The sequence below is a fragment of the Alteraurantiacibacter palmitatis genome (assembly GCF_037154115.1).
Taxonomy (GTDB): domain Bacteria; phylum Pseudomonadota; class Alphaproteobacteria; order Sphingomonadales; family Sphingomonadaceae; genus Alteraurantiacibacter; species Alteraurantiacibacter palmitatis.
Genome location: NZ_JBANRO010000007.1, coordinates 168,148 through 222,524 on the forward strand (window position 1 = coordinate 168,148; position 54,377 = coordinate 222,524).

Genomic DNA, 54,377 nt, shown 5'->3' on the forward strand with positions numbered 1-54,377 from the left:
GCGGACTACGATCCGGCAACCTGGTCGCAGAACAACCGGTCGCCCTATATCAACAACTCCGGCGTCATCAATGCGCCCTTCAACTTCGGCCCGTACGGCACGAATGGCGGATATTACTACGCCCGCATGACGCTGAAATTCTGATCCCTCAGGCGGGCTGTCCCACGGGCAGCCCGCCAAATTTTTGCCTGAAGCATAACAAGAAGAGGCCATGCCCATGACTGCCAAAATGTTTTCGCCCGCCCTCGCGCTCGCCTTGGCGGGCTTTGCCATTTCTGCGCCTGCTGCGGCGCATGAGATCGAGCGCACCTACAGCAGCCCCACCGCTACCATCGCCAGCACGGCATCGGTTCCGGCGGGTGCCCGCCTTGTGTTCGTATCGGGCACGGTTCCCGCGCCGCTCGATCCTGCCAATCCGAATGATCTGGGCGACACGCGCCAGCAGACCATTTCGGTTCTGGAGCGGATCAAGGCAACGCTGGAAGCGCAGGGCCTGGGCCTTGGCGATCTGGTCAAGCTGACTGTCTTCCTGGTCGGCGTGCCCGAACTGGAAGGCCGCATGGATTCGGCCGCGATGAACGAGGTGTTCCGCACCTATTTCGGCACGCCCGAACAGCCCAACCGGCCCACCCGCTCGACCATTCAGATCGCCGCACTGGGCCGGCCTGGAATGTATGTCGAGATTGAGGGGATCGCGGCGGTCGCACCCTGATTTTTCGTTCCGATCCAATGATGTGATGTAAATTCAGGGGACGTTTTGCCATGACGAACGGGGATGCGGGCGGGCCGCAAGGCGGAACCACGCGGCGCGAATTGCTGTCGATGATCGGCGCGATGGGTGGCGCGGCGGCGATGTACCAGGCGATGACCGCGCTGGGCCATGCAGCCGAAACGCAGTTTACCGGCCCGCCCGCCCTTTCCGGCGCGCGCCCCGGCTCCAGCGTGCTGGTGCTGGGCGCAGGGCTTGCCGGCCTGCTCGCCGCACTGGAATTGAGCAAGGCGGGCTACCGTGTGCAAGTGCTGGAATTTCAGGACCGCGCAGGCGGGCGCAATTACAGCGTGCGCGGCGGCGACCGGATCGTGGAAGTGGGCGGGGCAACGCAAACCTGCACTTTTGCGCCGGGGAATTACCTCAACCCCGGCCCCTGGCGCATTCCGCATCATCACCGCACCCTGCTGCATTACTGCAAGAGCCTGGGGGTGGAGCTGGAGCCGTTCATCCAGAACAACCACAACGCCTTCGTCCACCGCGGCGATGCCTTTGGCGGGCAGCCGCAGCGCTACAAGGAGCTGGCGGTCGATTTCAAAGGCCATATCTCCGAACTGCTGGGCAAGGCGCTCAACGAAGGCGCGCTCGACCAGAAGGTGAGCGTGGAGGACAAGGAGAAGCTGCTCGTCGCGCTGCGCGAATGGGGGCTGCTCGATGCCAATATGGCCTATACCAGCACCATCCGCGTGGCGGGGCAGCGCGGCTATGACATTCCCCCCGGCGGCGGGCTGTCACCGGCGCCGACGCCGTCTTCGCTCAACAGCCTTGGCGGGGTGCTGTCCAGCAATGTCTGGACGCAGATGGGCTTCTATTTCAACTATGTGATGCAGACGACCATGTTCCAGCCCAAGGGCGGCATGGATATGATCGCAGCTGGTTTCATGCGCGAAGTGGGGCAATTGGTGCGCCTGAACACCCGCGTCACCCGCATTGCGCAAAGCGATGCCGGCGTGACGGTGAACTGGACCGATACGCAGACGGGCGAGGCGGGCAGCAGCAGCGCCGACTGGTGCGTGTGCACGATCCCGCCGCCCGTGCTCAGCCAGATCGAGATGCAGGTGGGCAGCGCGATGCAGAACGCGATCCGCGCCGTGCCGATGAACGGGCAGGTCAAGATCGGCCTCGAAATGCGCAGCCGCTTCTGGGAGGATAATTACGCCATCTATGGCGGGCACAGCTTCACCGATCAGGCGATTTCGCTGATTTCCTATCCCAATGACAATATGTTCAAGGATGGACCGGCGGTGTTGCTGGGTGCTTTCGCCAACGGGGCGGGGGCGTTCCAGCTGGCCGGCATGACCCCTGAACAGCGCATCGAAATGGCGCTGGAACAGGGATCGGTGTTCCATCCGGCGGAATACCGGCGCGAATATGTCAGCGGGGCGTCGGTCGCGTGGAGCCGCTTGCCCTGGATCCAGGGCTGCACATCGCGTTGGACCGAGGCGAGCCGCGCCACGCATTACCGCAATCTGTGCGATTTCGACGGGCGCATCGTGCTCGCCGGTGAACACGCCACCTATTATGGCGGGTGGATGGAAGGGTCGATGCTGTCCGCGCTCGACGCAATCGGGCGGCTGCACAGCCGGGCGCTTTCCGCATGAGGCCGGCCGGTTTTGCCGCTCTGGCCGGGGCAGCCGGGGCGGTGATGGGCGTGGCAACGGCATCGACCAGCGCGCAGGATTCGGCCGGCAATGTCTCCAGCGTTGCCATCGCGGAGGAAGGCGCGGGCGTATACGTCCAGATCTGCCAGGCCTGCCACATGGCCGATGCGCGCGGCGGTGCGGGGGCGGGCACGGGCATCCCGGCGCTGGCCGACAACCCGCGCATGGCGGACAAGGATTACGCGATCGAGATCATGATCAAGGGGCGCGGCGGAATGCCCTGGTTCAGTGACATTCTCAGTTCGCGGCAGATTGCCGCAGTTCTGACGCATATCCGGACTAATTTTAACGATTACGAGGAACCTATCACGGCCTTGGAAGTTGACAGGGCAATTGCCCTGGCTGGCGGGCCGGTTTCGGATGAATAGATAGACCTGATATCGTGCCCGGATGGCGTATTTCTCCGCTTGCGGCCCTTCTGGGATCGTTATTGCTTTCAGCTTGCGCAGCCGAGGCCGAGGCGCCTCCGCGTTCGCCTCCGCTGGTTTCCGCAGAGGAGGTGCGCCAGCACAGCTTTGCCGATGTGATCGAGGCGGTCGGCACCGCCAACGCCAACGAACAGGTCGTCATCGCCGCCAATGTGACCGAGCGTGTGGAACGTGTGCTGTTCAGCGATTCCATGCCGGTGGCGCGGGGGCAATTGCTGGCGGTTCTTTCGCAGGCGTCGGAGCAGGCCCTGCTCGACGGGGCGATTGCGGCCGAGCAGCAGGCCAATTCCCAATATGAGCGGATCAATGCGCTTTTCGAACGCGGCTTTGCCACGCAGGCGCAGCTCGATCAGCAGCTTGCCGCCGCGCAGCGCGCCCGCGCCCAGAGCGAGGAAGCCCGCGCCGCGATTTCCGACCGGATGATCCGTGCGCCTTTTGCCGGCTATACCGGCCTGCGCACGATCAGCGCCGGGGCGGTGGTGCAGGCCGGAACGCCGCTGGTAACGGTCAGCGATATCTCACGGATAAAGCTGGACTTTCCGGTACCCGAAACGCTGTTTGCGCGGCTTGCGCCGGGGCAGGCGATCGAGGCGAGCGCAGCGGCGTTTCCGGGGCAGGTGTTCAGCGGGCGCATCTCCGCCATCGATCCCGTCATCGATCTGAACAGCCGCGCGGTGATGGTGCGCGCTGTGCTGCCCAATCCGGGCGCGCGGCTGAAGCCGGGAATGCTGCTGACCGTGCGCATCCGTCAATCCGAACGGATGGCCGATGCGGTGCCTGAACTTGCGGTGATCGGGCAGGGGGATCGCCGCTCGGTGTTCGTGCTCGATGCCGACAATGTGGCCCGTTCGGTCACCGTCACCACGGGCCTGCGCGATGGCGGGCTGGTGGAGGTGCAGGGCCTGCCGCCGGGCGCGCGGGTCGTCACCGAAGGCGTGCTGAAAGTGACTGACGGGATGCAGGTGCGCGTGGCCGACGGTGCGGCTGCGACGCAAGAGGCTGAAGCGGGATGATCCTTTCCGACCTGTCCGTCCGGCGTCCGGTCATCGCGGCGGTGATGGCCATCCTGCTGACGGTTGTAGGTTTTGTCGGTTATCTCAGCCTGGCCGTGCGCGAATATCCCGATACCGATCCGCCGGTCGTCTCGATCACCACGACCTATACGGGCGCCAGCGCGCAGGTGATCGAAAACCGCATTACCCAGCCGCTCGAAGACCGGCTGGCAGGGGTGGAGGGGATTGACGCGATCGCCTCGCAATCGATCGAAGGGCGCTCGCAGATATCGATCGAGTTCCGCGCAGGCCGCGATATCGATTCCGCGGCCAATGATGTGCGCGACCGGGTTGCGGGCATCCTGGCCAATCTGCCCGACGAAGCCATGCCGCCCGAAGTGCGCAAGGTGGACAGCGATACGCAGCCGATCATCTTCTTCATCGTCCGCGCGCCCGGCTGGGACCCGGTGCGGCTGGGCGAATATGTCGACCGCGTGCTGGTGGACCGGTTTTCCACCGTGGAAGGTGTGGCGCAGGTGATTACGCCCGGCCTGGCGCGCCCCGCAATGCGCGTCTGGCTCGATCCGGGCCGACTTGCCGCGTATCAATTGACGACTGGCGATGTGGAACGGGCGCTGCGCGCGCAGAATGTCGAACTGCCCGCCGGCAGGATCGAGGCGCAGGCGCAGAATGTGTCGCTGCGGGTCAACCGCGATTTCGTGACCCCGGCCGATTTCGCAAGCCTCGTCATCGGCCGTGCGGGCGATGGCTATCTGGTGCGGCTGGGCGATGTGGCGCGGATCGAGGAAGGGCCGGAAAACCCCTATTCGGGTTTCCGCTTCAACGGGGAACCCGCGGTGGGTTTGGGCGCGGTTCGCCAATCGGGCGCGAACACGCTGCAGGTTGCGCGCGCGCTGAAGGCAGAGGCCGCGCTGGTTGCCGCCGATCTGCCGCCCGGCGTCACGCTGGAAACCGGCAATGACAGTTCGCTGTTCATCGAACAGGCAATCAAGGGCGTGTGGAAAACGCTGGCCGAAGCCGCGCTGATGGTGACGCTGGTGATTTTCCTGTTCCTCGGCTCGGCGCGCGCCACCTTCATTCCCGCGATCACCGTGCCGATCTGCCTGATTGCGACTTTCGCGGTGCTGTGGCTGGCGGGCTATTCGATCAATCTGCTCACCTTGCTGGCCATGGTGCTGGCGATCGGGCTGGTGGTGGACGATGCCATCGTGGTGCTGGAGAATGTCCACCACCGCATCGAACAGGGCGAGCCGCCGCTGCTCGCGGCCTATGCCGGCGCAAGGCAGGTGGGTTTTGCCATCGTATCGACGACTTTGGTGGTCTGCGCGGTGTTCGTGCCGGTGATGTTCCTGGCGGGGCAGACGGGGCTGCTGTTCCGCGAACTGGCGGTGACGATGATTGCCGCGGTGGCGCTGTCCGGATTCCTCTCGCTTTCGCTGGCGCCCATGCTCTGTTCCAAATTGCTGAAACCCAATAACGGGGGCGGCTTCTCCGCGCGGGTGGACAGGGCGCTGCAGGGCATGAACAGCGCCTATGGGCGCTCGCTCGATGCGGTGACACGGCATTGGGTCGCCTTTGCCGTGTTCGTGGCGGCGCTGCTGGGGCTGGCGGCGTTCACCTTCAGCCTGCTCGACAGCGAATTGGTGCCGCCCGAAGATACCGCCATGGTAGACACCCGCCTCAACGCGCCCGAAGGAACCGGCTTTGCCGAACTGGCCCGCTATGTGGGCGAGGTGGAGAGCGTGCTGCTTCCCATGGTCGATGGCGAGGGGCCGGTGCGCGGCATGATCGCGCGTTTCCCGTCGGGAAATTCGAATTCGGAAGATTTCAACACCGCCAATGTCACCGTGTTCCTGCGCCATTGGGACGAGCGCACGATGACATCGGACGAGGTCGCCCGCGAAATCAACCGGGCGGTCGCCCAGGTTCCGGCGGTGCGCGGCAATGCCACGGTGCGTTCGTCGCTGGGACGGGGGCGCGGGCAGCCGATCAATTTCGTGATCGCGGGCACCAGTTACGAGGAACTGGCCGTGGCGCGCGACCGGATCCTTGCCGCCGCGCGCGAATTTCCCGGCATCGTCAACCTCGATGCCGATTACGTCGAAACCAAGCCGCAGATGCTGGTATCGATCGACCGGCAGCGCGCGGGCGATCTGGGCGTGTCGGTGGACGATGTGGGGCAGGCGCTGCAATCGCTGATGGGATCGCGCAATGTCTCCACCTATCTGCGCGATGGCGAGGAATACCGCATTATCGTGCAGGCCGAAGCATCGGGCCGGGAGAATGAATCGCGGCTGGAACAGATCTATGTCCGCGCAGCCAGCGGGCAGCTGGTGCCGCTGTCCAGCCTGGTCACGCTTACCGAAGGTTCCTCCGCGCGCGAACTCGGCCGGTTCAACAAGCTGCGTTCGATCACGCTGCAAGGCAGCCTTGCGCCCGGCTCCACGCTGGGCACGGCGCTGGAATTTCTGGAGGATCAGGCCCGCGCTTCGCCCGAAGTTCTGGCGGTGGGGTATCGCGGCGAAAGCCAGGCGTTCAAGCAGACCGGCGGGTCGATCTGGGTGGTGTTCGGCATCACGCTGCTGGTGATTTACCTGCTGCTGGCGGCGCAGTTTGAAAGCTTTATCCACCCGGCGATCATCATTTCGGCCGTGCCGCTGGCGGTGGCGGGCGGGGTGTTCGGCCTGTGGATCACGGGCAACACGATCAGCCTGTACAGCCAGATAGGGATTGTCATGCTGGTGGGGCTGGCGGCTAAGAACGGCATCCTCATCATCGAATTTGCCAACCAGTTGCGCGATGAAGGGCGCAGCGTTGCCGAAGCCGCGCGCGAGGCCGCGATCCGCCGCCTGCGCCCGATCATCATGACTTCGCTTGCCACCGTGGCGGGCGCGATCCCGCTTGCCACCGCCAGCGGAGCGGGCGCGGGCGCACGCGGTGCAATTGGCGTGGTGGTGGTGTTCGGCGTGGCGCTGGCCACAATTGTCACGCTCTATGTCGTGCCGTTGCTCTATCGCTGGATGGCACCGCGCACCGGATCACCGCAGACGGTCGCAAGGCGGTTGCGCGGGCTGATCGACGCGCAAAAGGCCAAGCGCGCGGGCAAGGCAACCCCGCCGGCCCCGCAACCGGCCGAATAAAAAACGCCGCCCCGGATGAAGGGGGCGGCGTGCAAGGTTCCGGCCGCAGGTGTGCCGGGTATGGATAATCAGCGCAGCGCGGCAACCTCTGCCGGGCTCACCGCATCGGAGTAGGAATTGCCGAAATTCGTGCGGATGTAATTCACCACATCGGCCACCTGCTCATCGGTCATCATGTCCGCCATGGGGGGCATCCCGTTCATCCCCTTGACCACCACATAAAGCGGATAGCCCTTGGCGATCATGCGCGGATTGCTTGCCAGCGCGGGGTAGAAGCCGGCGCCCACAGCGCCTTCGCCCGCAGGCATATGGCAGGCGGCGCAGATATTGGCGTAGAGCGCCGCTCCGCCCAATTCGCTGAAGCCGGTATGGGCCGCGGCGGCGGCGGGGGAATCGGCATCCGCGCTGGTTTGGGCCAGAGCGCGCGACCCCGCCCCCGCCAGACCGGCGAAGAGGGCGACACCAGCGGTGCCCAGAAAGATCTTTCCGTTCATGCTCAGATATATCCTTATGCGGCCTGAATGCGTTGGTGGAGGCGGGTGACGGCATCGAGCGCAGAGGTGACCGCGCCCTCGATCCAGCCACCGATGTAGGAGGCGTGCTCGCCCGCCAGAACGACGCGGTTGTCGATCTGGCACAGATTGGAATAGTGGCGCGCGCGCGTCTCTTCCGACCACATCCCGAAACAGCCCAGCACGAAGGGCACGCGGTGCCAGCCAACCGAAATGCCGCTGACAAATTCCTCGCGGTATTGCGGATGGATCATCGCCCCCATTTCCAGCGTGCGGCGAATGCGCTCCTCGGGCGGAAGCGCGGTCATCTCGTAGGCAAATGATCCGCCCGAATAGGCAGCCAGCAGCACGCCCGGCCCGGACGAACCGTATTTGTCGCTGGGATAGGAGATCTGGCTGATCGGCAAATTGGTGCTGGTGATCCCGCCATAGATCTGCTCGTCCTGCTCCCAGAAGCGGCGCTTGAATTCCAGCCCCACTTTCAGGCTGGGGCGGTAAGGCACCGCGCGGATGGCGGCGGCCATATCCGGCCCGACATTGAGCGGAATCTGCGCCAGAATGGACAGCGGCAGCGTGCACACGCAGTAATCGGCGGCTGCGGTCAGCTTCTCGCCGGTGCGCGTGTCCTCGTATTCGGCAACGACGCCCGCATCGCTTTGCCGGATGGAGGTGACCTTGGCGTTGTGGCGGATGAGGTGGCCCACGGCCCGGCCAAAGCCCGCCGCGATCCGGTCCATCCCGCCCACCGGCTGGAAGATCGCGTGCTGGTGTTCGTTCGTCATGTGGGTGGCTATATTGCGCCACAGGCCCGATTTGAGGACGGAGGACAAATCCATCGGTTCGGACGGGATAGGCTCTGCCGTCAACCCGCCGCCGGGCCCCTTGGCCCATCCGCGCCGGCCAGAGGCGGCGTTGCTGGCGACATAACGCATATTGCGATCCAGCGCGCCCCAGCTGCGCAGCGATTCCAGCAGGATTTCCGCATCGTCTGCCGTGACCGTATCGCTCAGCGCATTCTGCCGCACCGCCTTGGCCAGCAGTTCCGCCACATGGCCGTAATAATCGGCCTGAATCGTCTTGTAGCGCTGCGGCTTGCCGTCAAACGCGTCGGTGTGGTGCAGATAGGCATTGTAATTGTTCTGCTGGAACGGCTCCAGCGGCACGCCCAGTTCCTTGCAGTAATGGATCACCCCGCCATGTTCGGTGGGAATGCGCCAGGGGCCGGGATTGAGGTAATTGCCATCGGAAAAGGTGCAGTTCTGCGTCGCGCCGCCCAGTTCGGTATAGCTGTCCCCGCCGCGCAAGGACCAGCATCGCCCGCCGACCCGCGCATTGTATTCGAGCACCTGCACCTGATAGCCGGCGCGGGTGAGTTCCAGTGCCGCGACCATCCCGGCAATGCCTGCGCCCAGGATCAGAACCGATTTGCCGGTGCCGCCGCCTTGCAGGTTGATCGGCCCGGTAAAGGTGGAAGCGTGCGCCTGGCCCAGCGGGGCCATGGCCATCAGCATGGCGCCGGCGCCGGCGGATTTGCCGATCATTGAAAGGAGATCGCGCTTGGTCATCGGGATTTGCGGAAATTCGCCCATGTTCGCCCCTGTTGTGGGCGAAACCTGCGGTGCCTTGTGTGCAAGGGAACCTGTTGCGCCCGGTTCTTGGCGCCGGTCATCCGCCTGCGCAGGGCGCAAGGGGATACGCCGAACAGCGTATTGGGCGCGCGGGCCTGCGCGTTAGTTTGGCCGCATTGCAGCAATTGGAGATCAAGCGATGCGCGGCGTTGTCCTGTTTTCCACCAGCGTGGCTCTGGCGGTTCCCGCGATCATGTGGCCCCCGCGCCCGGTGCGTGCCGAAACGCTCGACACCCTGCCTTGCGCGGTGCAGGTGGTGGACGCAGCCCGGCTTGCCGAAGCAATCAGCTGAGGGATATGCGCGCGGTTGACGTGTAGCCTGTTGCCGGATCGCCTGCCATATCCAGTATCATGTGCGCCCGGCCTTCTCCGCGAAAGGCCCAGTCGCGCGCCACGTTCCAGCGCGCATGGTTGGCCGCGCTTGTTCCATACACCGCCCGGTCGGCATAGACCGCGTCGCACGGCTCCTGCGGCAGGCCCAGTTGAGAGACCAGCAGCGGCGCCGCACCCGATAAGGCTGCATTCAGGCTGGCGAACACTTCCAGATGCAGATGCGGCGCGCGGCCCCCGTAACAGCCCGGCACGATCGAGGTGAATCGCACCATGCCGGCCTGATCGGCCACCTGCACGCCGCGCAGGTAATTCACCTCGCGCCGTGTATAGAGCGAATAGTCGCCCGCGGCATCGCATTGCCACAGATAGACTGCGTGCCCCGGCAACGGCGCGCAGGCAGCGGCAGCGGCGACCAGTTCCAGTTCGACCGCCATCGGCACGCCCGGCGCCTCGCCATCCATTCCGGCAAAGCTGGCGCGGATATCGGCGCGTTCCACCCCGTCCATCACCAGCACATTGATCCGCCGGTCATGCCCGCCCACGCCATCAGCCGGGTAGGGGCCGCGGATTTCCTCCGGTGTCGCGGGGCACGAACTGGCCGTGGCCAGCGCCTGTGCGCCCGCGCTTTTCCCGCAGGCGGCCAGCAGCGCGCCGCCAATGCCGGTGGCGAGCCCGGCCAGCACGCGCCGCCGCGCCATATCGGCGGCGAATTGCGACGGGAAGCCGGGCGGGCGGTGATCAGCCACCTTGGGAACCTGCTTCGGCCAGCCCCTCCGCGATCAGGGCGCGGGCATCCTCGCTGCTCCAGTCATAGGCGCCCATCATGCGCCACACTTCGCGGCCCTGCGCATCATACAGCACCGTCAGCGGCAGCACCGCTCCGCCGCCGAACTTGAAGGCCAGATCATTCGCCGGGTCCATCCAGCGCGGCAGGTTGCGGTAGCCGTGCCGCTCAAAGAAAGGCACGACCGCCTCGGCCCCGTTCATGTCCTCGCTCACCGTCAGCACGCGCACCTGCCCCGCCAGATCGCCCGCCAGCGTGTCGAGCAGCGGCATTTCGGCCACGCAGGGCGCGCACCAGGTGGCCCAGAGGTTGAGCAGCACCGGTGTGCCGGTCGCCTCCGCCAGTCGCAGCGTGGTGCCATCCGGGTCGGTCAGCGTGACATCGGGCAAGGCATCGCCGGCAAAGCCGCGTTCGATGATGCCGGTAAACTCATGCGCGCCGGTTTCTGCCGCAACCTCTTCCCCGCCTTGCGCCTCATCGCTCGCGCCGGTATCGCAACCCGCCAGAGCCCCTGCCATCAGGCAGGCGACGGCAAGCTTAGCGGAACGGTGTGTGATCTTGAGCAAGGGCAATTCCTCCAACGCGATGTGGGGCGGGCGGTTCGCCGAAGGGCCTTCCGCCATCATGCGCGAGATTAATGCCTCGATCCCGTTCGACAAGGCCCTGTGGCGGCAGGATATCGCCGCAAGCTGCGCCCATGTGCGGATGCTGGCCGCGTGCGGTATCGTTACCGATGCGGATGCCGAGGCGATATTGCACGGGCTGGATCAGATTGCGGCCGAATATGCGGCGAACGGGGTTGCGGAGAACTGGGATCTGGAAGACATCCACATGACCACCGAAAGCCGCCTTGCCGAACTGATCGGCCCGGCGGCAGGCCGGCTGCACACCGCGCGCAGCCGCAACGACCAGGTGGCGACCGATTTTCGCCTGTGGGTGCGCGACGCCATCGACCAGACCGATGCGGGGCTGAAAGCGCTGCAAAGCGCTCTGCTGGCACAGGCGGGCACGCACGCGGCCAGCATCATGCCCGGCTTCACCCATTTGCAAACCGCGCAGCCGGTCACGCTGGGTCATCACCTGATGGCCTATTACGAAATGATCCGCCGCGACCGCAGCCGATTTGCCGATGCGCGCGCCCGGCTCAATGTCTCGCCTTTGGGCAGCGCCGCGCTGGCGGGGACAGGCTTCCCGATTGACCGGCAGATGACGGCGGCGGCGCTGGGCTTCGATGCGCCGATGCGCAACAGCCTCGATGGCGTATCCGACCGCGATTTTGCGCTCGATTACCTGCAGGCCGCCGCGCAGTGCAGCCTGCATCTGTCGCGGCTGGCGGAAGAATTCGTGATCTGGGCCAGCCAGCCCTTCGGCTTTGTGCGCATGGCCGACAGCCTCTCCACCGGCTCCTCGATCATGCCGCAGAAAAAGAACCCCGACGCCGCCGAACTGGTGCGCGGCCATGCCGGGCGCATCGTGGGCTGCCTGACCAGCCTGATGGTGACGATGAAGGGTCTGCCGCTCGCCTATTCCAAGGATATGCAGGACGACAAGCCGCCCGTGTTCGAGGCAGCGAACCTGCTGGGCCTGTCGATCGCGGCGATGACCGGGATGGTGGCGGACAGCACGTTCCGCACCGACCGCATGCGGCAGGCGGCCGAACTCGGCTATGCCACCGCGACCGATCTGGCCGACTGGCTGGTGCGGCAGGCGAATATTCCCTTCCGCGAGGCGCACCATATCACCGGCGCGGCGGTGAAACTGGCGGAAAGCCGCGGCGTGGCGCTGGACGAATTGCCGCTCGCCGATTTGCAGGCCATCGACGCGCGGATTGACGAGCGGGTGTTCGCCGCGCTGTCGGTGGAGGCATCGGTTGCCGCGCGCGCCAGCTATGGCGGCACCGCGCCCGATCAGGTTCGGGCCCGCGTGGCCGAAGCGCTTGCCGAGCTGGAGGGCGAGGGATGAGGCGCGCAGCCGCAGTCTTTATGGCCCTGACGCTCGCATCCTGCGGACGCATCGGCGATCTGGTGCCGCCCGAAGGCGCGAGCCTGCCGCCCGCCCCCTATGGCGCCAGCGAGCCGCCCGATGCCGCGCGGCTGCTCCGCAGCGAGCCGACCGCCGTGCCCGAACGCAGCGTCGAATTGCGGCGCGAATCCGAAGAACGCGAGGACGATCCCTTCGATCTCCCGCCTGAAGGCTGAACGAACAAACCGATGGATCATTTCCAGTTCAAGAACGGCGAACTCCACGCCGAAGACGTGCCCATGAGCCGCATTGCCGAGGAATTCGGCACCCCGGTCTATATCTATTCGCGCGCCACGCTGGAACGCCACGCGCGCGTGTTTCGCGAGGCGCTGGCGGGTCTGGACAAGCCCGCGCACATTGCCTTTGCCGTCAAATCCAACCCCAATCTGGCCGTGCTGCGCGTGATGCAGCGCGAGGGCTATGGCGCGGATGTGGTGTCGGGCGGCGAACTGGCGCGCGCGCTGGCTGCCGGGATGCCCGCGGCCGACATCGTGTTTTCGGGCGTGGGCAAGACCGAGGCCGAGCTGGTGATGGGCCTCGAAAAAGGGATCGGCCAGTTCAATATCGAAAGCGAGGAAGAAGGGCTGGAACTGGCGGAGCTGGCTGCCGCGCGTGGCCTTCGTGCCCCTTGTGCGCTGCGCGTGAACCCGGACATTGACGCGGGCACGCACGAAAAGATTTCGACCGGAAAGGCGGACAACAAATTCGGCGTGCCGATCGACATGGCGGTGGCGATGTATCTGCGCCTTGCCGCGCTGCCGGGGCTGGATATGCGCGGGCTGGCGGTGCATATCGGCAGCCAATTGTCCGATCTGCGCCCGCTGGAACTGGCGTTCGAGAAAATCGGTGCGCTGCTTCAGCAGATTCGCGGGGCTGGCGGCACCGTTACCCATGTCGATCTGGGCGGCGGGCTTGGCGTGCCTTACCGCGCGGGCGAAGTGATGCCCAGCCCGGCGGAATATGGCCACATGGTCGCGCGTGTGACCAGGGGCTGGGACGTGACGCTGATGTTCGAGCCGGGCCGGGTGATTGCGGGCAATGCGGGCGTGCTGCTGACCCGCGTGGTGCGGGTGAAGCGCAACGGCAACCGCGTGCCGTTCGTGATTGTGGACGCGGCGATGAACGATCTGGCGCGCCCGGCGCTCTACGGTTCGTGGCACGATTTTGACGCGGTGAAGCCGCAGGGCACGCGCATGGTGGCCAATATCGTGGGGCCGATCTGTGAAACGGGCGACACCTTTGCCCGTGACCGCGAGACCGATGCGCTGGAACGCGGCGATCTGGCGGTGTTCCGCACCGCCGGTGCCTATGGCGCGACCATGGCCAGCTCCTACAATTCGCGCGGCTTCGTGGCCGAGGTGATGGTGGACGGGGACAAGGTGGCCAGCGTTGCCGATCGCATCCTGCCCGCCGAAATCACCGCGGCGGAGCGTGTGCCCGAATGGCTCGATTGAGCGGCATATGAGAAGCCTGCCGCTCTTCCACCGCCTTGCCGGACAACCGGTGGTGGTGCTGGGCGAGGGGCCGATGGCCGAGCCCAAGCGGCGGCTGGTCGAACGCGCCGGGGCCGAGGTGATCGGCGATCTGGCCGAAGGGGTGGATCGCGGCGCGCGGCTGGCCTTCATCGCGCATGAAAGCCCGTCCATGTGCGAGGCGGACGCCATCCGCGCGCGCGGGGCGGGACTGCTCGTCAATGTGGTTGACCGGCCCGACCTGTGCGATTTCACTACGCCCAGCATTCTGGATCGCGATCCGGTGCTGGTGGCGGTGGGCACCGATGGCGCATCGGCGGGACTGGCCAAGCAATTGCGCCTGCGGCTGGAGGCGCTGTTGCCGGCAGACCTTGGCGATCTGGCGCTGCGGCTGGGGCAGGCGCGCGGCGCGATCAAGGCACGCTGGCCCGTTATGGGGGACCGGCGGCAGGCGCTCGACCGCGCGCTGACCACGGGCGGCCCGCTCGACCCCTTGCGCGCAGGTGCCGCCGCGCGGATCGACGATTGGCTGGTGGGCGCAGCGGGCGAGGGGGCGCAGGGCCGCATCGAGATCACGCTGTCCAGCATCGATCCCGAGGATCTCACCTTGCGTGCCGCGCGCCTGCTGGGCAGCGCGGATGCGGTGTTGCACGATCCCGCAATTCCGGACGCCATTCTCGACCGCGCGCGCGCCGATGCCGCGCGCCATGTGCTGCCCTTCACCGGCCATGAACCGGAAGGGCTGGTGGTCGTGCTGCGGCTCGATCCGGCGGCGCAGGGATCAATTACAATCTCTTAATTTCAAACGCAGGCCGCGCCGCGTCACATTCTCCCCGGCCGGGAAATGCCCGTCCGCAAGAGGAGAATGCATCAATGAAATTTCTGCCCAACATCGATCTGGCGAGCCTGCCGGAACTGACAAATCTGATCGGCGTGTTCGGTTCCGGCCGCACCCCCAACCCCGGCCATGACGACCGGATCGTGATGATCGCGACGATTGTCTATGAAGCCAATGGCGGCGGCGGCGGCGGCCTGATCTGAGCGGGCGGCTGGCGATGCGTGTTCACCCCGCAATCGCGGCGCTGCGGAGCGACCGGGCTCCGCAGCGCCAAGCCCAGGCCGCAATGCAGGCCGCGCTGGATGGCTGGCGGGCCGAGCCGGACGCGGCAAGCGTGCTGGCCCAGTTCAGGGAATTTGGCTGCGGCGCCCGGCTGGAGGAATGTCCGGCGCTCGACGCAATGTTCACCGGGCAGGGCGCGGCAGAGGCGTTGATGGCCTCGCTCGTCCGCCATTTCTGCGGTGGAATCGCGGCGCACCCGCTGGCGCATCCTCCGTTCCGCAACGGGTTTGATGGCAAGGCGTCCAGCCTGCTGCTCGCCCGTTCGGGCCGCGCCAGCCTGGTGCTGCAGGCGCGCGAGCCGGGCTCCTATGCCTATTCCAGCGTCACGTTTTTCGACGATCTGCGTTACGAGGCCGTGCTGGCCGGGCGGGCCGAGGCCGGGATCCTGCGTATTCACGGCCCGGTGGAAAAGGTGCGCTTCACCGAGGAGGCGCTTGTGCTGGAAGGCGGCGTGCGGCTGGGCCTGGCCTGCACCGACGAGGCGCTGCGCGTGACCCGTGTGGAGCGGCGGCTGGTCACGCTGTGTCTGGTGCAGGCGTCGGCCACGCCGAACCCCGCGCGCGAATATGACCGCGATACGGGCCGCCTGTTGCATTTGTCTGCCGGATCGCTCGCCACCAGCCGGCGCGAGATGATGGCCGCGCTGCTCGGCCGGATGCAGCGCCGCGATGCCGCTCCTGTGCTGGCAGGAATGGTGGAGCGCGAACACGACCGCGGTTTGCGCTGGCAGGCGCTGCGCGAATGTCTGGCGCTCGATACCGCGCAGGGCTTTGCCGCGCTGACCCGCATTGCGCGCGATCCGGCCGACAGCCTCTATGCCGAAGCCGCCGCGCTGTATGCGCGCCTGCTGGAAGACTACCCGCAACTTGGCGAAGTGGAGATTGCCTGATGCCCCGCGTGATCGAATGCGTGGACGAAACCCCGTGCGACCTTGGCGCGTGCATCGCCGCGCTGGATGCAAGCGGCTTTGACCCGCTGGAGGAGGAGAGCCTGCTCCACGCCGCCCACTGGCTGCGCCGTCTTGGCAACAACCGCGATTTTCTGGCCGAGATCATGCTGGCCGAACTGAAGGACGGGCCGGAAGGGCAGGAGAATGCCAGTTCCTATGGCGCGCAGGTGGTGATGCTGTCGCCCTTTGCGCCCGATTACTTCCTGCGTGCCAATTTCTGGCCCGGCCCCAACGACCATGTGTTCCGTGCCTCGGGGCAGGCTGCCTTCAGCTACGAAGTGCCGCACGATCACAATTTCCACTTTCTGACCGTGGGCTATTTCGGGCCGGGCTACGCCTCGGACTATTACGAATATGATTACGAGGCGGTGGCCGGCGTGATCGGGGAGAAGGCGGGCCTGCGGTTTATCGAACGCTCGACGCTCGATCCCGGCAAGCTGATGCATTACCGCGCGCATCTGGACGTGCATTCGCAATTGCCGCCCGAAAGCCTCTCGGTCAGCGTCAACATCATGCATTCGGGCGGGGCACAGGGCTGGCTGGACCAATACGGCTTTGATGTGGATCGCGACGAGATCACCCGCGTGCTCAGCCCCGGCTGCAACGAATTGTTCCTGCGCGTGGCGGTGGGACTGGAGCACCCGGATGCGCTGGATCTGGCCGAGAACTTTGCGCAGCACCATGTGAGCGAGCGGCTGCGTCTGGTGGCGCTGGAGGCGCAGGCGGGAATCATGGACGTGGCGGCGCGCGACGATCTGTGGCGGCGCGCCGAAAGCAATGGCAGCCGCCTGATCGCAGGCGAGGCCACGCGCCGGCGGCGGGAACTGGCCGAAGCCTAGAGTATCCCGCCCGCCAGCCGGTCGATTGCGCCTTGCAGGATGACGGCGGCGGCGTGCGCGTCGATCCGCTGCGCGCGCTTGGTCCGGCTGAAATCCTGCGCGATCATGTCGCGTTCGGCAGCAGCCGTGGACCAGCGTTCGTCCCACAGCAGGATGGGCAGGCCCAGAACCGCCAGATTGCGGGCAAAGGCGCGGCTGGCCTGTGCGCGTGGGCCGGAACTTCCATCCATGTTGAGCGGCAGGCCGATAACGATGCCCTTCACCCGGCGCGCAGCGATCAAATCGGCAAGCACCGCCTTGTCGCGGCCAAACTTGCCGCGCGGCAGCGTGCTGGCGGGCGTGGCAAAGCGCCAGTCCGCATCGCACAGCGCGGTGCCGATGGTCTGCGTGCCCAGATCAAGCCCCAGCAACGCGCCGCCGTCTTCGGGCAGCGCATCGCGAAACTCCATCGCCTTTTCGGTGACCAGCCCCGCTTCCATCAACCGGGCATCATTTGGGGGCAAAGGCGCGCATCCGCCGCGTCACATCGGCGCGAAGATTGGCCCAGAACAGCGGGATGTCATAGCTGTGATAATTATTGCCCGGCAAAACGAACGGGCCCATGCGCGGCGGATCGCCGATCAGCAGCAGGCCGGTGGCGGGATCGCACCGCGCCGGCACTGCCCCTGAAATCAGCTCGCCGCTTTCCAGATTCGCATCGGGCACCAGCGTGCCGTAATTGCGCGACAGATCGGCCACGCCGCCCGCCGCCCCGGTCAGCGGGTTGACGCACAGGATCGGATCGTCTGCTCCGCGCGCCGCGCCATCCGCTCCCGGCAGGGCGGCATAGCGGGTGAGGAACTGGCCCGGTTCGGCCGGCTCGGCAAAGCTGGCATAGGCAAGGATGCAGCGCGTCTGCTGCGCGTCGGCACAGGCGGGCAGCGGCAGGGCGGGCAGGTCGTGCGCGACCGATATCGGCCAGCCGATGGGATAGGCCAAGGCAAGCCGCGGCTCCAGATCGGTGCCCGCCACCTTTTCGCGCAGCAGCCGCAGCAGGTGCAGCGCGCCCTGGCTGTGCCCCGCCAGCACGATGGGCGTGGCGGGATCGAGGCTGGCGACGAAGAAATCGAACGCCTGTTCCACATCGGCATAGGCCGCGTCGAGCGCCATCTGGGCATCGGGCGCGGTGGTCACAAAGGCACCGAATGCCGCCTGCCGGTATCGCGGCGCCCAGATCTCGCTCGCCGGGTTGAACGCGCTGGCCATGCCGCGCACGAAATTGCGGGCGAGCGTTCTCGCGCCTTCGTCGTCCAGCGGCGCGTTCCAGCGCTGTCCGCTGTAATAGCTGGTGGGGTGGATGAAGAACACGGCAAAGCGCGGCACCGGCCCCGCGGCTGTGGCGGCCGGGTCTTCGCTGGGGAGGGGAGTGGCGGCGGGAAGCGATTTCTCCGTGTCCGGCGGCGGTTGCCAGCGCGCCGGATCGGTGGGCGCATCCATGCCGGGGCGGGAGAACCACATCGCGGGATCGGCATAGGCATTGTCCGCCAGCGCGCCCTGCGCCTCGAAGGGGGCGGATGGCACCAGCACCAGCTGCGTCAGCTGCTCGCCATAAAGGCGCAGCGCAAACAGCGCGGCGGCTGACAGCAAAATGCCCGCCACGATGATGTAGAGGAACTTACGCATCGCCGCTCTCCGCCAGCTCGCCCTCGGCCACCTCACCGAGTGGGTCGCCCTGCTCGGCGGTGTTCTTTTCCGCACGGTGTTCCAGCGCCACCTTGATCATCGCCAACAGCGGATCGGCCAGAAACAGGCCCAGAATGCCGAACAATATGCCCATGATCAGCTGCATCGCCAGCACCAGCGCCGGGGCCAGATCGACCGTCTTCTTGGCGATCAGCGGGATCACCACATAGCCATCAAACGTCTGCACCACGAAATAGACAAAGATCGTGTACAGCCCCATCTCGTATCCGCCGGAAAAGCCCACCAGCACCATCAGCACGCCCGAAATGAACGCCCCGATATTGGGTATGAAAGCGAGCAGCGCGGTAATGATCGACAGCAGTGCCGCCATGGGCACGCCATATGCCGCCAGCATGATGTAGGTCAGAACCCCTTCGAACACCATGCCCACCAGCCGCCCGAACATCAGGCGGCGCATGGTATAGGCCATGCGGGTGACAAGGATGTGGAAATCAGCCCGCTTCTTGGTCGCCAGCATCCAGGCCACGCCCCGCTCATACAGGCGCGGTTCCAGCGCCACGTAAATGCCGATGATCGCGATGAGAACGAGCGTGGTAAGCCCTCCAAGTATCCCGCCCAAGGCGCGCGTTATGGTGCCAAAACCGCTCACCGCCTGGCCGATCAGCCCCTGCACGCTGCTGATGTCGATCTGGAATCCCTGCCGGTCGAGCCAGGCGAGGAAATCGATCGTCTGCGCCTCGACAATGGCGGGGAATTGCGCGGCTTCGCGGCTGATCTGCGATCCGGCAAACATCGCCAGCCAGACAAGGAAGGCCACCGATGCCAGCAGAACGATGGCAATGCGCCAGATGCGCCCGATCGGCGCCACTCTGGCAATCAGCCGCGCGCCCCCGTCGATCATCGCGGCAAACACCAATGCGCCGAAGATCACCAACAGGCTTTGCGAGATGTAGACAGCCAGAATGGTGAGGCTGACCAGCGCGATCCAGATCATGGCCCGCTGCGCCTCATGCCGTAATTCCGCGCTGGCGATTCGCGTGGGGCTGGGGCCCAAGGAAGGGGTGCCGGGCCCGCGGGGCAGCTTTGTTTCCGGGTCAGGAGGTGTGGCACTCATTGCTCGGCTCCAATTCCAGTCCCGGTTCCCGCCAGTGGCGGGCGCAGGCTGGTCAGCGCGCGATCAGGCCTGAGCGCACCCCACCATGTCAAGGGATTGCGCGTGGCCCGCCCGTCGAGCGAGAAGGTGATGAATTCGGCCCGCCCGCCAATATCGGCCAGCGGCACCGGCCCGCCAAGCCCGTTGCCCCCGTCAAAGGCGGATGGCGCGCGGCTGTCGGCCGAATGGTCGCGGTTGTCGCCCATCAGGAACACATGGCCCTCAGGCACGGTGATCTCGTCAAAATTGTCGAGACCCTGCTCGCGGTGGTCGATGATGAGATAGCTTGCCCCGTTGGGCAGCGTTTCGCGGTAGGTCGGTGGCTCGATCACTTCGCGGCCATCCTCCAGCCGCACCCGGTAATCCTCGAACACGTCAAGGCACGGCCCCACGGCGCCCCAGCCATTGTCGCAACTGTTCTGGTGCAGAGCAGGCAGGCGCACGGCCGGTTCGACCGCCTGCGGCACGGGTTCACCGTTCAGGATGATGCGGCCGTTGACTATGGCAATGCGGTCGCCCGGCAATGCCACAACGCGCTTGATATAATCCTCCGCCCGGTCGGGCGGCACAACGATCACGATATCGCCATATTCAGGGGTGGCGGGGGCGATGCGCCAATCGCCGCGCGGCAGCAAATGGAAGCTGACCGATACCCAGCTCCAGCCATAGGGATATTTGCTTACCACCAGCCGGTCGCCCACCATCAGCGTTGGCAGCATACTGGTGCTGGGAATATAAAACGGCTTGGCGATGAAGGTGTGAAACGCCAACACGGCCAGGATCATCAGCGCCAGGCCGCGTATTTCGGCAAACCAGTTGACCTGCGGCTTGCTGGCCGCGCCCTTTTCGGTATCCGGGCCGCTCATGCCGGATGCGCCTCCAGAATGACGAAGGCCTGCGCAAAAGGGTGGTCGTCGGTCAGCGTCAGGTGGATCGTCACGCGGTGCCCCGGCGGTGTAAGTTCAGCCAGCCGCGCCGCTGCACCGCCGGTCAGGTGAAGCGTGGGCGCGCCCGATGGGGCATTGACCACGCCGATATCCTTCATGAACACGCCGCGTTTGAACCCGGTTCCCACCGCTTTTGAAAAGGCCTCCTTGGCGGCAAAACGCTTGGCATAGGTGCCTGCCTTGGTGAGCGGGCGGCGGCCCGCCTTGGCGCGCTCCACATCGGTGAACACGCGTTCCTCGAACCGCGTCCCATACCGGGCGAGCGAATTGGCGATGCGGTCAATATTGCACAGGTCAGAGCCGAGGCCGATGATCATGCCGCCATCCTACCGCGCCGCATCCATGAGTTCGCGCATCCGCAAAACGGCGTTCTCCAGCCCGACAAACACCGCCTCGCCAATCAGATAATGGCCGATATTGAGCTCCGCGATCTGGGGAATCGCGGCGATCGGCTGCACATTTGCGTATGTCAGGCCGTGGCCGGCGTGCGGCTCGATCCCGTTCTTGGCCGCGAGCGCGGCCATATCGGTCACGCGCTTCAGTTCGCGCGCCACCTTCTCGCGGTCGCCGTCGAGCCAGGCGTGCGCATACTCGCCCGTGTGAAACTCCACCACCGGCGCGCCCAGGCGCATCGCGGCTTCAAGCTGCTTCTCGCTCGCCTCGATGAACAGGCTGACACGGATGCCCGCATCGGCAAGGCGCGCACAGATGGGCGCAAGCTGGTTGTGCAGGCCCGCGGCATCGAGGCCGCCTTCGGTCGTGCGCTCCTCGCGCTTTTCGGGCACGATGCAGGCGGCGTGCGGTGTGTGGGCCAGCGCAATGGCGAGCATTTCCTCGGTCGCGGCCATTTCCAGATTGAGCGGCAGATCGGTCGCGGCCTGAATGCGGCGCAGATCCTCGTCGCGGATATGGCGGCGATCTTCGCGCAGATGCGCGGTGATGCCATCGCCGCCCACACGCGCCACGATTTCCGCCGCGCGCACCGGATCGGGATGATCCCCGCCGCGCGCATTGCGGATGGTGGCCACGTGGTCGATGTTCACGCCAAGGCGCAGACGGCCCATGCGGCTCATTCCTTGCGACTGCCCGGCTTGGTGACCGGCACGGCGGCCAGCGCAGGCGGAAGCTCGTCTTGAGCATAAGTGGGGAAGTTGATCGCCACCAGCGGGTAGAAAGGCACACCCAGATCGACCGAGCCTGCGCTGCGATCGACCAGCGCGGCCTCCGCCACGACCTCGCCTCCTTCGGCGCGGACGCATTCCATCGCCTCGCGGCTGGAAAGGCCGGTGGTGACGACATCCTCTACCATCAGCACGCGCGCACCTGCGGGAATCGCAAAGCCGCGCCGCAATTCGAAAGTGCCGGTGGGCCGTTCCACAAAGATCGCGTCCTTGCCCAGCGCGCGGCCCATTTCGTGCCCGATGATCAGGCCGCCCATCGCCGGGGAAACCACCAGGTCGATGGACGAGCGCAGATCGCGCGGCAGACGCTGCGCCAGCGCCAGCGCCAGCCGGCTGGCCCGTTCAGGGTTCATCAGCACACGTGCGCATTGCAAATAATGCGCGGAATGGCGGCCGGAGGACAGCTTGAAATGCCCCTCCAGCAGGGCATGGCAGCTGCGGAATTCGGCCAGCACCTCGTCTTCGGTCATGATTCGGGGTTCGCCTTTTCGGTTGGTAATCCGTGAGGTTTGGCGGCAAAGCAGACAAAAGCCCGCATCGCCTTCTGTGAAAAATCCTCCTAGAAGCGCTTGAGGCACGGGGCAAGCGGGCGTATAGGCCGCGCCGAACGCCCTTTTCCCGGCCTTTTCGGGTCATCTGGGCCCGCAACGAAAACGGAAAGCACTGGACTGATGATTTTCGGCGATATCGCCCGCAAGCGGCTGCAATTTCTGGCAATTCTGGCCGCGGGCCTGACGTTCTCCACCGCATCGGCGCCTGTGGTGGCGCAGGGTGCGGAATCGGCTGCTGCCCCGGTGGAAGCGACGGTCGCTGCATCCGTGGAGGCTGCAGCGCCTGCGGCGGATGCGGCGGCTCCCGCCGATGCGGCAGCGGTTGAAGCGCCCGCTTTCGACCATTTCGGCGCCGACATGATTATCGGCCAGCCCGAAGCGCGCGGCGTGACTTTCCAGAGCCAGCACTCGCCCAACGGGCAATATGCGCTGTGGATGCACGATGCGATCCTGATGCCGATCATCACGGTTATCACGCTGTTCGTGCTCGGCCTGCTGCTGTGGGTGATCGTGCGCTACAACAAGCGCCGCAATCCGGTTGCTTCCAAGACCAGCCACAACACGCTGATCGAAGTGGTGTGGACGGTGATCCCGGTGATTATCCTGCTGGTGATCGCGGTTCCCTCGATCCGCCTGCTGGCCAAGCAGTATGAGGCGCCGCCGGAAAATGCGATCACGATCAAGGCGAACGGCTACCAGTGGTATTGGGGTTACGAATATCCTGACCATGGCGGTTTCGAAGTCATCTCCAACATGATGCCCGAAGCCGATGCCGTTGCGCAGGGTCTGCCGCCGCTGCTGGAAGTGGACAACCGCATGGTTGTGCCCGTGGGTGTGCCGATCCGCCTGCAGACCTTCGGTGCGGACGTGATCCACGCCTTTGGCATCCCCTCGCTGTGGTTCAAGATGGATGCCGTGCCCGGCCGCATCAACGAGAAGATGCTCGTGATCGAACAGCCCGGCATCTATTACGGCCAGTGCATGGAATTGTGCGGTGCGCGCCATGGCTATATGCCCATCGCCATCGAAGCGCGCACGCCGGAAGATTTTGAAGCCTGGGTGCTGTCGAAGGGCGGCACGTTGCCCGGCACGGAAGTTGCGGCCGAAGCTGCACCTGCTCCTTCGGCCGGGCCCGCGCCGGCTCCTGCTGCCTGATTGTGACTATCCTGTCTGATTTCCTAGCCTAAGGTCCGAGAGAAACATGGCCACCACCGCTGAAGGCTTTGACGCCCACCACGACACCCACGCGCATGATCATGCCGATCACAAGCCGAGCTTTTTCAAGCGTTGGTTCATGTCCACCAACCACAAGGACATCGGCACGATGTACCTTATCTTCGCGATCTTCGCGGGGATCATCGGTGGCGCCATTTCCGGCCTGATGCGCTGGGAACTGGCCGAGCCGGGCCTGCAGATCATGGGTCAGGTCGTCGAATTCCTCGGCGGCGAGGGCACGTTTGACCAGCAGGGCCATATGTGGAACGTGCTGATCACCGCGCACGGCCTCATCATGGTGTTCTTCATGGTGATGCCGGCGATGATCGGCGGCTTCGGCAACTGGTTCGTGCCGCTGATGATCGGCGCGCCCGACATGGCCTTTCCGCGCATGAACAACATCTCGTTCTGGCTGACGGTCGCGGGCTTCATGTCGCTGATGTTCTCGGCCTTTGTGCCAGGCGGCACGGGCATGGGTGCGGGCGTGGGCTGGACAGTCTATGCGCCGCTCTCGACCACCGGCTCGGTCGGCCCGGCGGTGGATTTTGCGATCTTCTCGCTGCACCTTGCGGGCGCAGGCTCGATCCTGGGTGCGACGAACTTCATCACCACCATCTTCAATATGCGTGCCCCCGGCATGACGCTGCACAAGATGCCGCTGTTCGTGTGGTCGGTGCTGGTGACCGCTTTCCTGCTGCTGCTGGCGTTGCCGGTTCTGGCCGCGGCCATCACCATGCTTCTGACCGATCGCAATTTCGGCACCACTTTCTTCGATCCGGCGGGCGGCGGTGACCCGATTCTGTACCAGCACCTGTTCTGGTTCTTCGGTCACCCTGAAGTGTACATCATGATCCTGCCGGGCTTCGGCATGATCAGCCAGATCGTGGCGACCTTCTCCAAGAAGCCGGTCTTCGGTTATCTGGGCATGGCCTATGCCATGGTCGCGATCGGCGTGGTCGGCTTCATCGTGTGGGCGCACCACATGTATACGGTCGGCCTCGACGTGAACACGAAGATGTATTTCACCGCAGCGACCATGGTGATCGCGGTGCCCACCGGCATCAAGATCTTCAGCTGGATCGCCACAATGTGGGGCGGCTCGATCGAGTTCAAGAGCCCGATGGTCTGGGCCATGGGCTTCATCTTCCTGTTCACCGTGGGCGGTGTGACCGGCGTGGTGCTGGCCAATGGCGGCATCGACGATAACCTGCACGACACCTATTACGTGGTGGCGCACTTCCACTACGTGCTGTCGCTGGGTGCAGTGACCTCGATGTTCGCGGGCTGGTATTACTGGTTCCCGAAGATGTTTGGCCGGATGCACAGCGAATTCCTTTCGCACCTGCACTTCTGGGTGTTCTTCGTGGGCGTGAACCTGATCTTCTTCCCCATGCACTTCCTGGGGCGTCAGGGCATGGCGCGCCGTTACCCGGACTATACCCCGGCCTACACCTACTGGAACGAGATCGCGTCCTACGGATACATCATCATGGCCGCATCGATCGGGATCTTCTTCATCAACATCATCTATGCGTTCACCGCCGGCAAGAAGGCTGCGGCCAATTACTGGGGTGAAGGCGCGACGACGCTGGAATGGTCGCTGTCCAGCCCGCCGCCGTTCCACCAGTTCGAAACCCTGCCGGTGATCGAAGATCACCACACGGCTGACGATCACATCAGCGCGGCGCCCGCTCGCGCCTGATCGGAGATGTGATCGGGGTTTCCCGGAAAGGACTGCCCCCTCTCGCCTTCGGGCGGGAGGGGGTCTTGATATGATGACACAGGCAAACGCTCCCCTTGCGACTCAGATGCCGGCCGAATGGCGCGATTTCTTTGCGCTGACCAAGCCGCGCGTGATGAGCCTGGTGGTCTTTACCGGCCTGTGCGGCCTGCTGGCTGCGCCGGGCTCGATCCACCCGGTGATCGGTTTCACCGCCATCCTGTGCATTGCGCTGGGTGCGGGCGGGGCGGCGGCGCTCAACCAGTGGTGGGAAGCCGATATCGATGCTGAAATGAAGCGCACCGCCGCGCGGCCGCTGCCGCAGGGCCGGATGCGGCGCGAGGATGCGCGCGATTTCGGCCTGTTCCTTTCCGGGGTGTCGGTGGTGGTAATGGGTCTGGCGGTCAACTGGCTGGCCGCGCTGATCCTTGCAGGATCGATTGTCTACTACGCGGTCATCTATACGATCTGGCTGAAACCGCGCACGCCGCAGAACATCGTGATCGGCGGTGGGGCGGGGGCCTTTCCGCCGCTGATCGGCTGGGTGGCCGTAACTGGCGACATCACGCTGATGCCGGTGCTGCTGTTTGCGATCATCTTCATCTGGACACCGCCGCATTTCTGGGCGCTGGCGCTGTTCGTGCAGACCGATTACGCGCGCGTGGGTATCCCCATGATGCCCGTGGTGGCGGGGGAAAAGAGCACGCGGCGGCAGATCTTTGGCTACAGCATCGCGCTGCTCGCCATCAGCCTTGCACCCTGGGCAATCGGCGGGACAGGGGCGATCTACGGTATTGCCGCGCTGGTGCTTTCGGTTGCATTCTTGTTTCTGGCGGTTCCGGTTGCATTCCGAACCGCCGGAGCCGATGATCGGATGGCCCCGGAAAAGCGGCTGTTCGCCTATTCGGTGTTTTATCTTTTCACGCTGTTCGCCGCGCTGGTGGCGGACAGGCTGATACTGGCCTAGGTTCTGGGCCGATTGTGCAGACAGGTTGACCGCGCCATGACGCCCGAAGAAGAAGCCGAATTCCTGCGCCGCCGCAAATCGCGGAACATTGCGCTGGGCCTCATCCTGCTCGGCTTTGTCGTGCTGTTCTACATGATTACCATTGTAAGGATATCGGACTGATGACCGTGTTGGCAAACGCGGGGGGCCAGGGAGCAGGCGGATCGGGGGATCTGGAGCGGCGCAACCGCCGCACGATGTGGATGGGCTTTGGCATGGCGGCGGCAATGCTGGGCCTGGGTTATGCGGCTGTGCCGCTGTATGACCTGTTCTGCCGGGTGACGGGCTTTGGCGGCACCACGCAGGTTGCGAGCGAGGCGGATGCCGATCTTGCCGCGCGCATGGCCGCCAGTGCGGGGGCGCGTGAATTCTCGATCCGGTTTGATTCCAACACCGCCAGCAATATGCCCTGGACGTTCCGGCCCCTGCAGCGGGTGGACCGCGTGGCGATCGGCCAGCGGGACATGGCGACCTATGTGGCGCGCAACAATTCGGATGTGCCGATCACCGGCACCGCCACCTTCAATGTGGAGCCGGAACAGGCGGGCCGCTATTTCAACAAGATCCAGTGCTTCTGCTTCACCGAACAGACGCTGCAACCGGGCCAGGAGGTGCGGATGCCGGTGCTCTATTTCGTCGACCCCAAGGTGCTGGACGATCCCAACATGGAAGGCGTGGAACAGATCACCCTGTCCTACACATTCCACCGTGCAAAACAGGACTGATAGGCTCTAGACCCTCGGCAAATCGCGGACTAAGGGCAGGGCAACAGGACTAATCAGGATACCGGACCATGGCTGGCGCCAAGAATCACGATTACCACATCCTCGATCCCGATATCTGGCCGCTGGTCGGCTCTGTGTCGGCGCTCACCTTCACCAGCGGGATGGTGCTGTTCATGCACGAGATGAGCGGCGGGCATCTGGTGCTGGGGCTGGGCATTGCGGGCCTGATCGCCACCTTCTTTGGCTGGTTTTCCAAGATCGTGATGGAAGCGCAGCGCGGCGACCACACCCCCGTGGTGCAGCTGCATATGCGCTATGGCATGATCCTGTTCATCGCTTCGGAAGTGATGTTCTTCGTCGGCTGGTTCTGGAGCTGGTTCGATTTCGCGCTGTTCCCCGCTCCGCTGGTCTACGATTCGGCCTCTGGCCTGTGGTCGAACATTGTGGGGCAAAGCGGTGAACAGGCCGCACGCGTCTTCCCGCATGAAGGGATCCACGTGCTCGACCCGTTCGATCTGCCGCTGCTCAACACGCTGATCCTGCTCTGTTCGGGCACCACGGTGACCTGGGCGCACCATTCGCTGATCCATGGTGACCGCGAAGGCCTGAAGAAGGGCCTGTGGGCCACCATCGCGCTGGGCGTGCTGTTTTCGTGCATCCAGGCCTATGAATACAGCCACGCCACTTTCGGCTTTGGCGGCAATGCCTATTCCTCGGCCTTCTACATGGCGACCGGCTTCCACGGCTTCCACGTGATCGTGGGCACCATCTTCCTCGCCGTCTGTCTGCGCCGCGCCTATCTCGGCCATTTCACCCCGCGCCAGCACTTCGGCTTCGAAGCGGCGGCCTGGTATTGGCACTTCGTGGACGTGGTCTGGCTGTTCCTGTTCGTCTCCGTCTATGTGTGGGGCGGTTGGGGCGCACCGATCCATTGATCTGCGCGTGACTTCACCGGAATCCATGACAAAGGGGCAGCCCGGTTTGACCGAGGCTGCCCTTTTCGGTTGTTGCCCGCGTTGCGCGGGCCGCACGCTGTTTGCGGGCGTGGCGAGGTTCGCGCCCCGTTGCCGGGTGTGCGGCCTCGATTTCTCGGCTTTCAATGTGGGCGATGGCCCGGCCGCCTTCCTCACGCTGGGCGTGGGCGCGCTGGTGACGATCCTTGCCGTGTGGCTGGAGTTGGCAGTGGAGCCGCCCTTCTGGGTGCATATCGCGCTGTGGCTGCCGCTGGTGGTGGCGCTGGTGATCGGCGGGCTGCGCTTCACGAAGGCGTGGCTGCTTATCCGCGAGTATCACACCCGCGCGGAAGAACACCGGCATGACGGGGGCCCGCTGTGAGTGCTGTCCGCCGCATCCCCGTCATTCCCACGGTCATCGTGGCCGTTGCCATCGCCACGATGATCGGCCTTGGCATCTGGCAACTGGGCCGGATGCAGGAGAAGGAGGCGCTGATCGCGCGCTATCAGGCCGCTTCGACCAGTTCAGAGGCGCTGGCCACGCTGCCCGCCGATCCGCTCAGCCAACTCTATCGCCGGGTCGCGTTTACCTGCACCGGGGTAACGGCATGGAACGCGATTTCAGGGCGCAATGCGCGCGATCAGGCGGGTTATGTCCACATCGCCACCTGTCCCGATGCCGAAGTGGTGCTGGGTTGGTCGCGCGATCCCTCGCTTCAGCCTGACTGGGCGGGGGGAGAGGTGACCGGCACGATTGCCCCCGGCGGTGAGGCAGGCTGGCGCATCGTGGCTGATCCGCCTTTGGCCGGGCTGGAAGCCAACGCCGCGCCTGATCCTGCCGATACACCCAACAACCATCTCGCCTATGCCGGGCAGTGGTTCTTCTTCGCCCTGTCGGCGCTGGTCATATATGTGCTGGCCTTGCGCAAGCGGGGACGCTAACCGCGCCTTGCTATGGAATATATCTCGACCAGGGGGAGCGCACCGGCGCTCGATTTCGCAGGAGTAACGCTGGCGGGCCTTGCCAGCGATGGCGGGCTCTATGTGCCGCGCGAATGGCCGCGCTTTTCAGCCGACGAGATCCGGGCAATGCGCGGGCTTCCTTATGCCGAGCTGGCGGTGCGCGTGATGCTGCCCTTCGTGCAGCCCAGCCTGACCGAGGACGAGCTGCGCAGCCTGTGCCGCGAAGCCTATGGCCGCTTTGCCCATGCCGCCGTGACTCCGCTCAAGCAGTTTGACGAACAGCATTGGCTGCTGGAGTTGTTCCACGGCCCCACGCTGGCGTTCAAGGATGTGGCGCTGCAATTGCTGGGCCGCCTGTTCGAACATTTTCTGGCCAAAAGCGATGCGCACCTCACCATTGTGGGCGCGACCAGCGGCGATACGGGCAGCGCGGCGATTGACGCGGTGGCCGGGCGCGAGCGGGTGGATATCTTCATGCTCCACCCCAATGGCCGCGTCTCCGATGTGCAGCGCCGCCAGATGACCACGGTGCGCGCACCCAATGTCTACAACATCGCCATCGACGGCAGCTTTGACGATGCGCAGGCGATGGTGAAGCGGATGTTCAACGATGCCGAGGTAAACGGGCGTTACCGCATCACCGCGGTCAATTCGATCAACTGGGCGCGGCTGATGGCGCAGGTGGTGTATTATTTCGCCGCCGCGCTGCAATTGGGCGGCCCGGATCGCAAAGTGGCCTTCAGCGTGCCCACGGGCAATTTCGGCGATGTGTTTGCCGGCTATGTCGCGGCGCAGATGGGCCTGCCGGTCGAGAAGCTGATCGTGGCGACCAATATCAACGACATCCTGCACCGCGCGCTGTCCACCGGCGATTATTCGGCCGGAACGGTGACGCCCACGGCTGCGCCCAGCATGGATATTCAGGTCTCCAGCAATTTTGAACGCCTGCTGTTCGATTGCGGCGGGCGCGATGGCGCGGCCATGGCCGAGCAGATGCGCGTGTTCGAATCGACCAAGGCGATGCAGCTCACCAATGCGCAAGCCGAACAGGCAGCGGCGCTGTTCACCTCGGCCCGCTGCGACGGGGACGAGATGACGCGGGCGATGGCCTGGGCCAAGAACCATTGCGGCGAGATCATCGATCCGCACACCGCGATTGGCCTGCACGCGGCGCGCAATGCGGGGATCGATCCGGCCGTGCCGGTGGTAACGCTGGCCACCGCGCACCCGGCCAAGTTCCGCGATGCGGTGGAGCGCGCGACGGGCCAGCGCCCGGCGTTGCCTTCGCGCATGGGTGATCTGTTCGAACGGGCGGAAAGCTACACCGAATTGCCGGGCGACTATGACGCGGTGCGTGCCTTTGTGGAAAGCCACGCGACCCCGAGCCAGTAATGGCGACCCTCGCGCCGCAACCGTTGGTCATGGAAGGCGCAGGCTGGGCCGATTATGGCCTGGTGGACAGCGGCCATGGGCGCAAGCTGGAACGCTACGGCCCCTATCGCTTCATCCGCCCCGAACCGCAGGCGATGTGGACGCCGCGCCTGAACGAGCTTGGGCCGGATTGGCAGGCGCATGGCGAATTCGTCCCCGGCAGTGACGAGGATGGCGGCGGGCGTTGGCAGTTCAGCGGGCAGGTGCCGCGTGCCAAGATCGAAGGGGGCTGGCCCCTTTCGTGGAACGAGGCGACATTCACCGCGCAGTGCACCCCGTTCCGCCATCTGGGGTTCTTCCCCGATATGGCCCCCGTGTGGGACTGGATGCGCAGGCAGTTGGCCGGGCGCGAGGATGCCGCGACGCTCAACCTGTTCGGCTATACCGGCGTGGGCACGCAGGCGCTCAGCCGGCATGGCCCGGTAACCCATGTCGATGCGAGCAAGAAATCGGTCGCGCAGGCGCGTGCCAATGCGCAAGCGGCGGGCATGGCGGATCGCCCGATCCGCTGGCTGGTGGACGATGCGGCCAAGTTCACCGCACGCGAAGTGCGGCGCGGCAAGCGCTATGACGGGATCATCCTCGACCCGCCCAAATTCGGGCGCGGGCCGGGGGGCGAAGTCTGGCGGCTGGAGGAGCATCTGCCAGGCCTTGTGAGCGATTGCGCCCGGTTGCTCGATGCCGAAAGCCGGTTCCTGTTCCTGACCGTCTATGCCGTGCGGATGAGCAGCCTTGCGATTGGTGGCCTGCTGGCCGAGGTGCTGCGCGATCTGCCCGGCACGGTGGAGCATGGCGATCTGGCTGTGCGCGAAGATGGCCCTGATGGCCGGCTGCTGCCCACCGCCATTTTCGCCCGCTGGCGGCGCGACTAGCGCGGCTGAGCCCGCGCGCAAAACGCGCTTTGCGGCAGCTTGCGACAGGCATATGCTGGCGCTCTTGCAGGGCCTGCCTGCTGGTGGAGTCGGCAGACCCTCGCGCGTTTGGGGGGAATTGCCATGCGCACACATTTTCGCGCCCTGATGCTTGCCGGTTTCGTTGCCGGTGCGGCGACGATAGGTCTGGCGCCGGTTCTCTCGCAGACCAATACGCAAACCGTGGCCCGCTACACGATGGATGCGGGCACGCTGTCGGGCATGGCCGCGATGGGCCAGGGCGGTGGCGGCATGGGGGCGGTCATGAACATGATGCGCGGCGGGGATCAGGTGGCGCACGAACTGGTGCTGCGGCTGGGAACGGTGCGCGCGCCCGCCAACGGATCGCCGGCTGCCGACCACTTCATGCCCGAAAACGCCCGGCTTGGCGCCTCGGTGCCGCTGGTCACTCCGCGCCGCGTTGCCGGGGAAGTGGGAATGCCGGGGCAGACCGAAATGCCGCGCGGGCGGCTGCTGCTGTTCTGGGGCTGCGGGGAGAATGCCGGGCCGGGCCAGCCGGTGATCATCGACTTTGCCCGCCTCGCGCGTGGTGAAGTGCCGCCGGGCCTCTATGCGCAGGGGCTGAACCTGCCCGACGACTGGCAGGTGATGCAGAGCAACAGCACGACCTATGGCGAATGGCCCAACGAGCGGGCCGAGCGGCGGCTGACCGCGCAATCCTCGCTGCTGGGCGCGCACCGCGTGGCAGGGAATTACACGCCGGATATTGCATTTGATCTGGCAGAGGATTTCATGCCCGCGCTCAATCCCACGGGCACCGAATTGTCCGGCGGGGCGGTGCGGCTGCGCTGGAACCATCTGGACAAGGCCACCGGCTATTACGCCTGGGCGATCGGCGCAGGCCGGAACGAGCGGGACATGGTGTGGTGGACCAGTTCCACCACGCAGGCCTTTGGCGGGCCGTTCGCCGACTGGATCAGCCCAGCTGCCGCGCGCCGCTATGTCGAGGCGGGGCAATTGCTGGCGCCGGGCACCACCGAATGCGTGATTCCCCGGCAGGTGCGCGAGAACGGGGGCGAAGGGATGATGACCAGCCTCTATGCCTATGGCCCGCAGGCCGATTTCTCCTACCCGCCGCGCCCGCAAAATGCCTCCTCCTCGTGGCGGCCCGAATGGATCGCGCGGGTGCGGTTCCGGTCGATGGCGATGGTGATTCCCGGCATGGATGGGATGATGGGCATGGGCATGGGCATGGGCGGGGCGGAACAGGATGCCGAACCGGAAGCACAGGCGCCCGCCGCCTTGCCGCGCTGCCGGGGCGGCTTGCGCGGGATTGCCGAACGGGCCGCCGGACTTTGTCAATGATCCGCCGCTGATCGCGCTTGCCAAGCGGGCGCGCCTTTGCCAAGGGCGCGGCCATGGCAGACAGCCTCATCCTTGAACTGGCGGATTTCGTGCACGATGTGCACACGGGCATCTATTCGGAAGAAACCGGCCAGCCGCAGCCGCTGAAGTTCACCGTTCAGGTGAAGCTGAAGGTGGAGGATCGCTACGATCCCGAAACCCCGCTCGATGCGTCCAAGAATTACATGGACCTGAAATTCGCCTGTTCCGAAGGGCTGGGCGATACGCATTACAAGCTGATCGAGGCAGTGGCCGATCATGTGGCGGAATCGCTCTTCCTGCAGGATGCGCGCGTCGAACAGGTCAGCGTCAAGATCGTCAAGCTGGCGCTGAGCGAAGCGGACGAGCAGATCGGCATCACGCTGGTGCGGGAACGGCGCTGATGGCGCAAAGCGTCCTGCGCATTTCAAAGCTGCCCGATGCGGCGCTGGAGGCGGCGGGCGCGTTTCACACCCATGTCGCGGGCGAATTGCGCAAGGCGACTGAAGCGCTGCCCGAAGGCGGCGACATGGTGGTGATCTTCCCGCCCGCCCCCCACGATCACACCGCCTGGCGCGAAGCGGCGGTGCAGGATCTGGCGCGCGCCGCTGCGCCGCGCCATCGCTTCAACGCCATTGTGGGTGAGCGCGAGGACGATATCGACGCGGTGCTGGCCTATCTGGCCGATGCGCCGGGGGTGACGGGCCAAGTGTTCACGCTGGACGAAATCAACGGACAGGATGGCAATCCGGCAAAATCGGACTAAATGACTCCGATATGAGCTGCGCCAAACCCCTCGTCGACGCATTCAACCGCCGCATTTCCTACCTCCGCCTGTCGGTGACCGACCGGTGCGATCTGCGCTGCACCTATTGTATGCCCGAAGCGATGCAGTTCCTGCCCAAGAAGGACGTGCTGAGCCTGGAGGAACTGCACAAGCTGGCGCTCGCCATGATCGAGAGGGGGATCACGAAAATCCGGCTGACCGGCGGCGAACCGCTGGTGCGGCGCGATGTGGTGGATCTGATCGCCGCGCTGGGCCGCAAGCTGGGCGACGGGCTGGAGGAGCTGACGCTCACCACCAACGGCACGCAATTGGCCGAGCACGCCGAGGCGATTGCGGCGGCAGGTGTGCGGCGCATCAATGTCAGCCTCGACACGATGGACGGCGCGCTGTTCCAGCAGCTGTCGCGGCGCGACCGGCTGGTGCAGGTGCTGCAAGGCATTGCGGCAGCCAAGGCGGCTGGCCTCAAGGTCAAGATCAACACCGTGGCGCTGAAGGGCCTGAACGAGGCGGAGATCCCCTACCTCGTCGAATGGGCGCACCGCCATGGGCACGATATCACCCTGATCGAGGTCATGCCGCTGGGCGAGGTGGATGGCAGCCGCGTCGATCATTACCTGCCGCTCACCGTGGTGCGCGATGCGCTGGAGGCGCGTTTTACGCTGGAAGACAGCGATTTTCGCACCGGCGGCCCGTCGCGTTATGTCACCGTGCGGGAAACCGGCGGCCGGCTGGGCTTCATCACGCCGCTGACGAACAATTTCTGCGCCGGCTGCAACCGCATCCGCGTGACCGCCACGGGCCAGCTCTACGCGTGCCTTGGCGGGGCCGAGATGGTTGATCTGCGCGCCGCCTTGCGCTCTGACGATCCCGACGCGCGGCTGGCCGATGCATTGGACGAGGCCATGCGGATCAAGCCCGAACGCCACCATTTCCGCATTGCCGAAGGCGCTGGCCCCGCGCAGCCGCGCCATATGTCGGTGACGGGGGGCTGAGGCCATGAGCAGGGGCGTGCGGATCGTCTTTCTGGGCAAGCTGGCCGACCTGGCCGGAGAGGAGGCACGCGAAGTGGACGCGCCGCTGGACTGGCAGGGCCTGCTCGATGCGTTGCCGGGACCGCTGGGCGAGGCCGCGCGCGGCGAACGCACACGCATCGCGGTCAACGGGGCGCTGCTGGCCGACAAGGCCGCGCTTCAGGCGGGCGAGGGTGACGAGGTGGCGCTGCTGCCGCCTGTAAGTGGCGGCTGATCGAATGGCACGCGATGTCCGCCTATTGGCCGAGCCGTTCAATCCCGGCCAGTTCATCGGGCCCTTCACCAATGCCCATCCCGGCCTTGGCGGCGTATGCACCTTTGTGGGCGAAGTGCGGGGCGGAGAAGGGCAGGATGCGGGCGTGGAGGCGCTGGAGCTGCTGCATTACGCGCCGATGACGCTGCCCGGCATGGAAGCGCTGGCGGACGAAGCGCTGGCCCGGTTCGATCTGATGGGCATCCAGATCATTCACCGCACCGGGGTGATGCGCGTGGGCGAGCCGATCGTGCTGGTATCCGCCGCCGCCCGCCACCGGCGCGGCGCGATCGACGCGGTGGATTTCGCCATGGATCACCTCAAATCCGACAGCTGGTTCTGGAAGCGCGAGAAGCGCGGCGGAACATGGCACTGGATCGAACCGCGCGAACAGGATCACGCCGACATCGCCCGCTGGGGGTGAGCGAATCCGCCATCGCGGTTTGACGCAAATCAAGGCGTAGCGGCGCGATTCGCGGCAATTTCCTGCCTGTCAGACAGGAAGGACTGCCACCATGGCCCAGAAGCTCAACCTCGCCGCGATCGCTGCCCATGCCGATGTTCATGCCGAGCCGCCCGCTGCGCGTGCGCCGCATATCGTTGACCGCACTTTCGAACTGCCGCGCGGCGTCTATATCGCGATGGTCGGGTGCTATCTGACCTTCCTTGCCACCACGGCGCTGGCCTTTTCCCACGCGGAACTGATCATTCCGATGGCGATCTTTGCCTTTGTCATCCTCGCCGGTTTCGGTCTTTCTGCCGAATGGACGAGGATGGCCCCCGATGCTCCCAAAAAAGCCATGAGCTGGGCCCGGTTCCAGCGCGATGGCATTACCGCCCTTACGGGGCATAACACCGCAGGCGCGGCAACAGTGCAGGTTCTGATCCTCCCGGCACTGATCGTGGTCTGGGGTCTGGCGGTTGTGACCATTGCCGCCTTGGTGCGCTAAACCCTTTCACACGCGAAAAGGGTAGGCGCTGCCAAATGTCCCGTATGCGCGCGGGGTCGGCTCCAAAGCCGGCCCCGCGCTTTGCGTTTGACGACTGGCTCTAGCTGCCCAATTGGCCCAGCAGCGCGGCGATCACCGCGTCCTGTTCAGCCACTAGGGCGTTGATTTCGGCCAACGCGGATCCGGTTTCGGCAATATCGCCGCCACCTGTGTGGGCATCCACGTGCAGCCGGTCGATATCGGCCAGCGCGATCATTGTATCGCTGCGCAGCGATTCGAGATTGGCAAGGCCGACCTGCGCCTGTGCCCAGCTCTCCGTTCCCACCGCGCTGCGCCGGGCAGATGCGACGAGCCTTTCGGCAGCGCCCCGCGCGGCAAGGAAACGCTGGTGCGCGGCGCGGGCGCTGGCGACCAGAGCCTCCAGCTGCGCCAGCGTGGCAGGCGTTGCGAGGGCAGGCGTGAAGATGGCGGTCGGCGCTTCGATGACGCCCGTTACACGTTCCGAATCGCGGATGGAGAGGCTGGGATAACCTTCGCTGCGCCCGCATCCGCCCAGCAGCAGGATCAATGCGGCGCTGGCCGTAATCAGCTTGTCATGGCGGTGCATCATTGCCCTTGCCATAGACGGGTGGCGGCGTGGTTTCCAGCTTGGACTGGCAGGATGCCGATTGCGTTCCTTGCAGCGCTAAAATGCTTGCCCCTGTGTTGACAGGCGCGGCACTCTGCCGTATCGGCGCCGCACTTGGCGGTGCCCTTGTGGGCGCCTTTTTTGTCATTGCAGCGGGTTCATTCCGCCTCAAGGACAGCGATTAGAAACGGAAGTTGGACACCATGTTCGCAGTCGTGCGCACAGGCGGCAAGCAGTATCGCGTTGCCGAAGGAGACAAGATCGCGGTTGAAAAGCTGGCTGGTGAAGCCGGTGAAACGATCGTGCTGGGTGATGTGCTGCTGGCCGGCGAAGGTGCCGATCTGGCGGATGCATCCAAGGTCACTGTTTCGGCAGAGATCATCGCCCAGGCGAAGAGCGAGAAGGTGATCGTTTTCAAGAAGCGTCGCCGCCACAATTACCGCCGCAAGAACGGCCACCGCCAGCAGATGACTCTGCTGCGCATCGTGGGCGTGGGCGAAGCGAAGAAGGCCGCGCCGAAGAAGGCTGCTGCCGAAGCCGAAGCAGCGCCTGCTGCGGAAGCCGCACCCGCCGCCAAGAAGGCACCGGCGAAGAAGGCCGCTGCCAAGAAGGCCGCCGAATAAGATTTTATCCCGGCCCCGGCCGGTAGAGACGGAGTAAGACGAGATGGCACATAAGAAAGCTGGCGGTTCGTCGCGCAACGGTCGCGATTCGGCTGGCCGTCGCCTCGGCGTGAAGAAGTTCGGCGGCCAGGAAGTGGTCGGCGGCAACATTATCGTGCGTCAGCGCGGGACCAAGTTCTATCCGGGTGCCAATGTGGGCATCGGCAAGGACCACACCCTTTTTGCGCTCACTGGCGGCCGCGTGCGCTTCCACATGGGCAAGCTGGGTCGCCAGTATGTGTCCGTGGATATGCAGGCCGAAGCAGCCGAATAACCGGATGATCCGATAAAGGGGTCATCCACCGGGTGGCCCCTTCGGACAAACAGAGTCCGAAAAGTCGAAGGAGATGGGGCCGACCCGTCTCCTTTTTCGTTTCTCCTTCGCAACATGATCGTCATCCACCGCGCCTATGCGCGCGGCGGGGGCGCGACGAGGGAGAAGTACGGTGTTCCATCGCACGCAAAGGCTGTTCCTGCGGCCGCCATTCCCGGAGGATTGGCGCGCATTGTATTCGGGCATCAACGATGCCGGCGTGGTGCGGATGCTGGCGCGCGCGCCCTGGCCTTACACCGAAAGCGACGCGAAGGCGTTTTGCAGCGATGCGCCCGATCCGCTCGATCTGCGATTCCTCATCACCAAGCCGGGTGGTGACGGAGCAGCGGTGATTGGCGGGATCGGGCTGAACGGCGCGGCCGAAGTGCCCGAAATCGGTTACTGGATCGCGCGCGGCCACCGGGGCAAGGGTTATGCCACCGAAGCCCTGCGCGGCGTGTTGGACATTGCGCGGATGCTGGGTGTGCGCCGGGTGGCAGCGGGCCATTACATCGACAACCCGGCCAGCGGCGCGGTGTTGGTGAAAGCGGGCTTTACCGAAACCGGCGAGTTGCGCCCCACCCACGCGCTGGGCCGGGGTGGGCAATTGGTGCTGTCGCGGCGCTACGCGCTTGACCTCGGCAATCAGGCGGAAGCGGGGGAGGCGGACGTATCGGGCGGGGAATGCAAGCCTGCCTGACCGGTATTGGCCTGATAGCCGGCAATCAGGTGCCGGTCGTCAGTCTGCCACGGGTGGAAACCGGGCGCAAACCAGCCTGCCCAAGCGGGCAGGACGCGCGTCAGGATACCCGGCTTCAGCCACAGATAGGCGAACAGCCGCCAGCTCGCCCGCCAGCCGGTTATCCCGTCCTGCGCCAGCAATTCCAGCGCGTCGACCCAGCGGTTGCGCAGGAATCGGCGCGATACATCGGCCATTACGACAGCGCGCAGCAGCCATCGGCGGCGCGCCGTCCAATCGTGCGTAGCGTGCAGCAGCGTGTCAAAGGCGACCGCCTTGTGCTCGATCTCCTCCACCGCGTGCCAACGCCACAATTCGGCCAGATCGCCATCCGCATGGCCGAAATGTTCAGGGCGGGTGAGGAACTGGTGGGAAAAGATCGCGGTAAAGTGTTCCAGCGCCGCGGTAATTGCCAGCCGGATGACGGGCGGCTTTTCCTCTGTCATCGCCACCAAAGCGGCCACGCGCGCGTCTATGGCGGCAAGGTCATAGCCCGCATCTTCTGCCGCGCGGTTGAAGGCGAGGTGTTCGCGGCTGTGGTTCACTTCCTGTCGGATGAAATCGCGAATCTGCGCGGCCAGCACCGGATCGGCGGCGTCGCGGTGCGCCTTTACTGCGGCGATGAACATCGCCTCTCCGCGCGGAAAGCTGGCGGACAGGGCAGTGAACCATGCGCTCGCCACCGGATCGCCAGCCAGCCAGTGATGCGGCATCTTCTGTCCCCGGCCAAAGCGCCGGTCGCGCACGGTAAGGGCGAGGTCTGCGGGCGACTTGCCGGGCATGGGCGTAACCCCTAGGTCGGTTGATGACCTTCTGAAGATGGAAATAACTGACACAAATGTCAATAAGGAAGCGCCTCTCGCCCGAAGAAAGCCGCGCCGCCGCGCTTGCCGCCGCGCGCGATCTGCTGGTGGAAGCCGGGCCGCAGGCGGTGACGCTGAAGGCGGTGGCGGCGCGAATCGACCGCACGCACGCCAATCTGCTGCATCATTTCGGCAGCGCGGCAGGTCTGCAAAAGGCGCTGGCGGCGCAGATTGCAGGCACAGTGTGCGATGCGATCAGCGATGCCGTGCGCGCCACGCGCGGCGGGGCGGGCACGCCGCGCCAGGCGATCGACCTCGCCTTCGACGCCTTTGGCCGCGAGGGCGGCGGGGCGCTGGCCAGTTGGATGTTGCTTTCGGGGAATGAGGACGCGCTCGATCCGATCGTCGAGACCATTCATCAACTGGTTGACGAACTGCACCCGCATGAATTGCAGCCCGGCGCCAACCGGCTGATGCACGAGGCGGCCTATACGCTGGTGCTGATGGCGCTGGGTGATGCGCTGCTGGGCGATATGCTCTCCGCCTCGTTCAGGGTGCAGCGCAATACTGCGCGCGACAAGGCGGCGGAGATGATCGTCGCCGCGCTCAAGCAATCGGGCGAAATGCGCGGGTAAGCTATTCCTTGGCGGCGTGAAGGTTCATCCACGCCGGCGCAAGGTCAGGCGGAATATCGGCCACACGGCGGTGATCCACGGCGAGGCCCAATTCGGGATAGGCTGCCACTTGTCGCGCCAGATCGCTTTGCTCCAGCGGCACCACCAGCAGCCGCCGGCCCACCTTCTGCCGCCAGTTCATCCGCGCGGTGTTCTCCTGCCCGATATAGCAGCCCTTGGTGAAGCTGACGCCGCCAAGGTCCGCCGCATTGGTTTCCAGCCACAAAAGGTCGCCCATTTCGCTGCGGCCTTCGGGAACGCCCCGCGACAGGCGATGCGCCAGCCATGCGGCATCGGCCGACGCGTCATCGGTGGAGACGGGCGCGATCCAGCGCTGGCCCAGCGCGGGCAGGCGCGGATCGGGCGTGCCCTCATCGCCAGCCGCGCTCCAGAACACGCCCAGCGAATCGTCGCGCGCGATGCCCAGCTTGCGGCGCAGGCGATAGAGCGAAAGGCGCTTTGCCAGATCATCCGCCAGCGCGGCTTCGCAATCGAGCAGCAGGTCGCCCGCTCTTCCTGAGCTTGCCGAAGGATCAGCCCATATCAGAAAATCGAACATATGCTTGCCCTGCGCGGAAAGGAGCGCGGCATAAACGGGCAGGGTGCCGGTCACATCATTGGTCACCAGCCGTTGCAGAAAGCTTCGCGCGTCCTCGCTTTCATCCAGCGGAGAGATGCGCAGCACGGCGCGGGAAAACAGGCGGGTTCCGGTCATGCGTGACAGATAGGGCGGGGCTTGGCTAAGGGGAAGGGATGACATCGACTCTGACGATCCGCCGCCCCGATGACTGGCACGTTCACCTGCGCGATGGCGCGATGCTGGCGGGCGTGGTGGGGCATACCGCGCGCCAGTTTGCCCGCGCCATCGTGATGCCCAACCTCACCCCGCCGGTGACCACGGTGGCGGCAGGCGCGGCCTATCGCGAGCGGATTCTGGCGGCGGTGCCCGAAGGGATGAGTTTCACGCCGCTCATGACCGCTTACCTCACCGACAATTCCGACCCGGCCGAACTGGTGCGCGGGTTCGCGGAAGGCGTGTTCACCGCGGCCAAGCTTTACCCGGCGGGCGCCACCACCAATTCGGACAGCGGCGTGACCGATATCCTCAAGATTCAGGGTGTTCTCGAAGCCATGGCCGATGCGGGGATGCCGCTGTGCATCCACGGCGAAGTCACCCAGCCCCATGTCGATGTGTTTGACCGGGAAGCGGTGTTCATCGACCAGATTCTGGAGCCGCTGCTCGGCCGCATCCCGCATCTGCGCGTGATTTTCGAACATATCACCACGGCAGAGGCGGTGCAGTTCGTGGAAAGCGCGCCCGCCAATGTCGCCGCCACGATCACGCCGCAGCATCTGCATATCAACCGCAACGCCATGCTGGTGGGCGGTATTCGCCCGCATATGTATTGTCTGCCCGTCGCCAAGCGCGAGACGCACCGGCAGGCGCTGCGCAAGGCGGCGACGGGGGGCAATCCCAAGTTCTTCCTTGGCACCGACAGCGCGCCCCATGCGCGCGAGGCAAAGGAAAGCGCCTGCGGCTGCGCGGGCATCTACAATTCGCCCTTCGCGCTCGAAAGCTATCTCACCGTGTTCGAGGATGAGGGCGCTTTGGGACGGTTCGAGGATTTTGCCAGCCGTTTTGGCCCTGCCTTCTACCGTCTGCCGGTGAACGAGGAGATGGTCACGCTGGAACGCGTGGAAACCGAAGTGCCCGCCAGCCTTGATGTCGGCGCGGCGCATCTGGTGCCCTTCCATGCGGGCGAGACCCTGCGCTGGCGGTTCGTGGGCTAGGGGCTGAATCAGGCCTGCGGGGTGGGCAGGTCTTTCGGCTTTTTCAGCATCCCCACGGTGAACAGGCCCGCCGCCACCCAGATGGCGATGAAGCAGGCAAGTTGCGCGGGTTTCAGATCCTCGCCAAACACGAACAGCCCCATCAGGAACACCACCGTTGGCGAGAGGAATTGCAGGAAGCCGATCACCGTATAAGGCAGCGCCCGCGTCGCGCTGGCGAACATCAGCAGCGGGATCGCCGTCATCGGCCCGCTGAAGGCGACCGCGGCGGCCACCTGCCACCCCTGCGCCAGCGCTGGCCCTTGCGGTGACGCGGCATACCAGCCCGCCAGCGCCAGCGCGGGCGGCATCAGGATCAGCGATTCCACCGTCAGCCCGGCCAGCGGCCCGGCCTTCACCGTCTTGCGCAGCAGGCCATAGAGGCCGAAGGTGATCGCCATTGACAGGCTGAGCCACAGTGTTGTCAGCGCGCCCGCCGCCAATGCCGCGACGCCCACGCCCGCCAGCGCCACCGCCGCCCATTGCAGCCGCGTCAGCCGCTCACCCAGAAATGCCATGCCCAGCAGCATCATGACCAGCGGCAGGATGTAATAGCCAAGGCTGGCGGCATAGACATGGCCGGTCTGGATCGCCTGCACATACAGATACCAGTTGATCGCGATGAGCGCGGAGGAGCCGAGCAGCGTCGCCATTGTTCGCCTGTCGCGCAGCACGCCCGCCAGTTCGGCAAAGCCGGATCGCGCCGCCAGGATCGCCAGGCACAGCGGCAGGGTGAACACCAGCCGCCATGCGACAAACTCCAGCGCGGGCACCGTCTGCACCAGCAGCAGGTAAAGCGGCATTGATCCCCAGGCGACGTGCGCGCCCAGCGCATAGGCAAGGCCCCTTGCAGGAGTGATTTGCGGAGTGATCGGTGCGCGCGGCATAGGCAGACCGCGCGGTAAGCCTTGCGCGGCGAGGCTGCAAGAAGCTGGCGCGTTAAACAGCCATTGGCAATTTGGCGCTATGCCGAGCGGATGACCACGCCGCGCCTGTCCCTGTTTGCCGCCCTGCCGCTGGCCTTGCTGGCGCTGGCGGGGTGCAGCCAGGGCGAGGACAGCGCGGCGAGCACGCCGCCCGACCATTCCGATCCGTTGATGGAAGGCGCGCTGGCCGATCATATTCTGGTCGATCCCGATATGGTGGCGCTGAACGGCGCGAATCAGGCGATCAGCTTTCCCGCAATGGATGGCAGTCTGCCCTTGCCTGACAGCGGCCCCGATGCCGCGCGCGCGGCGCGCGAGGAGGCGATTGCGCTGCTGGGCGGCAATGCGGCGCTGCGCCGGGCGCCGGCGGCAGAGCGGGTGGAGGGCGCCTTGCCCGCCGAAGCTGCGCTGTCGGTGGCGGCCCGCGCCGCCGCCGTGCCGGGCGGGGCGAACCGCGATTGCGCGGCGCTGGCCCAGTTCAGCGCCGGCTGGGCCGCGCGCCTGCCTGCGGCCTTCCCCGTCTATCCGCGCGGCGCGGTGCACGAAGCGGCCGGCACCGATGAAGGCACTTGCCGCCTGCGCGTGGTCAATTTCACCACGCCCGTCACGCTGACCGATGTGATGGATTTCTACTATTCGCGCGCCATGGCGGAAGGTTTTTCCGTGCAGCGCATCGTGCAGGATGGTGACGATGTGCTGGGCGGCACGCGCGGCAATTCCAGCTTCATGGTGTTTGCCCGGCCTGTTGCAGGCGGGCACATCTCGGTCGATCTGGTGACGACTGGCGGCTGAAGGGCGGGGGCTAGTTCCGGAAGCCCACGCCCACGCTGGCGCGCGGCTGGTCCATTTCCGTGCTCGCCACCGGATAGGCGCAGTAATCCGCCGCATAATAGGCCGCCGGGCGGTGATTGCCCGAAAAGCCTATGCCGCCAAAGGGGGCCGCCGAACTTGCCCCGTTGGTGGGCCGGTTCCAGTTGATGATGCCGGCGCGCACATTTGCCCAGAAGCGGTTATATTGGTCGGGCGTGCCGCCGATGAGCGAGGCGGACAGGCCAAAGCGCGTATTGTTCGCCTCGGCAATTGCCTGATCGAAATCGTCCACGCGGATAACCTGCAAGAGCGGGCCGAACAGCTCCACATCGGGCCGCTGGGGCAGCGCGGTGACATCGATGATCCCGGGGGTGAGGAAGGGCAGGTTTTCGTCAGGGCGGCGGATATGGCTGATCGCCCGCCCGCCGTGGGAGAGGAAATAGAGGAAGCTTTCGGTCAGTTGGTCGGCGGTGGCGTTGTCGATCACCGGGCCCATGAAGGGCTGCGGATCGTCGAATGGCGCGCCCACGATGATGCGGTCGGCAAGGCGTTTCACCTCGCCCACCACATCGTCATACATCGAGGCTTTCACGATCAGCCGCCGCGCGGCGGTGCAGCGCTGGCCGGCGGTGGTAAAGGCGCTCTGCACGATCAGCGCGGCGGCATCGTGCAGCTTGGGCGTGTCCCAGGCGACCAGTGCATTGTTGCCGCCCATTTCCAGCGCCACGATCTTGCGCGGATCGGTGGCGAGCTTGCGGTTGATGGCGATGCCCACCTGCGCGCTGCCGGTGAACAGCACGCCGTCGATCCCGTCATGCGCGACCAGTGCCTTGCCTTCTTCCGGCCCGCCTATCAGCACCTGCACCAGATCGGCAGGGATGCCCGCGCGGGCAAACAGCGACAGCAGCATTTCGCCAGTGGCCGGCGTCTTTTCCGATGGCTTGAGGATCACCGCATTGCCCGCGATGAGCGCGGGCACGATATGGCCGTTGGGCAGGTGTGCGGGGAAGTTGTAGGGGCCCAGCACCGCCATGACCCCATGCGGCTTGTGCCTCACCGCAGCGCTGCCTTGCAGGCCGCTGTCAAGCCGCTTCTGCCCGGTGCGTTCGCCATAGGCGCGGATCGAGATTTCGACCTTGGCTATCACCGATTCCACCTCGGTGCGGGCTTCCCACAGGGGCTTGCCGGTTTCGCGCGCGATCAGCGTGGCGAAAGGTTCCAGTTCCTTGCGCACTTCATTGGCGAAGCGGCGCACCAATTCCATCCGGTTGGCCAGCGGCAGCGCCGCCCATTGCGGCCAGGCGCGGCGGGCGCGGGCCACAATCTCGTCCACATCGCCATGCGGCCCGCGCCACAACTCCACGCCAGTCGCGGGTTCGAAGGATACCAGTTCTTGCACGGCCAAGGGAGCGGAGCCTTTTTCTGTTGGATCGCTGCCTATCCATAGGCGGGCGCAGCACAAAATTCCATGGCTGGTTGCAAGTGCAACAAATCACGCCTCTCGGCTGTGCCAAGCCATGGCAAAAAGGCGTTAAAGCACAGCTTACGCGTGGGTAGTGATAGGTAAATGGCCGGATGGGGCGGGTGCATCTCCCAGCGCTTCGCCCAGTTGCCGGATTGCTGCGACCTTGGCGTGGAGCGGCTGCCAGTTATCGTGTTCGGCAATTGCGGCCCAGATGGCTTCCACTTCGTCGATCAGCAGGCTTTCGGGCTGGGGCTGGCGCCAGTGCGAATGATCCTCGCCCGTTGGCGAATAATCGGCCAGCACTTCGGCCAGAGGCCCCACGGCGTCCCGCCCGCCGCGATGGCGATGGAAGAAGGCGAAGGGGCCGATCTGCCCTTCGCGCATCGTCACCTCCGCCGCCTCGATCAGCGCGGCGTCCTGTTCCGGCGAGCGTGGCTGAACGCCCAGCCGCCAGCAGAAGCGGCGCATCATCGCCTTTGTATAACATGGCCCGAACCGGTCGAGCGCGGCAATCAGCGGCTCGGCCTCCACCAGCACGCGCAGGGAAATGGCAAGCTGCGCCAGGTTCCAGCGGATCGCTTCGGGCTGGCGGCCAAAGGCGTAGAGGCCATTTTCGTCAAAATAGGCGGCGGTAAAGGTCGGGTCCCAGCGCGGCAGGAAGCGCCAGGGGCCGTAATCGAAACTCTCCCCCGTGATGTTGATATTGTCGGTGTTCAGCACGCCGTGGACAAAGCCTGCCACCATGTAGCTGGCCGCCAGATCGGCCATCCGCTCCACCGCCTGATGCATCAGCACCACGGGCGGCTGGTCGCGCCCCGGTGCATCGGCTGGCGGGGGAGGGCCGGGGAAGTGGCTGAGGCAATAGTCCACCAGAGCGGAAAGGTGCGCCTTCTCGTCCAGCGCGGCCAGGCGCTGGAAGCTGCCGATGCGGATATGCGAATGGGACAGGCGGGTGAGCACGGCGGAACGGGTGGGCGATGGTTCGTCCCCGCGCCACAGGCTCTCGCCCGTTTCCACCACGCTGAAGGTCTTGCTGGTGCAAACGCCCAGCGCCTCCAGCATTTCGGTCGCCAGAATTTCGCGCACCGCGCCTTTCAGCGTCAGCCGCCCGTCGCCCTGCCGGCTGTAGGGCGTGGTGCCGCTGCCCTTGGTGCCCAGGTCGAGCAGACGGCCTTGCGCGTCGCGCAATTGCGCAAACAGGAATCCCCGCCCGTCTCCGATCTGCGGGTTGTAGACGCGGAACTGGTGCCCATGATAGCGCAGCGCCAGCGGGCGGGGCAGGTTGTCCGGCAGCGGTTCAAAGCGGCCGAAATGCGCCAGCCACCGTGCCTCGTCCAACGAATCGAGGCCCACCGCCTTGTCCCAGCGGCTGTTGCGGAAACGCAAAGCGTGGCTGGGAAAGCTCGCTGCATCAACCACATCGCCCATCCATTCGGAAATTGCGGATATTGCCGGGGCAGAGCGGTACGGGGCGGGTTGCGGTTCGGTGGGCATCTGCCATTAGTGGCCACGCAATGGGCAGGACGCAAGGTGGCGACCAGTCCGCTAGGGGCGCAAGCAAGGTGCAAGGGTTGGCGGCATGATGGAACAGCAATGGCAGGATGGCACCTGGCAAAGCGCCGATGGCCTGTCCCTGCATTACCGCGATTACCCCTGCACAGACCCGGACAAGGCTGTCCGCCCGCCGATCCTGTGCCTGCCGGGCCTGACACGCAATGCCCGCGATTTTGAACCGGTGGCGGCAGCCTTCGCCGGCGAATGGCGCGTGATTGCGGTGGATTTCCGCGGGCGCGGCGATAGCGATTACGCCCGCGATACCGCCACTTATGTTCCTGCCACCTATGTCGCAGACGTGGCGGCGCTGCTGGATCAGGCGGGGCTGGAGCGGGTGGTGACGGTGGGCACATCGCTGGGCGGGCTGGTGTCGGTGTTCCTCGCCAATGCCATGCCCGAACGGATTGCGGGCATGGTCATCAACGATATTGGCCCGGTGATCGAGCCTGCGGGCCTCGCGCGTATCCGCGAATATGTCGGGCAGGGGCGCAGCTTTCCCACCTGGATGCACGCCGCGCGCTATCTTCAGGAGGCAGGCGGCGCGGCCTTTCCCGATTACACGATCAGCGATTGGCTGGTGCAGGCAAAGCGGTTGATGGCGCTGGGCAATGGCGGGCGCATTGTGCTCGATTACGATATGCGCATTGCGGAGCCTTTCGCGGCAGCAGAGGCGGCAGAAACCGGCGCGCCTGATGCCGATCTGTGGCCTGCCTTCCGTTCCCTGCCTGCGGTTCCGCGGCTGGTGGTGCGCGGCGAATTGTCGGATATCCTTTCTGCCGGCACGCTTGATGCGATGAAGCGCAAGATCGCTGGCCTTCAAACGGTTACCGTGCCCCGAACCGGCCATGCGCCCACTTTGGGTGAAGCGCCGGCGAGGGATGCCATCGCCCGCTTGCTGGATGAGGTCGAATGACCAAACAGCCCACCCCGCGCATCCTCCACCTGCATTCCACCTTTGATGCCGGCGGCAAGGAAGTGCGCTGCGTGCGCCTGATCAACGCATGGGGCAAGGACGCCGACCACGCGATCGTGTCAGGCGATCTGGAGAAGCGCGGCGCCGCGCGGTTGCTGTCGCCGCGGGTCAAGGTGAAGTGGCCGCGCTTCCCCGCGCTGCAGGGGCGACCGACGCCGGGCCGGCTGAAGGATATTGCCGCGGCGATGGCGGGGTATGACCTCATCTGCACCTACAACTGGGGCGCGATTGATGCGGTGATGGCGCACACGCTGTTTGCCGATGTGTTCAAGCTGCCCCCGCTGGTGCATCACGAGGACGGCTTCAACGAGGACGAGGCTGCGCGCCTGAAAACGCGCCGCAACTGGTATCGGCGCATCGCGCTGGGCCGGTCTGCCGCGCTGGTGGTGCCATCGAAAAAGCTGGAGCGGATCGCGCTCGACATCTGGAAGCAGCCGCGCACGCGGGTGCAGCGCATATCCAACGGAATCGACACGCGCGCCTTTGCCATCCCGCCGCGCCGGGATGCGCTGCCCGGCCTTATCAAGCGGCCCGGCGAAATGTGGCTCGGCTCGCTGGCGGGCCTGCGCGAGGTGAAGAACCTGCCCGTGCTGGTGCGCGCGGTGGCCAAGCTGCCGCCGCATTGGCATCTGGTCATTGCGGGCGAAGGGCCGGAAAGGGAGGCGCTGGTGCGCCTGTCGGCCGAGCTGGGGGTGGAGGACCGGGTGCATCTGCCCGGCTTCGTTGCCAAGCCGGAATCGCTGGTGGGCCTGTTCGACATCTTCGCGCTGTCCTCGCACTCCGAACAATTTCCCCTTTCGGTGGTGGAGGCGATGGCGGCGGGCCTGCCTGTAGTCGCGCCGCGCGTGGGCGATATCGGGGAAATGGTGGCGAGCGAAAACGGCCCCTATCTGGCTCCTCCGGGCGAGGAAGGCCTGCTGATCGACATCGTGAAAGAGCTTGCGGACAGTCCCGCCGATTGCAAGCGCATCGGCGCGGCCAACCGGGCAAAGGCCCGCGCCGAATATGACGAGAAGGCGATGAAGGACCGCTATCGCGCACTCTATTGGGGCCTGATGGGACGCAACCGCCCGGCCTGATTTCCGTGCGCCGCGCACGCCGCGCGCTTCATCGCCCGTTCAGTCCGCAGGGGACAGGGTCGAGACAAAGATTGAATTGCCGCGTCTCAGCGCTTAACAGCGCGGCAACCCTTTACCATTCCATTGCAGACGAACGTGGCCACAACACCCAACGATCCCAGGAAGCCCGCAGAAGCCCCCGACCTTACGCAGCAGATGCTGATGCGCGAGGTGGACGAGGCTGTCCGCAGCGACGAGGTTGCGAACGCGGCGCGCAAATATGGCTGGCCGGTGGGAATCGGCCTGCTGCTGGGCCTTGCCGCCTTTGGCGGATATCTGTGGTGGGATGGCCGCACCGAAGCCGCGCTGGAACGCCAGTCGGAAATGCTGGTGCTGGCGATGGACAAGCTGGAAGCGGGCCAGCTCGACGATGCCGACGCCGAACTGGCGCTGATCGATGGCAATGTCAGCCCGGCTGCCCATGCCTCGGCGCTGATGATGCGCGCGGCGATTGCGATGCAGGAAGACCGGTTTGATGATGCGGTGACATTCTACGAACAGGTTATCGCCAATGAAAAGGCGCCGCAGCCGATGCGCGATGCCAGCCTGGTGCGCAAGGTCTCGATCCGGTTCGACCAGATGCAGCCGCAGGCAATCATTGACGAATTGCAGGCACTGGCCCGCCCGGGCACTCCGTGGTTCGGCAGTGCGGGTGAAATGGTCGCGCACGCCTATCTGGCGCAGAACAAGCCGGAACTTGCCGGGCCGCTGCTGGTGCAGATCGCGCAGGATGAAACCGTGCCCGATTCGCTGCGTGCCCGCACGCGCCAGCTTGCCGGCTTTTATGGCTTTGACGCGATCGAGGATGTGGGTGAGCTGATGGATTCGGTCGCTTCGCAGGGTGAAAATGCCGCGGCCACCGGCCAATGATGCGGCCGCTTACGCAGGATGATTGCATGACCAGGACTGTCGCTCCCTTCCGTTCCATCGCCGCCGCTGCCCGGCGCGTGCCGCATCTGGCGATTGCGGGGCTGGGCGCATTGGTGCTGGCCGGTTGCGGTGGCGGCAATGATGCGCGCGTTACGCCAACGGCGGGCACGCGCACGCCGATCCTGTCGCGGATTGCGTCCGATATCTCGCCGCATCCCGATCTGGCAGGCGTGGCGGTGATCCTGCCCACGGCGGAAACCAATGCCGACTGGCCGCAGGGCGGGCGCAACGCGGCCAAGGTGACGGGCCATGTCACGCTTTCCGCCAATCCGCAGCGCGTCTGGACCGCGCAGATTGCCGGCACCACCAATACGCGGCGCCTTGCTGCGCCTCCGGTAATCGGCGGCGGGCGGTTGTATGCCGTGGATACGGGCGGCACCGTCCACGCCTTTGACGCGGCGACCGGCGCCCGCATCTGGAGCCATACGATCCAGGTCAGCGGCGATCTGCGCGATGCGACCTTTGGCGGTGGCGCAAGCTTTGCCGGCAACGTGGTCTATGCCACCACCGGCACAGGCGATGTGGTGGCGCTGAATGCCGAAACCGGCGCGCAGATCTGGCGGCGCAAGCCCGCCGGCCCGCTGCGCGGTTCGCCCACGGTCGCGTTCAATTCGGTGTTCGTGATGACGCAGGACAACCAGATCCACGCGCTCAACATGACCACGGGCGAGCCGATCTGGCAGGATGTGGCGGCATCGGGCCAGTCGGGCGTGTTCGGCGTGGCCGCGCCTGCGGCGGCGCAAGGGTCGGTCGTCGCCGGCTATTCGTCGGGCGAGCTTGTTACCTATCGCTATGAAAATGGCCGCGTCCTGTGGTCGGACGCACTGGCGCGCACCTCGATCAGCACCGAGGTGGGCGCATTGACCGATGTGGACGCCGACCCGATCATTTCCAACGGGCAGGTCTTTGCGCTGGGGCAGGGCGGGCGCATGGCCGCCTATGAACTGGTGACCGGCCAGCGTATCTGGGAACTGACGCTGGCGGGTATTTCCACCCCGGCACTGGCGGGCGAATGGATCTTCACGCTGACCGATGATTCGCGCCTGCTGGCAATTGCCCGCAATACGGGCCGCGTGCGCTGGATCACGCAGATGGCGCGGTGGCGCAACCCGAACAAGCGCGAGAACCCGATCTTCTGGACCGGGCCGGTGCTGGCCGACAACCGCCTGTGGATCGCCAGCAGCCGGGGCGAAGTGCATTCGGTGGACGTGATGACCGGCACACCGACGCTGTTCACCACGCTGAGCGCGCCTGTCTCGCTGCCGCCGGTGGTGGCGAACAACACGCTGTATATTCTGGACGACAGCGGCCGCATCACCGCCTGGCGGTAAATCCGCGCAAGGGCGGCGGGCCAAAGGGCGCGTTACCGCAGCTTTAACCTTCGCCCCTTATGTGGGCGATGATGAGCCCGCCTGCCTCCGCCTTCCGCCCGCAGCCCCCGGCCAGTGACGTGCCGGCGCGCGTGGGCCTTGTCGGGCTGACCGTGCTGTTTGCCTTCATCCTGATCTGCCGCGCATGGCCCGATATTGTCACCACATTCGGCCTGCCCGGCCCGGCGCAGCGCCTGTCCGGGCCCTATGCCGCCCTGCTGGCGATGGGGTTGACTGGGCTTGTCATGGCCGCATGGTCTGTCGTGGTGGAGAAGGTGCACCGTAACCCCTCCACCGGCATTGACTGGGACAATCCGCGGCCCATTTCCGATGTCCTTCACGTATCCGCCACCAAGATTGCCGGTTTGTGGGTAACCTGGGCGGCAATCGGCGCGTTTTATTGCCTGGGCCGCTGGTATTGGGACGGGCAATATCTGTTCGCCATGCAGGTGATCGGCGTGGCCGCGATCCCGATGGTGGTGCTGTCGGTTCCCTATGTCATCTGGCTCGACCGGGTGATGGTGAATCCGCGCGACCATGCCTGGCATTTCGGCGCAATGCTGCTGGGGCGCGAGGAATGGGACATCGCGCAGGTGAAGAAGCACTGGCGAAGCTGGGGCATCAAGGGCTTCTTCTCCGCCTTCATGATCTCGATCCTGCCATTTGGCTTTGCCGCCGTGGTGGAAGCCAATCCGGCAGAGATGGCGGGCGATCCGGTGCAGCTGGCGACCTTCCTGTTCGAACTGCTGTTTCTGGTCGATGTGCAGATCGGCACGGTTGGCTATCTGCTCACCCTGCGCCCGCTGGATGCGCATATCCGCAGCGGTAACCCCTTCCTTGCCGGATGGCTGGCGGCGCTGATGTGCTATCCGCCCTTCGTCTATGGCCTGATGGGCGGCGGCGGCATCATCCAGTACGAATACAACACCGCCGGCTGGGGGCACTGGCTGGCGGGATATGACGCGCTGCTGTGGCTGTGGGCGTGCTGGCTGGTCTTTCTGACGGCGGTCTATGCTTGGGCGACCTTTGCCTTTGGCATCCGCTTTTCCAACCTCACCTATCGCGGCGTGCTGACGAACGGGCCGTATCGCTACACGCGGCACCCGGCATACCTTTCGAAAAACCTGTTCTGGTGGTGTTCGGTGCTGCCCTTCTTCGTCACCAGCGGCAGCCTGGTGGATGTGATCCGCAACACCTTCTTCCTGTGCGTGGTGAGCGGCATCTATTACTGGCGCGCGCGCACCGAAGAGGCGCATTTGCTGGGCGAGGATGCGAAATACCGCGCCTACTACGCCTGGATGCAGGAACACGGTCTCATCACCAGCCGGCTGGCGAAACTGTGGAAGCGCGCCAATCCGCGCCCGGTGCGTTCCGCCCTGCAACCGGCGGAATAAGACGCCTCAGGCGTTCCCCACCACGAAACACGCCGCCGCCACCAGTGCGCCCGCCCAGCGGTTCGACCGGAACCGGGCGAGCGCACCCGCCCCGTCATCGGGATCGAGCGTCGCCACCTGCCAGCCAAAATGCGCCGCCGCCGGGATCAGGGCAAACAGCACCAGCGGGTCGGGGCGGAGTTGCCAGAAGGCCCCGGCCAGGCAGAGGATGCAGGCGGCATAGAACAGGCCCACGCCCAGCCTCACCCGTCCGCCCAGCCGCAACGCGGAGGATCGGATGCCCACCAGCGCATCGTCCTCCCGGTCCTGCAAGGCGTAGATCGTGTCGTAAGCCATGCACCAGAAGAACGCCGCGGCATACAGCGCCAGCATCGCGCCGAGGTAATCGCCGCGCAGCGCCACCCAGCCCACCGGCGCGCCCCAGGTGAACACCAGCCCCAGCCATGCCTGCGGCCAGTGCGTGATCCGCTTCATGAAGGGATAGGCCGCCACTAGCGCCAGACTGCCCAGCGCCACCAATTGCGCCTGCCAGCGCAATTGCAGCAGCACGATCAGCCCAACTGCGCACAGCGCCAGCAGCCATGTCCAGGCCGCGCGCAGGCTCACCCGCCCGCTCGCCACCGGGCGCAGTGCGGTGCGCGCCACCTGCCGGTCCAGATCGGCATCGACAATGTCGTTATACACACAGCCCGCCCCCCGCATGGCAATGGACCCAAGTAAGAGCCACGCAATCAGCGCCGGCTGGAAGCCCGACCCCGTCAGCCACACGCCCCAGGCACAGGGCCAGAACAGCAGCCACCAGCCAATCGGCCGGTCGAACCGCGCCAGCAGCGCAAAATCGCGCATGGCGGGCGGCAACAGGCCGACAAGGCCGCGATGTTCGCTGTCGGGAGTGACGGTCGGCTCGCTCATCATGGCTTGCGTGTTAGCCGCGCGGCGCTCTAGTGCCTAGCCATGGCAGCAATTCCCGCATGGCCCCCGCGAAGCGCCCCCCGCCTGTTTGTGCCCCAGCGGCTGGAACCGGCTGCGCGCGTGGTGCTGGACGGGCCCCAGGCGCATTACCTTGCCCGCGTCATGCGCGTGGGCGCAGGCGATGCGGTGATCCTGTGCGACAATGCCACCGGCGAATGGGCCGCGCGCGTGGTGGAAGCGGGCAGGCGCGATGTGGTACTGCAAGTGGCCGATCACTTGCGGGGACGCGAGGCGGTGCCCGATTTCTGGCTGTGCGCGGCGCTGCTGAAAAAGGATCGGTTCGACCTTGTGCTGGAAAAGGCGAGCGAGCTGGGCGTGGGTCGGTTCGTTCCCGTGCTGACGCGGCGCTGCGTGGCGGACAAGCTCAATCCCGAACGGGCCCGTGCCATCTTGACCGAAGCGGCGGAACAATGCGCACGCACTGCTCTGCCTGAATTGGCGGAGGTGGCGAAGCTCGACGCACTGCTGCGCGACTGGCCTGCCGACAGGATAATGTATTTCGCGGACGAGCAGGGCGGCGAACCCGCCGCCGCCGCCTTTGCCGCGCAGACCGGCCCCGCCGCGCTGCTGATCGGGCCAGAAGGCGGCTTTGACGAGGCCGAGCGCGCCGCGATCCGCGCCCATCCCGCAGCCCGCGCTGTCAGCCTTGGTCCACGCATCCTGCGCGGGGAAACCGCCGCCATCGCCGCAACCGCGCTGTGGATGGGGCTGGCGGGGGATTGGCGTGGCTGAGGGCAAGAGTCATGCGGCAGACCAATTCGGGCAAACACAATTTCGCACGCAAATTCCTGCTGGCATCGGCGGCATTTCCATCCTAACGGCGCTGGCATGAGCACGCGCCAGGCGTCAGAAGGGGAGGAGCGGCCGATTGCGAGCCGCGCGGAGCTGTTGCTGCCCATGCAGCGCGGCGAAAAGCCGGCCGAGCGCTGGCGAATCGGCACCGAGCACGAGAAGCTCGTATTCCGGATGGAAGATCATCGGGCGCCGTCCTATGACGAGAAGGGCGGCATCCGCGACCTGCTGATGGCGATGCAGCGTTTCGGCTGGGAGCCGGTGATCGAGGGCGACAATGTTATCGCCATGAGCGGGCCGGACGGCGCGATCAGTCTGGAGCCTGCGGGCCAGCTCGAATTGTCGGGCGCGCCGCTGGAAAACCTTCACCAGACCTGCGCCGAAACCGGCCGTCACCTGAAGCAATGCCGCGAAGTGGGCGACGAGCTGGGCCTCGGTTTTCTGGGTCTGGGGATGTGGCACGACAAGACGCGCGCCGAACTGCCGGTAATGCCCAAGGGCCGTTATGCCATCATGCTGCGGCATATGCCGCGCGTGGGCAATCTGGGCCTCGATATGATGCTGCGCACCTGCACCATTCAGGTTAATCTCGATTATTCGAGTGAGGCCGATATGGTGAAGAAGTTCCGCACCAGCCTGGCCCTGCAACCGCTCGCGACCGCGCTGTTTGCCAATTCGCCCTTTACCGAAGGCAAGCCCAACGGAAAGCTCTCCTATCGCAGCCATATCTGGAGCGATACCGACCCGCACCGCACCGGTATGCTGCCCTTCGTGTTCGAGGACGGCTTCGGCTATGAACGCTATGTCGATTATATGCTCGACGTGCCGATGTATTTCGTGTTCCGCGACGGGCGCTATATCGACGCGGCGGGGCAGAGCTTCCGCGACTTTCTGAAGGGCGAATTGCCCGCGCTGCCGGGCGAATTGCCCACACCCAGCGACTGGCAGGA

The 54,377-nt window shown here is 65.5% G+C and carries 63 protein-coding genes (2 of these 63 only partly in view); 45 read left to right on the forward strand and 18 right to left on the reverse strand.

Annotation, left to right across the window (positions count from 1 at the left end; genetic code table 11):
• From WFP44_RS10345 to WFP44_RS10370, 6 genes are all read left to right on the forward strand, one after another.
• Window positions 1–144 carry the final stretch of a TonB-dependent receptor plug domain-containing protein gene (locus WFP44_RS10345; protein WP_336926482.1) on the forward strand. It extends 2,514 nt beyond the left edge of the window, so only the last 144 of its 2,658 coding nucleotides appear in the window; its start codon lies off the left edge, out of view; the stop codon is at window positions 142–144.
• A 73-nt stretch (window positions 145–217) separates the two neighbouring features.
• A complete protein-coding gene (locus WFP44_RS10350) occupies window positions 218–712 on the forward strand; it encodes a Rid family hydrolase (RefSeq protein ID WP_336926483.1) in 495 nt (164 codons plus the stop codon).
• A 50-nt stretch (window positions 713–762) separates the two neighbouring features.
• Window positions 763–2,370, forward strand: coding sequence for a flavin monoamine oxidase family protein (locus WFP44_RS10355; RefSeq protein ID WP_336926484.1), 1,608 nt, complete (start codon window positions 763–765; stop codon window positions 2,368–2,370).
• A complete protein-coding gene (locus WFP44_RS10360) occupies window positions 2,367–2,798 on the forward strand; it encodes a c-type cytochrome (protein WP_336926485.1) in 432 nt (143 codons plus the stop codon). The genes WFP44_RS10355 and WFP44_RS10360 overlap by 4 nt, the downstream gene beginning before the upstream one ends.
• Before the next feature lie 62 nt (window positions 2,799–2,860).
• A complete protein-coding gene (locus WFP44_RS10365) occupies window positions 2,861–3,871 on the forward strand; it encodes an efflux RND transporter periplasmic adaptor subunit (RefSeq protein ID WP_336926486.1) in 1,011 nt (336 codons plus the stop codon).
• Window positions 3,868–7,011, forward strand: a complete 3,144-nt coding sequence (locus WFP44_RS10370) for an efflux RND transporter permease subunit (protein WP_336926487.1) — start codon at window positions 3,868–3,870, stop codon at window positions 7,009–7,011. The genes WFP44_RS10365 and WFP44_RS10370 overlap by 4 nt, the downstream gene beginning before the upstream one ends.
• A 68-nt stretch (window positions 7,012–7,079) precedes the next feature.
• Here the strand turns inward: WFP44_RS10370 and WFP44_RS10375 are convergent, their stop codons facing one another.
• Together WFP44_RS10375 and WFP44_RS10380 are read right to left on the reverse strand one after the other, a co-directional pair.
• Window positions 7,080–7,505 carry a c-type cytochrome gene (locus WFP44_RS10375; RefSeq protein WP_336926488.1) on the reverse strand — a complete coding sequence of 142 codons (426 nt, stop codon included), beginning with the start codon at window positions 7,503–7,505 and terminating at the stop codon, window positions 7,080–7,082.
• Between the two features lie 14 nt (window positions 7,506–7,519).
• Window positions 7,520–9,112, reverse strand: a complete 1,593-nt coding sequence (locus tag WFP44_RS10380) for a flavin monoamine oxidase family protein (RefSeq protein ID WP_336926489.1) — start codon at window positions 9,110–9,112, stop codon at window positions 7,520–7,522.
• Window positions 9,113–9,290: 178 nt separating this feature from the next.
• On the opposite strand from WFP44_RS10380, the gene WFP44_RS10385 reads away from it, so the two are divergent.
• Window positions 9,291–9,443 (forward strand): hypothetical protein, encoded by a 153-nt coding sequence (locus WFP44_RS10385; RefSeq protein ID WP_336926490.1) that lies wholly within the window; start codon window positions 9,291–9,293, stop codon window positions 9,441–9,443.
• On the opposite strand, the gene WFP44_RS10390 is transcribed toward WFP44_RS10385, so the two are convergent.
• Window positions 9,436–10,230, reverse strand: coding sequence for a dioxygenase family protein (locus tag WFP44_RS10390; protein ID WP_336926491.1), 795 nt, complete (start codon window positions 10,228–10,230; stop codon window positions 9,436–9,438). The two genes, WFP44_RS10385 and WFP44_RS10390, sit on opposite strands and share 8 nt — an antisense overlap.
• On the reverse strand, window positions 10,223–10,786 hold the full coding sequence (locus WFP44_RS10395) for a TlpA family protein disulfide reductase (RefSeq protein WP_336926492.1): 564 nt from the start codon (window positions 10,784–10,786) through the stop codon (window positions 10,223–10,225). The genes WFP44_RS10390 and WFP44_RS10395 overlap by 8 nt, the downstream gene beginning before the upstream one ends.
• A 67-nt stretch (window positions 10,787–10,853) precedes the next feature.
• Between WFP44_RS10395 and argH the strand changes: the two genes are divergently transcribed.
• The 7 genes from argH to WFP44_RS10430 all read left to right on the forward strand — a co-directional run bounded on the left by argH (window position 10,854) and on the right by WFP44_RS10430 (window position 16,670).
• A complete protein-coding gene (argH, locus tag WFP44_RS10400; RefSeq protein WP_336926555.1) occupies window positions 10,854–12,230 on the forward strand; it encodes an argininosuccinate lyase in 1,377 nt (458 codons plus the stop codon).
• 20 nt (window positions 12,231–12,250) lie between these two features.
• The gene (locus WFP44_RS10405; RefSeq protein WP_336926493.1) at window positions 12,251–12,466 is read left to right on the forward strand and encodes a hypothetical protein; all 216 of its coding nucleotides are present in this window, start codon (window positions 12,251–12,253) and stop codon (window positions 12,464–12,466) included.
• Window positions 12,467–12,478: 12 nt separating this feature from the next.
• Window positions 12,479–13,744 (forward strand): diaminopimelate decarboxylase, encoded by a 1,266-nt coding sequence (gene lysA / locus WFP44_RS10410; RefSeq protein ID WP_336926494.1) that lies wholly within the window; start codon window positions 12,479–12,481, stop codon window positions 13,742–13,744.
• A gap of 7 nt (window positions 13,745–13,751) precedes the next feature.
• Window positions 13,752–14,561, forward strand: coding sequence for a precorrin-2 dehydrogenase/sirohydrochlorin ferrochelatase family protein (locus WFP44_RS10415; protein ID WP_336926495.1), 810 nt, complete (start codon window positions 13,752–13,754; stop codon window positions 14,559–14,561).
• A gap of 74 nt (window positions 14,562–14,635) precedes the next feature.
• Window positions 14,636–14,803: a hypothetical protein gene (locus WFP44_RS10420; RefSeq protein WP_336918176.1), complete on the forward strand. Its 168-nt coding sequence runs from the start codon at window positions 14,636–14,638 to the stop codon at window positions 14,801–14,803.
• 14 nt (window positions 14,804–14,817) lie between these two features.
• Complete coding sequence (locus tag WFP44_RS10425; protein WP_336926496.1) at window positions 14,818–15,771, forward strand: hypothetical protein; 954 nt, start codon at window positions 14,818–14,820, stop codon at window positions 15,769–15,771.
• The gene (locus tag WFP44_RS10430; protein WP_336926497.1) at window positions 15,771–16,670 is read left to right on the forward strand and encodes a transposase; all 900 of its coding nucleotides are present in this window, start codon (window positions 15,771–15,773) and stop codon (window positions 16,668–16,670) included. The genes WFP44_RS10425 and WFP44_RS10430 overlap by 1 nt, the downstream gene beginning before the upstream one ends.
• Here WFP44_RS10430 and ruvX read toward each other — a convergent pair.
• The 7 genes from ruvX to pyrE form a co-directional block, all read right to left on the reverse strand.
• The gene (ruvX, locus tag WFP44_RS10435; RefSeq protein ID WP_336926498.1) at window positions 16,667–17,149 is read right to left on the reverse strand and encodes a Holliday junction resolvase RuvX; all 483 of its coding nucleotides are present in this window, start codon (window positions 17,147–17,149) and stop codon (window positions 16,667–16,669) included. The genes WFP44_RS10430 and ruvX overlap by 4 nt on opposite strands.
• Before the next feature lie 10 nt (window positions 17,150–17,159).
• Window positions 17,160–18,332, reverse strand: a complete 1,173-nt coding sequence (locus tag WFP44_RS10440; protein WP_336926499.1) for a DUF3089 domain-containing protein — start codon at window positions 18,330–18,332, stop codon at window positions 17,160–17,162.
• Window positions 18,325–19,347, reverse strand: coding sequence for an AI-2E family transporter (locus WFP44_RS10445; RefSeq protein WP_336926500.1), 1,023 nt, complete (start codon window positions 19,345–19,347; stop codon window positions 18,325–18,327). The genes WFP44_RS10440 and WFP44_RS10445 overlap by 8 nt, the downstream gene beginning before the upstream one ends.
• A 116-nt stretch (window positions 19,348–19,463) precedes the next feature.
• Window positions 19,464–20,372: a signal peptidase I gene (lepB, locus tag WFP44_RS10450; RefSeq protein WP_336926501.1), complete on the reverse strand. Its 909-nt coding sequence runs from the start codon at window positions 20,370–20,372 to the stop codon at window positions 19,464–19,466.
• Complete coding sequence (gene acpS, locus WFP44_RS10455; RefSeq protein WP_336926502.1) at window positions 20,369–20,770, reverse strand: holo-ACP synthase; 402 nt, start codon at window positions 20,768–20,770, stop codon at window positions 20,369–20,371. The genes lepB and acpS overlap by 4 nt, the downstream gene beginning before the upstream one ends.
• 9 nt (window positions 20,771–20,779) lie before the next feature.
• Window positions 20,780–21,517, reverse strand: a complete 738-nt coding sequence (locus tag WFP44_RS10460; protein ID WP_377923105.1) for a pyridoxine 5'-phosphate synthase — start codon at window positions 21,515–21,517, stop codon at window positions 20,780–20,782.
• A 5-nt stretch (window positions 21,518–21,522) separates the two neighbouring features.
• The gene (pyrE, locus tag WFP44_RS10465; protein WP_336926504.1) at window positions 21,523–22,104 is read right to left on the reverse strand and encodes an orotate phosphoribosyltransferase; all 582 of its coding nucleotides are present in this window, start codon (window positions 22,102–22,104) and stop codon (window positions 21,523–21,525) included.
• Between the two features lie 201 nt (window positions 22,105–22,305).
• Between pyrE and coxB the strand changes: the two genes are divergently transcribed.
• From coxB to WFP44_RS10550, 17 genes are all read left to right on the forward strand, one after another.
• On the forward strand, window positions 22,306–23,340 hold the full coding sequence (gene coxB / locus WFP44_RS10470) for a cytochrome c oxidase subunit II (RefSeq protein WP_336926505.1): 1,035 nt from the start codon (window positions 22,306–22,308) through the stop codon (window positions 23,338–23,340).
• Between the two features lie 46 nt (window positions 23,341–23,386).
• Entirely contained in the window at window positions 23,387–25,102 is a 1,716-nt protein-coding gene (ctaD, locus tag WFP44_RS10475) for a cytochrome c oxidase subunit I (RefSeq protein WP_336926506.1), read from the forward strand.
• 73 nt (window positions 25,103–25,175) lie between these two features.
• Window positions 25,176–26,087 (forward strand): heme o synthase, encoded by a 912-nt coding sequence (locus WFP44_RS10480; RefSeq protein ID WP_336926556.1) that lies wholly within the window; start codon window positions 25,176–25,178, stop codon window positions 26,085–26,087.
• A 36-nt stretch (window positions 26,088–26,123) separates the two neighbouring features.
• Complete coding sequence (locus tag WFP44_RS10485; RefSeq protein ID WP_336926507.1) at window positions 26,124–26,249, forward strand: hypothetical protein; 126 nt, start codon at window positions 26,124–26,126, stop codon at window positions 26,247–26,249.
• The gene (locus WFP44_RS10490) at window positions 26,249–26,851 is read left to right on the forward strand and encodes a cytochrome c oxidase assembly protein (protein WP_336926508.1); all 603 of its coding nucleotides are present in this window, start codon (window positions 26,249–26,251) and stop codon (window positions 26,849–26,851) included. The genes WFP44_RS10485 and WFP44_RS10490 overlap by 1 nt, the downstream gene beginning before the upstream one ends.
• A gap of 68 nt (window positions 26,852–26,919) precedes the next feature.
• A complete protein-coding gene (locus WFP44_RS10495) occupies window positions 26,920–27,786 on the forward strand; it encodes a cytochrome c oxidase subunit 3 (RefSeq protein ID WP_336926509.1) in 867 nt (288 codons plus the stop codon).
• A 25-nt stretch (window positions 27,787–27,811) separates the two neighbouring features.
• Window positions 27,812–28,186, forward strand: a complete 375-nt coding sequence (locus WFP44_RS10500; RefSeq protein ID WP_336926510.1) for a DUF983 domain-containing protein — start codon at window positions 27,812–27,814, stop codon at window positions 28,184–28,186.
• A complete protein-coding gene (locus WFP44_RS10505) occupies window positions 28,183–28,746 on the forward strand; it encodes an SURF1 family protein (RefSeq protein ID WP_336926511.1) in 564 nt (187 codons plus the stop codon). The genes WFP44_RS10500 and WFP44_RS10505 overlap by 4 nt, the downstream gene beginning before the upstream one ends.
• A gap of 12 nt (window positions 28,747–28,758) precedes the next feature.
• On the forward strand, window positions 28,759–30,159 hold the full coding sequence (gene thrC, locus WFP44_RS10510) for a threonine synthase (RefSeq protein WP_336926512.1): 1,401 nt from the start codon (window positions 28,759–28,761) through the stop codon (window positions 30,157–30,159).
• Window positions 30,159–31,070, forward strand: coding sequence for an RsmD family RNA methyltransferase (locus tag WFP44_RS10515; protein ID WP_336926513.1), 912 nt, complete (start codon window positions 30,159–30,161; stop codon window positions 31,068–31,070). Before thrC ends, WFP44_RS10515 begins: the two co-directional genes overlap by 1 nt.
• A 123-nt stretch (window positions 31,071–31,193) precedes the next feature.
• The gene (locus WFP44_RS10520; RefSeq protein ID WP_336926514.1) at window positions 31,194–32,435 is read left to right on the forward strand and encodes a hypothetical protein; all 1,242 of its coding nucleotides are present in this window, start codon (window positions 31,194–31,196) and stop codon (window positions 32,433–32,435) included.
• Between the two features lie 53 nt (window positions 32,436–32,488).
• On the forward strand, window positions 32,489–32,857 hold the full coding sequence (locus WFP44_RS10525; protein ID WP_336926515.1) for a dihydroneopterin aldolase: 369 nt from the start codon (window positions 32,489–32,491) through the stop codon (window positions 32,855–32,857).
• Entirely contained in the window at window positions 32,857–33,219 is a 363-nt protein-coding gene (locus WFP44_RS10530; protein ID WP_336926516.1) for a Rossmann fold domain-containing protein, read from the forward strand. The genes WFP44_RS10525 and WFP44_RS10530 overlap by 1 nt, the downstream gene beginning before the upstream one ends.
• Before the next feature lie 11 nt (window positions 33,220–33,230).
• A complete protein-coding gene (moaA, locus tag WFP44_RS10535) occupies window positions 33,231–34,232 on the forward strand; it encodes a GTP 3',8-cyclase MoaA (protein ID WP_336926517.1) in 1,002 nt (333 codons plus the stop codon).
• A 4-nt stretch (window positions 34,233–34,236) separates the two neighbouring features.
• Window positions 34,237–34,485, forward strand: coding sequence for a MoaD/ThiS family protein (locus tag WFP44_RS10540; RefSeq protein ID WP_336926518.1), 249 nt, complete (start codon window positions 34,237–34,239; stop codon window positions 34,483–34,485).
• A gap of 4 nt (window positions 34,486–34,489) precedes the next feature.
• Complete coding sequence (locus WFP44_RS10545; RefSeq protein WP_336926519.1) at window positions 34,490–34,948, forward strand: molybdenum cofactor biosynthesis protein MoaE; 459 nt, start codon at window positions 34,490–34,492, stop codon at window positions 34,946–34,948.
• A 91-nt stretch (window positions 34,949–35,039) separates the two neighbouring features.
• Window positions 35,040–35,474, forward strand: coding sequence for a hypothetical protein (locus WFP44_RS10550; protein ID WP_336926520.1), 435 nt, complete (start codon window positions 35,040–35,042; stop codon window positions 35,472–35,474).
• A gap of 100 nt (window positions 35,475–35,574) precedes the next feature.
• Here the strand turns inward: WFP44_RS10550 and WFP44_RS10555 are convergent, their stop codons facing one another.
• Window positions 35,575–36,084 (reverse strand): HlyD family secretion protein, encoded by a 510-nt coding sequence (locus tag WFP44_RS10555; RefSeq protein ID WP_336926521.1) that lies wholly within the window; start codon window positions 36,082–36,084, stop codon window positions 35,575–35,577.
• 38 nt (window positions 36,085–36,122) lie between these two features.
• Between WFP44_RS10555 and WFP44_RS10560 the strand changes: the two genes are divergently transcribed.
• From WFP44_RS10560 to WFP44_RS10575, 4 genes are all read left to right on the forward strand, one after another.
• Entirely contained in the window at window positions 36,123–36,287 is a 165-nt protein-coding gene (locus WFP44_RS10560; RefSeq protein ID WP_336926522.1) for a hypothetical protein, read from the forward strand.
• Between the two features lie 18 nt (window positions 36,288–36,305).
• Window positions 36,306–36,725 (forward strand): 50S ribosomal protein L21, encoded by a 420-nt coding sequence (gene rplU / locus WFP44_RS10565; protein WP_336926523.1) that lies wholly within the window; start codon window positions 36,306–36,308, stop codon window positions 36,723–36,725.
• A 43-nt stretch (window positions 36,726–36,768) separates the two neighbouring features.
• Window positions 36,769–37,038, forward strand: coding sequence for a 50S ribosomal protein L27 (gene rpmA, locus WFP44_RS10570; RefSeq protein ID WP_336918137.1), 270 nt, complete (start codon window positions 36,769–36,771; stop codon window positions 37,036–37,038).
• A 172-nt stretch (window positions 37,039–37,210) separates the two neighbouring features.
• Window positions 37,211–37,777: a GNAT family N-acetyltransferase gene (locus WFP44_RS10575; protein ID WP_336926524.1), complete on the forward strand. Its 567-nt coding sequence runs from the start codon at window positions 37,211–37,213 to the stop codon at window positions 37,775–37,777.
• Here the strand turns inward: WFP44_RS10575 and WFP44_RS10580 are convergent.
• On the reverse strand, window positions 37,723–38,598 hold the full coding sequence (locus WFP44_RS10580) for a metal-dependent hydrolase (RefSeq protein ID WP_336926525.1): 876 nt from the start codon (window positions 38,596–38,598) through the stop codon (window positions 37,723–37,725). The genes WFP44_RS10575 and WFP44_RS10580 overlap by 55 nt on opposite strands.
• 56 nt (window positions 38,599–38,654) lie before the next feature.
• Between WFP44_RS10580 and WFP44_RS10585 the strand changes: the two genes are divergently transcribed.
• The gene (locus tag WFP44_RS10585; protein WP_336926526.1) at window positions 38,655–39,254 is read left to right on the forward strand and encodes a TetR family transcriptional regulator; all 600 of its coding nucleotides are present in this window, start codon (window positions 38,655–38,657) and stop codon (window positions 39,252–39,254) included.
• Window position 39,255: 1 nt separating this feature from the next.
• On the opposite strand, the gene ygfZ is transcribed toward WFP44_RS10585, so the two are convergent.
• Window positions 39,256–40,008, reverse strand: coding sequence for a CAF17-like 4Fe-4S cluster assembly/insertion protein YgfZ (ygfZ, locus tag WFP44_RS10590; protein ID WP_336926527.1), 753 nt, complete (start codon window positions 40,006–40,008; stop codon window positions 39,256–39,258).
• A gap of 38 nt (window positions 40,009–40,046) precedes the next feature.
• Between ygfZ and pyrC the strand changes: the two genes are divergently transcribed.
• The gene (gene pyrC / locus WFP44_RS10595; protein WP_336926528.1) at window positions 40,047–41,084 is read left to right on the forward strand and encodes a dihydroorotase; all 1,038 of its coding nucleotides are present in this window, start codon (window positions 40,047–40,049) and stop codon (window positions 41,082–41,084) included.
• Between the two features lie 8 nt (window positions 41,085–41,092).
• Here the strand turns inward: pyrC and rarD are convergent, their stop codons facing one another.
• Window positions 41,093–42,010, reverse strand: a complete 918-nt coding sequence (gene rarD / locus WFP44_RS10600) for an EamA family transporter RarD (protein WP_336926529.1) — start codon at window positions 42,008–42,010, stop codon at window positions 41,093–41,095.
• 90 nt (window positions 42,011–42,100) lie between these two features.
• Here rarD and WFP44_RS10605 point away from each other — a divergent pair, with 90 nt between their 5' ends.
• Window positions 42,101–42,841 (forward strand): hypothetical protein, encoded by a 741-nt coding sequence (locus WFP44_RS10605; protein WP_336926530.1) that lies wholly within the window; start codon window positions 42,101–42,103, stop codon window positions 42,839–42,841.
• Between the two features lie 10 nt (window positions 42,842–42,851).
• Here WFP44_RS10605 and astD read toward each other — a convergent pair whose 3' ends face one another.
• Both astD and WFP44_RS10615 read right to left on the reverse strand, forming a co-directional pair.
• Window positions 42,852–44,264 carry a succinylglutamate-semialdehyde dehydrogenase gene (gene astD / locus WFP44_RS10610; RefSeq protein ID WP_336926531.1) on the reverse strand — a complete coding sequence of 471 codons (1,413 nt, stop codon included), beginning with the start codon at window positions 44,262–44,264 and terminating at the stop codon, window positions 42,852–42,854.
• A 138-nt stretch (window positions 44,265–44,402) separates the two neighbouring features.
• Window positions 44,403–45,818, reverse strand: coding sequence for a protein adenylyltransferase SelO family protein (locus tag WFP44_RS10615; RefSeq protein ID WP_336926532.1), 1,416 nt, complete (start codon window positions 45,816–45,818; stop codon window positions 44,403–44,405).
• An 85-nt stretch (window positions 45,819–45,903) separates the two neighbouring features.
• Here WFP44_RS10615 and WFP44_RS10620 point away from each other — a divergent pair, with 85 nt between their 5' ends.
• From WFP44_RS10620 to WFP44_RS10640, 5 genes are all read left to right on the forward strand, one after another.
• Window positions 45,904–46,791 carry an alpha/beta fold hydrolase gene (locus tag WFP44_RS10620; RefSeq protein WP_336926533.1) on the forward strand — a complete coding sequence of 296 codons (888 nt, stop codon included), beginning with the start codon at window positions 45,904–45,906 and terminating at the stop codon, window positions 46,789–46,791.
• Window positions 46,788–47,930: a glycosyltransferase gene (locus WFP44_RS10625; RefSeq protein ID WP_336926534.1), complete on the forward strand. Its 1,143-nt coding sequence runs from the start codon at window positions 46,788–46,790 to the stop codon at window positions 47,928–47,930. Before WFP44_RS10620 ends, WFP44_RS10625 begins: the two co-directional genes overlap by 4 nt.
• Before the next feature lie 135 nt (window positions 47,931–48,065).
• Window positions 48,066–48,839 (forward strand): hypothetical protein, encoded by a 774-nt coding sequence (locus tag WFP44_RS10630; protein ID WP_336926535.1) that lies wholly within the window; start codon window positions 48,066–48,068, stop codon window positions 48,837–48,839.
• A 26-nt stretch (window positions 48,840–48,865) separates the two neighbouring features.
• Entirely contained in the window at window positions 48,866–50,230 is a 1,365-nt protein-coding gene (locus WFP44_RS10635; protein WP_336926536.1) for an outer membrane protein assembly factor BamB family protein, read from the forward strand.
• Between the two features lie 59 nt (window positions 50,231–50,289).
• Window positions 50,290–51,663 (forward strand): methyltransferase family protein, encoded by a 1,374-nt coding sequence (locus WFP44_RS10640; protein WP_336926537.1) that lies wholly within the window; start codon window positions 50,290–50,292, stop codon window positions 51,661–51,663.
• A 6-nt stretch (window positions 51,664–51,669) separates the two neighbouring features.
• On the opposite strand, the gene ubiA is transcribed toward WFP44_RS10640, so the two are convergent.
• Entirely contained in the window at window positions 51,670–52,575 is a 906-nt protein-coding gene (gene ubiA, locus WFP44_RS10645; RefSeq protein ID WP_336926557.1) for a 4-hydroxybenzoate octaprenyltransferase, read from the reverse strand.
• Window positions 52,576–52,617: 42 nt separating this feature from the next.
• On the opposite strand from ubiA, the gene WFP44_RS10650 reads away from it, so the two are divergent.
• The gene (locus WFP44_RS10650) at window positions 52,618–53,367 is read left to right on the forward strand and encodes a 16S rRNA (uracil(1498)-N(3))-methyltransferase (RefSeq protein ID WP_336926538.1); all 750 of its coding nucleotides are present in this window, start codon (window positions 52,618–52,620) and stop codon (window positions 53,365–53,367) included.
• Between the two features lie 96 nt (window positions 53,368–53,463).
• A protein-coding gene (locus WFP44_RS10655; RefSeq protein WP_336926539.1) for a glutamate--cysteine ligase crosses the window boundary here: on the forward strand, window positions 53,464–54,377 show its 5' portion. The gene runs 457 nt beyond the window's last position; 914 of the gene's 1,371 nt are visible here — the first part of the coding sequence; its start codon is at window positions 53,464–53,466; its stop codon lies off the right edge, out of view.

Coding starts and splice junctions, on each gene's coding strand:
- WFP44_RS10430 (WP_336926497.1), top strand. CDS start 15,771: ATGCCCCGCGTGATCGAATGCGTGGACGAAACCCCGTGCGACCTTGGC.
- WFP44_RS10485 (WP_336926507.1), top strand. CDS start 26,124: ATGACGCCCGAAGAAGAAGCCGAATTCCTGCGCCGCCGCAAATCGCGG.
- WFP44_RS10385 (WP_336926490.1), top strand. CDS start 9,291: ATGCGCGGCGTTGTCCTGTTTTCCACCAGCGTGGCTCTGGCGGTTCCC.
- thrC (WP_336926512.1), top strand. CDS start 28,759: ATGGAATATATCTCGACCAGGGGGAGCGCACCGGCGCTCGATTTCGCA.
- WFP44_RS10380 (WP_336926489.1), bottom strand. CDS start 9,112: ATGGGCGAATTTCCGCAAATCCCGATGACCAAGCGCGATCTCCTTTCA.
- lepB (WP_336926501.1), bottom strand. CDS start 20,372: ATGAGCGGCCCGGATACCGAAAAGGGCGCGGCCAGCAAGCCGCAGGTC.
- WFP44_RS10480 (WP_336926556.1), top strand. CDS start 25,176: ATGACACAGGCAAACGCTCCCCTTGCGACTCAGATGCCGGCCGAATGG.
- ygfZ (WP_336926527.1), bottom strand. CDS start 40,008: ATGACCGGAACCCGCCTGTTTTCCCGCGCCGTGCTGCGCATCTCTCCG.
- WFP44_RS10500 (WP_336926510.1), top strand. CDS start 27,812: ATGACAAAGGGGCAGCCCGGTTTGACCGAGGCTGCCCTTTTCGGTTGT.
- WFP44_RS10490 (WP_336926508.1), top strand. CDS start 26,249: ATGACCGTGTTGGCAAACGCGGGGGGCCAGGGAGCAGGCGGATCGGGG.
- argH (WP_336926555.1), top strand. CDS start 10,854: ATGTGGGGCGGGCGGTTCGCCGAAGGGCCTTCCGCCATCATGCGCGAG.
- WFP44_RS10555 (WP_336926521.1), bottom strand. CDS start 36,084: ATGATGCACCGCCATGACAAGCTGATTACGGCCAGCGCCGCATTGATC.
- WFP44_RS10615 (WP_336926532.1), bottom strand. CDS start 45,818: ATGCCCACCGAACCGCAACCCGCCCCGTACCGCTCTGCCCCGGCAATA.
- lysA (WP_336926494.1), top strand. CDS start 12,479: ATGGATCATTTCCAGTTCAAGAACGGCGAACTCCACGCCGAAGACGTG.
- WFP44_RS10445 (WP_336926500.1), bottom strand. CDS start 19,347: ATGATCTGGATCGCGCTGGTCAGCCTCACCATTCTGGCTGTCTACATC.
- WFP44_RS10640 (WP_336926537.1), top strand. CDS start 50,290: ATGTGGGCGATGATGAGCCCGCCTGCCTCCGCCTTCCGCCCGCAGCCC.
- WFP44_RS10515 (WP_336926513.1), top strand. CDS start 30,159: ATGGCGACCCTCGCGCCGCAACCGTTGGTCATGGAAGGCGCAGGCTGG.
- WFP44_RS10495 (WP_336926509.1), top strand. CDS start 26,920: ATGGCTGGCGCCAAGAATCACGATTACCACATCCTCGATCCCGATATC.
- acpS (WP_336926502.1), bottom strand. CDS start 20,770: ATGATCATCGGCCTCGGCTCTGACCTGTGCAATATTGACCGCATCGCC.
- rarD (WP_336926529.1), bottom strand. CDS start 42,010: ATGCCGCGCGCACCGATCACTCCGCAAATCACTCCTGCAAGGGGCCTT.
- WFP44_RS10580 (WP_336926525.1), bottom strand. CDS start 38,598: ATGCCCGGCAAGTCGCCCGCAGACCTCGCCCTTACCGTGCGCGACCGG.
- WFP44_RS10425 (WP_336926496.1), top strand. CDS start 14,818: ATGCGTGTTCACCCCGCAATCGCGGCGCTGCGGAGCGACCGGGCTCCG.
- rplU (WP_336926523.1), top strand. CDS start 36,306: ATGTTCGCAGTCGTGCGCACAGGCGGCAAGCAGTATCGCGTTGCCGAA.
- ruvX (WP_336926498.1), bottom strand. CDS start 17,149: ATGGAAGCGGGGCTGGTCACCGAAAAGGCGATGGAGTTTCGCGATGCG.
- moaA (WP_336926517.1), top strand. CDS start 33,231: ATGAGCTGCGCCAAACCCCTCGTCGACGCATTCAACCGCCGCATTTCC.
- WFP44_RS10530 (WP_336926516.1), top strand. CDS start 32,857: ATGGCGCAAAGCGTCCTGCGCATTTCAAAGCTGCCCGATGCGGCGCTG.
- ubiA (WP_336926557.1), bottom strand. CDS start 52,575: ATGAGCGAGCCGACCGTCACTCCCGACAGCGAACATCGCGGCCTTGTC.
- WFP44_RS10540 (WP_336926518.1), top strand. CDS start 34,237: ATGAGCAGGGGCGTGCGGATCGTCTTTCTGGGCAAGCTGGCCGACCTG.
- WFP44_RS10620 (WP_336926533.1), top strand. CDS start 45,904: ATGATGGAACAGCAATGGCAGGATGGCACCTGGCAAAGCGCCGATGGC.
- rpmA (WP_336918137.1), top strand. CDS start 36,769: ATGGCACATAAGAAAGCTGGCGGTTCGTCGCGCAACGGTCGCGATTCG.
- ctaD (WP_336926506.1), top strand. CDS start 23,387: ATGGCCACCACCGCTGAAGGCTTTGACGCCCACCACGACACCCACGCG.
- WFP44_RS10650 (WP_336926538.1), top strand. CDS start 52,618: ATGGCAGCAATTCCCGCATGGCCCCCGCGAAGCGCCCCCCGCCTGTTT.
- WFP44_RS10520 (WP_336926514.1), top strand. CDS start 31,194: ATGCGCACACATTTTCGCGCCCTGATGCTTGCCGGTTTCGTTGCCGGT.
- WFP44_RS10625 (WP_336926534.1), top strand. CDS start 46,788: ATGACCAAACAGCCCACCCCGCGCATCCTCCACCTGCATTCCACCTTT.
- coxB (WP_336926505.1), top strand. CDS start 22,306: ATGATTTTCGGCGATATCGCCCGCAAGCGGCTGCAATTTCTGGCAATT.
- WFP44_RS10395 (WP_336926492.1), bottom strand. CDS start 10,786: ATGGCAGGGGCTCTGGCGGGTTGCGATACCGGCGCGAGCGATGAGGCG.
- WFP44_RS10605 (WP_336926530.1), top strand. CDS start 42,101: ATGACCACGCCGCGCCTGTCCCTGTTTGCCGCCCTGCCGCTGGCCTTG.
- WFP44_RS10550 (WP_336926520.1), top strand. CDS start 35,040: ATGGCCCAGAAGCTCAACCTCGCCGCGATCGCTGCCCATGCCGATGTT.
- WFP44_RS10420 (WP_336918176.1), top strand. CDS start 14,636: ATGAAATTTCTGCCCAACATCGATCTGGCGAGCCTGCCGGAACTGACA.
- WFP44_RS10355 (WP_336926484.1), top strand. CDS start 763: ATGACGAACGGGGATGCGGGCGGGCCGCAAGGCGGAACCACGCGGCGC.
- WFP44_RS10545 (WP_336926519.1), top strand. CDS start 34,490: ATGGCACGCGATGTCCGCCTATTGGCCGAGCCGTTCAATCCCGGCCAG.
- WFP44_RS10375 (WP_336926488.1), bottom strand. CDS start 7,505: ATGAACGGAAAGATCTTTCTGGGCACCGCTGGTGTCGCCCTCTTCGCC.
- pyrC (WP_336926528.1), top strand. CDS start 40,047: ATGACATCGACTCTGACGATCCGCCGCCCCGATGACTGGCACGTTCAC.
- WFP44_RS10360 (WP_336926485.1), top strand. CDS start 2,367: ATGAGGCCGGCCGGTTTTGCCGCTCTGGCCGGGGCAGCCGGGGCGGTG.
- WFP44_RS10370 (WP_336926487.1), top strand. CDS start 3,868: ATGATCCTTTCCGACCTGTCCGTCCGGCGTCCGGTCATCGCGGCGGTG.
- WFP44_RS10350 (WP_336926483.1), top strand. CDS start 218: ATGACTGCCAAAATGTTTTCGCCCGCCCTCGCGCTCGCCTTGGCGGGC.
- WFP44_RS10635 (WP_336926536.1), top strand. CDS start 48,866: ATGACCAGGACTGTCGCTCCCTTCCGTTCCATCGCCGCCGCTGCCCGG.
- pyrE (WP_336926504.1), bottom strand. CDS start 22,104: ATGACCGAAGACGAGGTGCTGGCCGAATTCCGCAGCTGCCATGCCCTG.
- WFP44_RS10525 (WP_336926515.1), top strand. CDS start 32,489: ATGGCAGACAGCCTCATCCTTGAACTGGCGGATTTCGTGCACGATGTG.
- WFP44_RS10440 (WP_336926499.1), bottom strand. CDS start 18,332: ATGCGTAAGTTCCTCTACATCATCGTGGCGGGCATTTTGCTGTCAGCC.
- WFP44_RS10460 (WP_377923105.1), bottom strand. CDS start 21,517: ATGGGCCGTCTGCGCCTTGGCGTGAACATCGACCACGTGGCCACCATC.
- WFP44_RS10585 (WP_336926526.1), top strand. CDS start 38,655: ATGTCAATAAGGAAGCGCCTCTCGCCCGAAGAAAGCCGCGCCGCCGCG.
- WFP44_RS10415 (WP_336926495.1), top strand. CDS start 13,752: ATGAGAAGCCTGCCGCTCTTCCACCGCCTTGCCGGACAACCGGTGGTG.
- WFP44_RS10405 (WP_336926493.1), top strand. CDS start 12,251: ATGGCCCTGACGCTCGCATCCTGCGGACGCATCGGCGATCTGGTGCCG.